Source organism: Kitasatospora sp. NPDC056651, assembly GCF_042792155.1.
Taxonomy (GTDB): Bacteria; Actinomycetota; Actinomycetes; order Streptomycetales; family Streptomycetaceae; genus Kitasatospora.
Map to the genome: position 1 here is coordinate 22,179 of NZ_JBHTWX010000015.1, position 55,445 is coordinate 77,623.

A 55,445-nucleotide genomic window follows, 5' to 3' on the forward strand; every position below is an offset into this window, starting at 1 on the left:
TTGGGCGGCGTCTTTAAGTTTGTCCCCTGCCTCGTGGGGGGGGGGGGGGGGGGGGGGGCGGGGGGGGGGGGGGGGGGGGCGCGGGGGGGGGGGGGGGGGGGCCCCCCCGCCACCAGCTTCACCCGATGGGGTGAGCCCCGCCGTCCGGAGTGGGCCGAAAGAGTGATCGCCCGTTCGGATGTCCCCGCAGGTCAGCGCACCGGCATCGACATGTAGACCGCGCGCCGCCCGTAGCACGCGGGAACCGTGACCTCCCGGTGCGCCCGGTAGCCGAGCAGCCGCAGCAGGATGTCCGCACCGCGCACCGCGACCATCGAGATCCGCTCGTAGCCCAGCTCCTCCGCCCGCTCCCGGAAGTGCCGGATGAACCCCAGCGCGACGTCCCGGCCGCGCAGGTCCTCGGCGATCACCAGGTCGTGCACGTGCAGGTTGTCCGACGCGAAGACCGCCTCCTCCGGCCGGTCGAGGTCCGGGCAGCGCAGCGGCGGGTACGGCAGGCTCAGCAGGTAGCCGCGGACCGTGCCGCCCTGCTCCAGTACGAAGCAGGTCCGCGGCGAGGCGAGGGCGCGGGACTGCAGTGCCTCCCGGCCCTCGGACAGGCCGTCGGCCGCGTAGGCGTCGTGCTCCAGCGCGACCACGGCGTCCCAGTCGTTGTCGGCCAGCAGCCGGATCCGGAGGTCCTCGCTCACCCGGCCGCGACCTCCGTGGCGGCGGCCTCCGTGGCGGTGCCGAGCCCCTCCGCGCGGGAGGCGGCCACCAGCGCCGACCAGGCCTCCACCAGCACGGCCCAGCGCTCGGCGTCCTCCTGCGCCTCGTCCAGGAGCTTCTGGCGCTGCCCGGCGACCACGTCCGCGAGTTCGGCGTACTTGCCGCCGAGCTTGCGGTAGGAGCGGTCCAGGACGTCCAGGCAGTGCTCGTTCCCGGCTCGGTCCCAGCCGACGCTGCCGCGCACCAGGTCGAGGATCGGCTCGATCCTCAGCCCGTGCCGCTCGTCGAACATCCCGCGGCCGAGGTCGATCATCCCGCCGTAGACCGGGTACAGGTACAGCATCGAGAGCAGGAACTTGACGAACCGCAGCTGGTAGGCGACGAAGCCGGCGCCGGTCCGGCGCTCGGGCGTGTAGTAGTTGACGATGTGGCGGTTGTGCACGACACCGGGCATCCGGGCGTGGACCATGGCGTGGTGCAGGACGTAGTCGCTGCCGATGGTCTCGACCGAGGGCAGCAGCGGCAGCACCTCGTAGCCCCGGTGGTCCAGGGCGACGTTGCACATGTAGACGTCCCAGATGTCGGGCACCCCGAGGACGGACTCGTCGGTGCTGAACGGCTCGGAGCCGGCGCCCTTGAAGGAGACGTCCACCATCGCGTCCTTCTCCTCGTCCGACCACACCGGCGGGGCCCACAGGCGCACCACCTCGCGGTAGATCGCCGGGTCCAGCTCGTGGATCTCGCCGATGTCCACGCAGAGTTCGCCGATGAAGGAGCCGCTGACCAGCATCACCGGCGTGTCCGCGTCGGCCGGGTCGAGCTCGGAGCGGGTCACGCCGGCCGCCGCCTCGCCGGCCGGCTTGCCGATCGAGAGCAGCTCGTGGTGGATCGGGAAGACCTTCCGGCCGTCGAGGACCTGGAAGTCGGCGTCGTCGTTGCGCAGGTGCGTCGACGTGCAGCCCAGGGCGGCCGCGCCCAGGAAGAGCCGGTTGACGCAGGAGCCGTACGCGACGGCCCCCGGGAGCATCAGGTCGAGCAGCAGCTCGGGGTCGGGGACGCCGGAGCGCTCGGTCACCCGGCGCAGGAACTCCCGCTGCCGCGCCTCGCCGAGGTGGTGGACGACCACGCCCGCGGGGGGCTCCAGCGCGGCCACGGCGTCCGCGTTCACGGCGAACTCGGCGGCTCCGGTGGTGTCGAGGATCAGGAGGTGCACCTCGACCCCGAAGGTCGCGACCGCGTAGGCCGCCTCCTCGGCGAGTTCCGCGATGGTCTCGGGGCAGGGTCGCATGGTGGGCAGGGCGAGGCAGACTCTTTGCATGGTGCGGGTTTCTCCATCGGATCGTCAGATTCGGTTCCACGGCTGAGAGTTGAGCGCACTCGGGTGTCCCGGGCGCGACTCGGTGCCGGTCCGCCGGACCACCGTGGACTAGACCACTTTTGATGTCAACGATTGACAGCGGGGCCCCGGTGGCGGTGGAATGCGCCCCCTTCCGCGCGATCGGCCGCCCCCGCACGGGCGCCCGATTCGCACATGACGGCGAATACCCCCTGCTGTGTCGAACGTCCGGACGAGCGCAGGGGGTTCACCGGCACGGATTCGCGCCGCCGGGGTCAACCCGCGAGCCCTGTCTGCCGATACCGGGAGAGATGCCCTCACGCCGTTCGGAGGAGATCGCAATGCCCGAACTGTGGCTGCCCGGTGCCGAGGTCCACGACCTCGGCGATCACGCGCAGACCGACCAGAACTACCCGCCGAAGGCCATCGCCCACATCACCTGGGACCGCAACGCGACCGCCGCCGCCCCGCAGGACTGGTGCTCCTACGACGACCTGGTCGGCTACTTCTCCGGCAGCGGTGCCGGTGAAGCGCCGCACCTCGTCTGGGACCCGTTCAGCGGCCGGGTGGCGCAGCTGTTCCCCGCCGACTCCCGTTCGAAGAGCCTGCTCAGCCCCTCCCAGAGCCCGACCCGCACCAACCGGGCCGGGCGGGTGGTGATCCAGATCGAAGCGGTGTTCTTCCCGTACTGCCGCTACCAGGGCGGCGTCTACCCCCGGCTCGTCGACACCCCGTGCGCGGGCTGGGGCGGAATCCACGCCTGGGTCTCCTCCTGGGGGGTGCCCGACACCTGGCCGATGGGCCGGCCGACCGACTTCTCCGGCCACCGCGACGAGCAGGTCTGGGAGACCCGGGGCGGCTGGTACGCGCACGCCCACGTGCCGTACAACGACCACACCGACCCGGGCTCCTGGCCCGACCTCACGGGCGGCTTCCCGGGCAACCCGCCCTCGCAGCAGCCCGCCCGCTACCAGGTGAGCATCAACGGCCTGGCGTACGGCTACGGCGCCCAGGGCTACCAGGTGACGGTGGTCGGGCGGGCGCTGGTCTCGCACGGCTTCGGCGACCACTACCAGCAGGGTCCGGGGCCGAACTGGTCGGACGCGGACACCGAGAACTACGCGGACTACCAGGGGAGTCTGGGCTATTCCGGGCAGGCCGCCGACGGCGTCCCGGGCGAGGGCTCGCTGCGCCGGCTGCTCGGCTACCTGCCCGGGCAGCGGACGGTCTCGGTGTCCCACGTGGTCGCGGCCGCGCAGACCGACCCGGGGGCCGAGCAGGGGCACCTGACCTACGGGGCCGAGGTGGCCGTGGTCGAGCAGGCGCTCGCGGACGAGGGGCTGCTCGAACAGCGGTGGGTGGACGGCTCGTTCGGCAGCAGGACGGTCGCCGCGTACGCGGCCTGGCAGCGGCGCTGCGGGTACCAGGCGGGGGCGGCCGACGGGATCCCCGGCCCGGCCTCGCTGCACCAGCTGGGCACGGCGCAGGGGTTCGCGGTGACCGACTGAGGGCCACCGGCCGAGGATGACCGACCGAGGGCGACCGGCCGAGGATGACCGGCCGAGTCCGGGGTCTGCTCCCGGGCGAGTACGCGTTCCGGCTGTCGCTGGGAGCGCGTACTCGTCCGGGAGCCATGTACTCGCCTGGGAGTAGGCGAGGTTACTTCCACCGTCAGATGCCGGATGAGGCTCGGAGGGGAGAGCCTGGGGCCGTCCTGAGTGCTCCCGACTCGAAGGAGGTGCCCCGTGCGCTCGCCCACCGGTGCCGTCACGGCGTCCCGACCGACGCCAGGGCGGCCGGCAGTGCCGGCGTCCGGCGCCCGCCGCCTGCCGCCGGCCGTGCGCAAGCCCCTGGTCGTCCTGCACGTCGTCGCCTCGGTGGGCTGGCTGGCGCTGATGCTCTGCCTGCTCGCCCTGGCGGTGGCGGCGTTGACGGCGGGGGACGCCGACCGGCTGCGCACCGCCTACCGGGCGATGGGCCTGCTCGGTGACGTACTGATCCTGCCGCTGAGCCTGCTCGCCTTCCTGAGCGGGGTGGCGCTCGGGCTCGGTACGTCCTGGGGGCTGTTCCGGTACTACTGGGTGAGCATCAAGTTCTGGCTGACGCTCGGGGCGATGGCGGCCTCCGTCCTCGCCCTCACCGCCCGGCTGCACGACGCGGTGCGGGTGGTGGACGCGCATCCGACCGGTCCGATCACGGTGGCGGAGCTCGGCTTCGTCCGCTACAACACGGTGATCGTCCCGGCGGTGGCGCTGGCGCTCTACCTGTTCATGGTGGTCCTGTCCGTGTACAAGCCGTGGGGCCGCCGCAGGGCCACGGGCACCGGCGGGGCCCGAATACCCGGGGCGGGCGCCTGACCCGTCGGGTGTTGGTCGCCGGGTCGCCGGGTCGCCGGGTCGCCGGTCACGGGCTCCGGAGCCCGGTGCTCCGGGGAATGCCCGCGCGGCGGGCGGGCGTTGTCCTCCGGTGTGACCAGCGCCGCGCCCAGGACCAGGCTCTCCGTGCTCGACCGCTCCCGGACCAGACAGGGCGAGGAGCCGGCCCAGGCGCTGCGGGACACGGTGTCCCTCGCCCGCGAGGCGGAGCGGCTCGGCTACCACCGGTTCTGGGTCTCCGAACACCACGGTGTGCCGGGGGTGGCCGGTTCGGCGCCCACCGTGCTCGCCGCGGCGGTGGCGGCGGCGACCACGCGCATCCGGGTCGGTACCGGCGGAGTGATGCTGCCCAACCACCAACCGCTGGTGGTGGCCGAGCAGTTCGGGGTCCTGGCGGCGCTCTTCCCGGAGCGGATCGACATGGGGCTCGGACGCTCGGTGGGCTTCACGGACGGTGTCCGACGGGCGCTCGGGCGGGAGAAGGAGGCCGCGGACGAGTTCGGCGCCCAGCTGGCCGAACTGCTCGGCTACTTCGACGGCTCGCAGCAGGCGCACCGCGGCGTCCACGCCCGGCCGTCCGAGGGCCTGCGCGTCCCCGCCTTCGTCCTGGCCACCGGAGCGGGGGCCGACCTGGCCGCCGAGGCCGGGCTGCCGCTGGTGATCGCCGCCGCCCGCGGGGAGGACCGGATGCTCGCGGCGATCGACGGCTACCGCACCCGGTTCCGCCCCTCCGCCCAGGCGGCCGAACCCTACGTCGTGGTCTCGGGCACGGTGGCGGTTGCCGAGACGGTCGAGCGGGCGCACGAGCTACTCGTCCCGGAGGCCTGGTCCGGCGCGTACTCCCGCACCCACGGCGAGTTCCCGCCGCTGGCCCCCGCCGCCGAGATCCGCGCCCGGGAGATGACGGTCAGGGAGCGGGCTGGGTACGAGCAGTCGCTCAAGGGCCACATCGCGGGCACCCCGGAGCAGGCCGCCGCCGAGCTGGCGGCGCTGGTGGAGCGTAGCGGGGCGGACGAGTTCCTGGTCACCACCAGCACCTACGACCGCACCGCGCTGCTCGATTCCTACCGGCTCCTCGCCGAGGCCGTCGGCCAGGTCTGAGCGGCCGGGCGGGTCCGACCGGTCCGACCGGTCGGGGTTGTTCGGCCAGGGCGGGTGCTCCGGGCCGGCCGCTGTCAGCCCGCGTCGCCCTCGGCCACGGCGATCTCGGCCACGGAGACCTCAGCCCACGGAGACCTCAGCCCGCGTCGACCTCACTCGTCCCGAGCCGCGCGTAGACCTCCGGCCGCCGGGCCCGCAGCCGCAGGGCGATCCCGACGCCGGTCAGGAACACCACCGGCACGATCGCGACCAGCGGCCAGTTGACCGCCGGGCCGGCGCCGGTGAACAGGTCGAGCCGCCACACCACCAGCGCCGTGGCCCCGCACAGCAGCACGGTGGCGGCGAGCGGCGCCACGGCCGTGCGGAACACCCCGGCACTCGCGGCGGCCGCCCGGTTGCGGCGGAAGAAGGCGAACACGGCGAGTCCGGCCAGTGCCTGGAGCACCAGGATGCCGACCACCCCGGGGGAGTTCACCCAGAGGAAGAACTGGTCGTACGGGTCCGCGCCGATCAGGGCCGCCACCCCGACGGCCGCGGCCGCCAGCACCGACTGGGCGATGCCGCCGATCCACGGCGAGCCGTGGCGCGGGTGGATCCGGCCGAGCGCGGCCGGCGCGGCCTGCTCGGAGGCCAGCGCGTAGCCGTAGCGGGTGATGGTGTTGTGGAAGGCCAGCAGCGCCGCGAGCAGGCTGGTGACGATCAGCACCCGCTGCACGTCCGTGGCCCAGGCGCCGACGTAGTCGGTCATCGCGGTGAAGAACATCCCGGCCGGGTCGGCGGTGGCGGTCGCGACGGCCTCGGTGTCGCCGAAGGCCTGCACGATCATCCAGGTGATGAAGGTGTAGAAGAGGCCGAGGAAGGCGATCGCGGCGTAGGTCGCGCGCGGCACGGTCCGCTGCGGCTGCCGGGCCTCCTCGCGGTAGATCGCGGTGGCCTCGAAGCCGATGAAGGCGGCGAAGGAGAGCCCGAGCACCCCGCCCATCCCGCCGGAGAACACGTTCGTCGGCGCGAACGAGGACAGGTTCAGCCCGTGCGCCCCGCCCTTGACCAGCACCGCCACCGCGAGCACCAGCAGGATGCCGGTCTCGGCGATCAGCAGCGCCCCGAGCACCTTGGCCCCCAGGTCTATCGAGCGGTAGCCGAGGAACCAGACCACCGCGACCCCGAACAGCGCCCAGACCGGCCAGGGCAGGTCCAGCCCGAGCAGATCGGCGGCCGTGGTGTGGGCGAAGAACCCGAAGGCGCCGAACATGCCGATCTGGATCGCGTTGTACGAGAGCACCGCGAGCAACGCCGCGCCCAGCCCGGCCGCCCGGCCGAGGCCGCGGGTGACGTAGGCGTAGAAGGCGCCGGCGTTGCGGATGTGCGCGGTCATGGCGGTGAAGCCGACCGCGAAGAGCGCCAGCACCACACCGGTGGCCAGGTAGGCGACCGGGGTGCCGATGCCGCCGAAGGAGATCGCGAACGGCGCCACACCGGCCATCACGGTCAGCGGCGCGGCGGCGGCCACGACGAAGAAGACGATGTCACCGGTGCCGAGCACCCCGCGCCCCAGGCCGCCGCTCGGCGCGGAGGAGGCCGGGGACGCGGAATCGGACGGGGAGGCGGCGGAAGGGACGTCGGGGGGACGGAGTGCGGACGAGGTGGCCGCGTCGGAGGGCAGGGTCATGGGGGAGCTCTCCTGGGTCGTACGAACGAGGGTAGGACGGTCGGCGGCGACGACGCGTCGGCCGCCGACCGGAGAACGAGGCACCGCCGCGGTGGGGGACGGCCGGTACCGGTCGGAGGATCCGTCCGGGGCGGGAGTGCGCGGCGTCTCAGCGCGCGCGGTCGCGGCCCCTGCCGGGTTCACGGTCGCGGCCGGGCCCGCCGTGGGTGCGGCGCCCGCCGAGCCAGGTGCCGGCCACCTCGACCGAGGCCAGCTCGGCGGCCGGGACGGCATACGGATCGGTGGCCAGGTGCACCAGGTCGGCCCGCATGCCGGGCCGCAGCACACCCCACTCGGCCTCCTCGAAGGCCTGGTGCGCCACGCCCGCCGAGTACGCCGCCAGCGCCTCGGCGAGTCCGATCCGCTCGGCGGGCAGCCAGCCGCCGTCCGGCAGGCCGTCCGGGTTCTGCCGGGTGACGGCGGTGGCCAGCCCGGCCAGCGGCTCGTACCGGGTGACCGGCCAGTCGCTGCCGAAGGACACCCGGGCACCGTCGCGCAGCAGCGCGGCGATCTGGTACTGCCGGGCGCCGCGCTCCGGGCCGATCCGGGGCAGGGTGAGCTCGGTCATCAGCGGGTCGGTCTGTGCCCACAGCGGCTCGAAGTTGGCGATCACGCCGAGTTCGGCGAAGCGCGGCAGGTCGTCCGGGTGGACGAGCTGGACGTGTGCGATCACCGGTCGGCGGGGGCGCACCCCGTTGCGGCGGACGGCGGCCTCGACCGCGTCCAGCGCGATCCGCACGCCGTGGTCGCCGATCGCGTGGATGTGCGGCTGGAAGCCCAGCGCGTCGACCGCGGTGACGGCCTCCGCCAGTTCGGCGCCGGTCCAGTTGGCGACCCCGTGGGAGTGGGGGCAGTCGCTGTACGGCTCCAGCAGCGCGGCCGTCCCGGACTCGATGACGCCGTCGGCGAAGAACTTGACCGCCCGAGCGGTGAGCCGGCCGCGTCCGGCGGCCGCCACCCGGTCGCGGTCGGCCACCAGCCGGGGGAGCCGCCCGCGCCAGCCGTCCGGTTCGAGCAGCAGGGCGAGCCCGGCCCGGACCGGCAGGTCCTCCTCGGCCACGGCGGCCAGCCAGGTGTCCACCTGCGCCGGCTCGACCCAGGCGTCCTGGAGCCAGGTCAGTCCGGCGGCCGCCAGCCTGGCGGTGGTCTCCCGCAGCGCGGCGACCTGCTCGGCCACCGGACGCGGCGGGACGAGCGCGAGGACGGGGTTGAGCGCCCCGAACTCGCGCAGGGTGCCGAGCGGGCTGCCGTCCGGCCGGCGGACGATCTCGCCACCGACGGGTTCGGGCGTCTCCGGCCCGTACCCGGCCCGGCGCAGCGCCTCGCTGTTGGCCCAGCCGGTGTGGTGGTCCATGGTGCGCAGCAGCACCGGCCGGTCCGGGACGGCCTCGTCGAGCAGCCGGGCGTCGAACAGCCCGCCCTCGGCCAGCCACGGGTCGACGGCGTCGCCGGTGATCCACTCGGCCTCGGGGTGCCGCTGCGCCCAGTCGCGGACGGCTGCCACGACCTGTTCCAGGCTGGTGCAGTCGCGGACCGGCACGCCGAGCAGGCCGATGCCGCCGAGCAGCGGGTGGACGTGGCCGTCGCCGAAGGAGGGCAGCAGGGCGCCGCCGTCGAGGTCGACGGTCTCGGTGCCTTCGTCGCGCAGGGCCAGGGCGGCGTCGCCGAGGGCGGCGATCCGCCCCGCGCCGACGGCGAGGGCGTGGGTGTGGGGGAGGGCGGGGTCTCCGGTGTGGATCCGGCCGCCGGTGAAGATCGTTTCGGCACGCATACGGGGGTGTGCGTCCTCTCCGGGGAGGGCGGGCCGGTGGGGTGCGCGGCCTGCCTAACCGAATGGGGTTCGGTTACCGTAGGCGCGGCACCGGCAGGTGCGGAAGGGTTTTACTGAAAGCCGTTCAGTAACGCTTGGATAACGACGACCAACGGCGATCTTGGTCTGCCGGGGCCGACGGGGCCGCTCGGCGACCCCGAAGGTGAGGAACCGGGCATGCCCAGGCCGCGCACACCCCTGCTGGACCGGCAGCGCATCGTGGACACCGCGCTGCGGCTGGTCGACGAGGCGGGGGATCTCACCATCCCCGCCCTGGCCGGCGCGCTCAAGGTCAGCCCCTCCGCGCTCTACCACCACGTCGCCGGACGGGCCGAGATCGTCGCCCTGATGCGGGCCGAGCTGGTGCGCACCATCGGCGAGCAGTCGATGTGGGACCAGTCCTGGGACGCGGCGCTGCGCACCTGGGCGCACGCCTACCGGGACGCCTTCGCCGAGCACCCCGGCATCATCCGGCTGCTCGCCACCGCGCCGCTCGCCGAATCGTTCATGCACACCCTGTACGAGCGGGCCGTCGCCACCCTGGAGGACGCGGGCTTCGCGGCGCAGGACGTGATGGGCCTGATCACCGCCCTGGAGAGCTTCATCCTGGGGTCGGCGCTGGACCTGGTCGCCCCGGACGTCATGGTCGACGCCGTCGACCGTGCCACCACCCCGCGGCTGGCCGACGCCCTGGACGCCGTCCCCGCCGGGCGCGAGCGTGCCGACCGGGCCTTCGAGCTCGGCCTCGCCGCCCTGATCGAGGGCTACCGGGCGCTGCTGGGCTGACCGGCCCTTCCGCCCGGTGCTCCAGGTGGGCGGGATTTCTGACCAGGTGTGATGACCTGCTAGTGTTCTGCACGTCGAGAGGAAGTGACCTTCCGGGAAACGGACTCTTGAGCAGGCGTCAGCGGTGCTACCAGAGCACGCCCTACTTTCAGTAGGGAGAGTCCGTGCGACCCGGGCCTGGCGCTCCACCCGAAGGGGCTCGTTCCGTCCAGCGGAACGGGCCCCTTCGTCGTGTTCGCACCCGGGAAGTCGAGCTGTTATCGCACCTTCGGCCTCGAAGTCCTGTCGCATGGGCTACTGTCGGCCAAGGTCTCGGGCCAGGTGGTCGGTGAACGGTACCCCAACACCCCTGACCCACCAGTGACGCGGGCCCCCCGCCTGGACTGACGCGCCGTCATATCTTGGCTGGAACTGGCCGCTTGCGATGTGAATATGCCATTGGAATGTTCGTCATATGAAATCCGGCAGTAGCCTTCCGTGTCGAACTTGCCACTGCTGGTGGTGAACCGGTCGGCGCCGCGCTGCGTCCGGCCGCCCAGACCCCGCGAAGGAGCCGGTGTGCCCGGTATCGACGAATGCCTCTCCGGAGCGATGGCGATCGCGGGGGCCCGCGCCGCGAGCCTGGTCGACTGGAGCAGCGGGCTGGCCCTCGGCAGCCTCGGGGACAGTCCGTCCGGTGAGCACGAGACCTCCGCCGCCGAGGCAACCGACCTGGTGCGGGCGGCCGTTGAGAGTCAGACCTTCACCGCGGCGGAGGACCGGAGAGCCCCGTTGGAGGACATCATCGTCACCGCCGGCCGCAGCTACCACCTGATCCGCTTCATCGACACCGCCTTCGACAGCAGGCTCGTCCTGCACCTCTGGCTGGACCGCGCGGAGGGCAACCTCGCCGCCGCCCGCTTCCGCCTCCAGGCCCTCACCGAGGAACTGGTGCTGGGGTGAGCGCGTGACCGCCGCAACCGGCACCGTGCCGCCGCTCCCCGCGGGCGGCGCCACCCCGAAGACTCCGGGCGAGGCGCTCGCCCTGTTCGCCGACCGCCGCGTCACCGGCGCCCTGCGCGGACCGCTCGGCAGTCTCCACCTGGTCGACGGCCAGGTGACCGCCGCTGAGTCCCCCCGGGCACCCGGCCTGGCCGATCTGCTCACCGGCTGCGGCCGGATCACCCCCGAGGGCTGGACCGACCTGCTCCGGCTGCACGGCCCGCGGTCGAGGGTCGGCGAGGTGCTGGTCGAACAGCGGCTGATCACCCGGGGAGAACTCGAACTCGGCCACCTGGGAACGCTGTTCGACGCCGCGTTCTTCGTCCTCGCCGATCCGGCCGGCGGCGTCTGGCGGTTCGAGGCCGACGCCCGGCACTGGCTCGGCCCGGTCGCCCGGGTCGAGCCCGCCAGGATCTGCCGCGAGGTCGAACGCCGGCGGCAGCTGCTCGACCGGATCTGGCCGTGGGCCCAGCTCGACGCGACGCCGGTCCGCCCGGCCGAGCGCAGCCGGCATCCGGCCCACCGGCCGCCCGGCCGCCGGCGCCGCGAGCTGCTGGACCACGCCGACGGCCGAAGAACCCCGGCGGACCTGGCCCGGCTGCTCGGCCGCTCCGGCTTCGGAGTGACGGCGGACGTCCGCCGGCTGGCCGCCGCCGGACTGCTGGACGCCCCGTGCCCGGCAGCTCCGGCGGCGACCGGCCCGGCACCGGCGGCTCCGGCAGCCCCGGCAGCGGCGGTGCCGGCACCGAAGGCTGCCCCACGGCACGTACCGGCGCCCGAAGTCCCCGCGCCGGTCACGACCGGGCGGGCCGGAGGACTGCACCGCCGGATCCCCGGCGCCAGCCTCCGGGAGGCCGGGCTCGCCGGAGCCCCGGTCACGGCCGGCCCCGCCCCCGCCGCTGCCCCCACCGGGGCCGACACCCCCACGAACTCCGAACGCCCGCCCACCACGGCAGCGGCCCACCCGCTGGCCGTCCCCGACCCGGACATCGCCCTGCTGACCCGGGTCCGAGACCTTCTGGAGGCCCGACTTTGACCCACTCCCCGCCCGCGACCCCGCCGTCCCGGCCATGAGGCGGGCCCTCAAGCAGCGTGTCGGAAGGAGACAACTGATCGCCTTGGAGACCGAGTTGCTCGCCGAACTGCGTTCCGTCAAGCATCGCGTCCCGCACCTCGCGGGCGGCCTGGTCGCCAGTGTGGACGGCCTGCTGGTGGCGCACGACACCCACGGCACCGAACCCTCCGGCCTGGCGGCGATGACGGCGGCCTCGCTCTCGCTGGCGCAGCGGCTCGCCGACACCACCGGGCAGGGCGAGTTCCGTGAGTCGCTGGTGCGCGGCGAGAACGGCTACGTCGCCGTCTACGCGGCCGGCGGCAGCTGCGTGCTGACGCTGCTCGCGCACCCGGAGGTCAACGTCGGCCGGCTGCACCTGGAGGCCCGCCGCAGCGCGCAGCGCATCGCGGGGATGCTCAACGAGGCACTGCTGCCCAAGGATCCGCGCGACGCGCTCTGACCCGGGCCGTCGGTCGCCGCATCACCTCGCCGACCGATCCCCGCCACCTCGACACCGCGACACCTCACCGCGTCACCACCTCGACGCCTTACCGCCTCACCACCTCACCACCTCACCATCGAACGGGAGTTACCCAGATGACCGACGCAGCCGGCGCGCTCAAGCAGGCCATGACCAGCATCGAGGGCGCCATCGGCGCGGCCCTGGTGGACTACAACAGCGGCATGGCGCTGGCCACCCTCGACGGCCCCGGCGGACTCGACCTCAACGTCGCCTCCGCCGGCAACACCGACGTGGTCCGCGCCAAGATGCGCACCATGGACATGCTCGGCCTCCAGGACGGGATCGAGGACATCCTGATCACCCTGACCAGCCAGTACCACCTGATCCGCCCGCTCACCGGCCGCACCGGCAAGGGCCTCTTCCTCTACCTCGCGCTGGACAAGTCGCGTGCCAACCTCGCGATGGCCCGCCACCAGCTGGGCAGGATCGAGGGCGAACTGGAGGTCTGACGGCCGACCCCCCGGCCTCCCGGCCCGCCGGGCCCCGGACGGGGCCCGGTCTCAGCCCGGCGGCAGGTCCGGTCCGACGGCCCGCCCGCGCACCAGCTCGGCCGGCCCGCCCGGCCGGTCCCGGGCGGCCAGTGCGGCGGCCGTCCGGTCCCAGGACGGGCCGGTCAGCAGCGTCCGTGCCTCGTCCGGACCGCACAGCCGCCACTCCACCAGCTCGTCCTCCGGCAGGACGAGCCGGTCGAGCATCCGCGCCGTCACCGCGCCCCCGTCGAACACGTAGACCAGGAGGGCGGTGTCCCGGCCGGTCGCGGGGTCCGCATCGGGGTCGGCCGCTGTGCCCGGCTGCCAGTCCAGCGCGAGCAGCGGCCCGGGCTCGATGTCCCAGCCGAGCTCCTCGCGGATCTCCCGGCGGGCCGCCGCCCGGGGCATCTCCCGGTCCGCCTCCACCCCGCCGCCCGGCAGCGTCCAGTGCGGCACCAGCCCGCGCGGCCCGTCCCACGGCCGCAGCCGCACCAGCAGCACCCGGCCGTCGGCATCGGTGAACAGCGCCCGCGCCTTCGTCCGGATGCGGGGGCGGGTGGTGTAGTAGGTCTCCCGGTCCATCGGCGGCTCCGGCGGCTCCTCGACCGGCGGGGTCAGCCCCGGAGCCGCGGCCAGTCCGAGGTATTCGGGCACCGGGCCGTCGGCGGGCAGCCGGTCGAGCGTGTGCCCGACCGGCCGGCTGTCCTCCAGCTCCAGCGGCCCGGCCTCGCGCGGCGCCCGCAGACAGGCCGTCACCCGGCGCGAGAGCCGCGGCGGCAGCGCGTGCCCGGCCTGCTCGGCCGTCAGCCAGGTCCAGCCGCCGACCTCCGCCGTGTCCGGCCGGAACGCCGCCACCTGCTCAGCCGTCAGCGGATCCGCCCAGTAGAGGTAGACGACGATCGGCCGGTCACCGTCGCGCAGGAGCGCCCAGTCCACACCGGCGAGCGGCCCCAGCCGGGGCGTGAAGCCCAACTCCTCGCGGATCTCCCGCAGTGCGGTCTCCCGGGGCGACCGGTCCGTCGGCTCCCAGCCGCCGCCCGGGATCGCCACCGGATGCTTGCGGTCGTACGGCAGCCGCACCGCCAGCATTCGTCCTGTCATGTCCTGGAACAGCAGCACCCCCGCCGCCGCCAGGACCTCCCGTCCGTCCACGCCCACGCTCTCCACCCCGGCTCCCTCCGCCGCACTTTCCCCAGCCACGACAACCCGTGCCACCCCGATGGTTCCCCCGTCGCGCCCTTCACCGACCCTGCCGTCCGGGGACGCTGTCGGATCGGCAGGCCTGGCGGCTCTGGTAGCCGGATCTGGCGAACTTCCGTTCGGAGTCGGGGTCGTGGGTTCGATCGCGGTGGCGGGACGCCCGGGCGCGCACGGGCGGGTGCTCCCCGGCGGCCCCGCCGCGGACTCAAGCGGTCGGCGAGACCGGTGGCCGCATGCCGAGCCACTGCTCGGAGCCCCAGGCCTCGAAGCGCTCCACCTCGGTGAACCCCAGCTTCGCCGCGAGGCGCATCGAGGCGGTGTTGGCGCTCTGGGTGGTGAGCACCACGGGCTCGCCGGGAAGCGCGCCGTCGAGCCAGCCGAGCGCCGCCGCACACGCCTCGGTGGCGTACCCGGACCCCCAGGCGCTCGGCAGGAGCAGGTAGCCGAGATCGGCCTTCCCCGCGGCGGCCGGGCGCCGGTGTCCCGTCGCCCTCCTGAGCAGCAGGTGGCCGATCATCGACCCGTCGAGCTCGACGACGAAGCTCCCGGGCCATCGCTCGGGCGCCGGGGGCAGCTCGCGCTCCAGCTCGTCGCGCGGCCGGGGGCCGCCGAGGTGGGTGTGCACGTCCGGTGAGGCGAGCAGTTCGACGAACGCCGCACGGTCCCTGGTCTCGGGCGCGCGGAGTACGAGCCTTTCGGTCCTGATCGGAGCGGGCGGCCAGGTCACGGATCCGAGATCGTCCATCCGCGCACGCTAACAGGTGGTCAAAGCCGGATCCATCCGGGAAAAGGCCGGGCGACCGGCTCCCGGGCCGCGCCATGATGGCCCGCATGGGCGATCAGGCTTTCGAGTGGGTGACCATCTTTCACTACGAGAACGTCGCCGGCTGCCCGCGGCCGCGGCAGCTGACGGTGGTTTGACTGCGGGACCGCGGCATCGACTGGCACCCGTTCGCCGACGACGAGATCAGGTACGACCTGATGTGCGGAGTGGGCGCGGACGGCCACTGGCACGGCACGGTCGCCGTTCGTTTCCGGGCCGACGCGCTTCGACGGCTCGGACTGCACCCCGATCAGCCGACGTCGGGGCCGGCGGACCCGCTGCCGCCGAAGTGGTGGGGTCCGTGGTCCCGTTGATCCCGGTCAGGGCCGGGGGAGGCGCGGAGTGGCCAGCGCCTCGGCGGCCGCGTGGGCCATCTGTTCGTCGTGCCGGCCGCTCGCGCCGCGGACGCGGGCGGCGGCTTCGGAGGCGGCGAGGGCGAGGAGGCCCGGGAGGAGGTCGGTGCTGCGGGCGGCGAGCCAGCGGGTGCCCTGGGTGGCCATCCACCAGAGGTCGGCGGCCCGGCCCGGTGGCGGTTCGGCCGGGGCGGAGGCCGGGGGCGGGCCGAGCGGATGGCCGGCCTGGACGAGCAGGTCGTGGAACCGCCGGGCGATCAGGTGGTGTCCCTCGGCGCTGGGGTGCAGCCGGTCCACGCTCAGCAGCCGGCGCTCGGCCGGCCACGGCAGTTCGGCGACGTGCAGGTGGACGGCCCGGTGGCGGGCGGCGAGGGCGTGCACCACGGTGTTGACCGCCCGCATCCGCCGGGCCAGCGGACGGGCGAGCGGCGCCGGGAGCCGGAGCAGGCTGCCCGGGTCGGGAAGACAGGCGGTCAGCAACCTGGCGCCGTGGCCGGACAGTTCGGCCATCGTGGCATCCAACTCCAGCGCGGTGCGCCGGATGTCGAAGCCCGCGCGCAGGGTGTCGTTGCCGCCGACCACCACGGCGGCCAGCTGCGGCCGGAGCGCCAGCGCTTGCGGCAACTGACGTGTCGTCAGTTCGGTGGTGAGCGCGCCGCTGTGCGCCAGGTTGGTGAACTCGACCTCCTGCCCCTCGGGCGCCAGCGAACGGGCCAGGACGGCGGCCCATCCGCGCCAGCCTCCGTCGACCTGGTCGCCGACGCCCTCGGTCAGCGAGTCGCCGAGCGCGACGAAGCGCAGCAGCTCGCCCGCGGCGGGGCGTTCCTCCGCCGCCCGGTCACGCGGGGCGTCCAGCATGCTCATTCCGACTCCCCTCCACCGCTTCGTCGTTGCGCGCGCCGTGCGCCGCCAGGAACGCCGACACCGCCGTCGGCCAGCCGTACCGCTCGGCCTGGGTTCGGGCGGTGGCCCGCCGCTGCTCCTCCGGCCGTTCGAGCAACTGCCGCACCGCGGAGGCGAATCCACCACCGGTGTCGACGGCCGCCACCCCGGCGGGCCCGATCAGCCCGGGCAGCGCGGAGGAGCGGCTGACGGCCACCGGCGTGCCACAGGCCAGGGCCTCCAGCGCGGCCAGTCCGAAGGTCTCCACCGGACCGGGCGCGAGCACCACGTCGGCGCACCCCAGCAGCCGGGCCAGCTCGGCCCGGGAGCCGAGGTGCCCGAGGAAGCGCACCGGGAGCCGCAGCCGTGCGGCCCGGGCCGCCAGCCGCTCCCGCAGCGGGCCGGTCCCGGCCACCACCAGGACAGCGGGCAGCCGGCGGGCCCGCAGGGCGGCCAGCGCCTCGATCGCCCGCCCGGGCCGCTTCTCGGTGGAGAGCCGGGAACAGAGCACCAGCAGCGTCTCCGCCGGGGCGGCGTACCGGGCCCGCTCGGCCGCCCGTGCGGCGGGCGGCAGCGGGCGCATCGTCTCCAGGTCGACCCCGAGCGGGGCCCGGACCAGGTTGGGCGTGCCGATCCGCCGGAACTCCGCGGCGGCCCAGTCGGTCGTGCAGAGCACCGAGTCGAAGGCCCGGGCGGTGGCCGCGTTGAGCCGGTCGGCCGCCGCGCCCGCCAGCGGGCCTGGCACGCCCCAGGTGCGCAGCACCCCGGTGGCGCTCTCGTGCGAGACCATCACCGAGCGCACCCCGTGCCGCCGGGCCCAGGCGCCGGTCCAGCGCAGCGTGGTGCGGTCGGACACCTCCAGCCGGTCGGGGGAGAACCTGGTCAGCTCGGCGGTCACCGCCCGGCGGTCGGTGAGCAGCCGGTAGCCGCCGGCGGCCGGCAGGACCGGGCCCGGCAGGGTGACCACCACGCCCTGGTCGGTCTCCTCCTCGGAGCGCCGCTCGCCGGGGATGATCAGCACCGGCCGGTGCCCGGCCGCCCGGTACCCGGCGCCGAGGTGGCGCAGCGCGGTGCGCAGGCCGCCGGAGACCGGGGTGACGAAGTTGGCGAGCCGGACGATCGTCAGGGCACCGTCGGCCGTCGGAGCGCCGTCGGTCGTCCGGGGCCTGTCGGTCGTCGGAGCCCCGCCGGTCGTCCGCGCCCCGTCGTCGGGCGTGGCGGTCATGCCGGCAGCTCCTCGGGCAGGGCGGGCGCCACGGGCTCGACCGCCGACGGGGGAGCGGGCGGCAGCGGCAGCCCGTGGTGCTCCGCCAGCACCTCGGCGTAGTGCCGCAGCAGCTGGTCCCCGACCGCCTCCCAGGTGCGGGCGGTCACCTCGGCCCGCCCGGCCCGCCCGTACCCGGCCCGCCGCGCCGGGTCGGCGGCCAGCTCGGCCACCGCCCGGGCCACGGCGGCGCCGTCCCGGGGCGGCACCAGCAGGCCGGTGCGGTGGTGTGCGACCAGGTCCAGCGGGCCGCCCGCCGCCGGGCCGATCACCGGCACCGCGCTGGCCATCGCCTCCTGGATGGTCTGGCAGAAGGTCTCCAGCGGGCCGGTGTGCACGAAGACGTCCAACGTCGCGAAGCAGCGCGCCAGTTCGTCACCGGTGCGGCGGCCGAGGAACACCGCGCCCGGCATGGCGGCCTTCAGTCCGGGCGCCGAGGGGCCGTCCCCGATCACCACCACCCGCACCCCGGGCAGTGCCGAGGCCGCCGTCAGCAGGTCGACCCGCTTCTCCGGCGCCAGCCGCCCGACGTACCCGACCAGCACCTCCCCGCCCGGCGCGAGCGCCCGGTGCAGCGCCTCGTCCCGGTGCCGGGGGTGGAACCGCACCGAGTCCACCCCGCGCGGCCACAGTTGCACCCTGGGCACCCCGTGCGCGGTGAGGTCCTGGGCGGCCGGGGTGGACGGGGCCAGGGTGCGGGCGGCCGCCCGGTGCACGGCCCGGATCCGCCGCCAGGCGGCGGCCTCGCCGAGGCCCCGGCCGGCCCGGTAGGCGTGGGCGTACCCGGCCAGGTCGGTCTGGTAGACGGCCACGGCGGGCACCCCGAGGCGCGCCGCGACCTGCATCCCGCGGGCGCCGAGCACGAACGGGCTGGCCAGGTGGACCAGGTCCGGCCGGTGCCCGGCGATCGCGGCCGCCAGCTGCCGGCTGGGCAGCGCGATCCGGACCTGGGGGTACCCCGGCAGCGGTACCGACGGGATGTGCAGCACGGGGATCTCCCCGGCCGCGGCGCCGCCGAAGGTCTCGGGCGGGCACTCGGCGCCCCGCGCGGGCGCGGGGGTGACGACGAGGGGCTGGTGGCCCCGGCGGACCAGGTGCTCGGCCGTCCGCAGCACGCTGTGGGCGACTCCGTTGACCTCGGGTGGGAAGGATTCGGTGACGATGGCGACGCGCATGCCGGTGTTCTGTCCACGTCCGGCGTGCACCCGGCCAAAGGGATCTGTCGTGCAGAAGAACGCGGGTCGGCGATTTGCACCACCGACCCGCACCCGGGAACGTGCCCGGTCACACCGACGCGGCGGTCTCCTTGAGCTCCGCGTACGGCGCGAGTTTGCGGATCGACTCGATGCTCTTCAGGCAGTCGTCCTTGCTCTCCTGCGGGTCGCCGGTCACCACGATCGCCCCGTTGCTCGCCTTGAGCCGGAAGCGGTGCATGCCGCCCTCGTCCACGTACAGTTCGAATTTCCCTGCCATGCCAGAATCAGCCTTCCGCTCGGATGACCCCCTGGCACCGCACCGTAGGGTCAAATCCCTTGTGCGGCACGTCAGATGATCCATCCGGGTGCAAACGCCCGTGGTGCGTACGGCCGGTCAGGGGCGCGGCTCGGACGCTCCCGCGACCAGCCCGGTGAGGGTGGCGGTCAGGACACGGGTGAGCCGGGGTTCGACCTCGACGACGGCGTGGGCGAGCCGCGGGTCGCCGAGGTAGAGGGCGGCGACCTCCGCGCCCGGGTTCGCGATCTGCCACAGGGCTCCGGCCAGTGCGACGGCGGTGGCGACCAGGTCGACGACGTCCTGCTCGTCCAGGGCGGGCACCTGCGTGCGGACGGCCGCGCCGATCGGCCCGATGGCGGCGAAGGTGGCGAGCTTGAACTCGCGCACCGCGTCGAGCGAGACGTTGCGCTCGAGGTTGAGCGGGGCGTGGGCGAGCAGGTCGCAGAACGGTCCGCGGGCCGCCAGGGTGGCGGCGAACGCCTGCGCCACGGCGGCCGGGCCGGGGTCCGCGGTCTCCCGCAGCCGTGCGGTCAGCGCGTCCGACCACTCCGCCCAGCCCTCGGCGGTCAGCCGCAGGAAGATCTCCTCGCGGGTCTCGAAGTACCGCAGCAGCGCCGACTTGTGCATCCCGACCGCGGCGGCGATGTCGGTCAGGGTGATGTCCCTGATGCCGTGCTCGCGGCTGAGCGAGCGGGCCGCCTCCAGGATCGCGGCCTCGCGCAGTCGCTTGGCCTCGGGCGAGCGCGCACGCTGGAACTCCGATGCAGTCACCTGGCCATGGTAGTGCAACGCCGTTGACGTAATACCGCAACACCGTTGCACTAATAGCGCAACGGTGTTTTACTATCGGCATGGAGAAGAGCATGGGGAAGAACACCGAACAGGCCTGGTTCGTCACCGGCAGCTCGCGCGGCTTCGGCCGCACCCTCGTCCGCGCCGCGCTCGAAGCCGGCGACCGGGTGGCCGCGACCGCCCGCAGGCCGGAGCAACTCGCCGACCTCGTCGAGGAGTTCGGCGACCGCATCCGGCCGATCGCGCTGGACGTCACCGATCCGGCCGCCGCCCGCGCGGCCCTCGCCGAGGCGCGGGCCGCCTTCGGCCGGATCGACGTGCTGGTGAACAACGCCGGCTACGCCAACCTCTCGCCGATCGAGACCACCGAGGACACCGACTTCCGCGCCCAGTTCGAGACCAACTTCTGGGGCGTCTACAACGTCACCAAGGCCGCGCTCCCGCTGCTGCGCGAGCAGAAGGGCGGGCTGGTCATCCAGTTCTCCTCGATGGGCGGCCGGGTCGGCGGCTCCCCGGGCCTCGCCTCCTACCAGGCGGCGAAGTTCGCCATCGACGGGTTCAGCCGGGTGCTGCGCACCGAGACCGCGCCGTTCGGCGTGAAGGTGCTGGTGGTCGAGCCCAGCGGCTTCCGCACCGACTGGGCCGGCTCCTCGATGACGGTCCACGACGTCCCGGAGGCCTATGAGGAGACGGTCGGCGCCATGCACCGGCTGATGCGCCAGGGTGACGGCGCCGCGGGCGACCCGGCCCGCGCCGCCGGGATCCTCGTCCGGGTGGCCAAGCGGCGGGACATCCCGCACCACCTGCCGCTCGGGGCCTACGCGGCCGAGAGCTCGATCGCCGTGGACCGGCGGCTCCTGGCGGAGGACACCAGGTGGCGCGAGGTGTCCCGTTCGGCCGACTTCGCCGAGGCGTACCCGGTGCCCTTCCCGCCGGATTCGGCGAGCTGACCGGCCCGTGCAGTGCCCCTCCCCGCGCGGCGCCCTCCCGGCATGACGGCCCTCCCGACGCGACGGCCCGGCGCGGGGCGAGCGCCGGGCCGCGGGAGCCGCGGGGTTCAGAAGGCGTCGAGGATGCCGGTGAGCGCGCTCTTCTCGGCGCTGTCCACGCTCAGGCCGTAGTACTGCTTCACCTGCACCCAGGCGCGGGCGTAGGTGCAGCGGTACGAGGCCTGCGGGAGCCACTCGGCCGGGTCGCGGTCGCCCTTGGAGCGGTTGCTGCTCGCCGAGACCAGCAGCAGCTGGGGGCGGGTGACGTCGTTGGCGAAGGCCTTGCGCTGGTCGGTGGTCCAGCTCCACGCGCCGGAGGCCCAGGCCTCGGAGAGCGGCACCAGGTGGTCGACGTCGAAGGAGGAGGCGTTGGTGGTGGTCGCGCCGTCGTACGGCGAGGACCAACTGCCGCTGGTGGCCTTGCAGGAGGTGTCGGTGACGACGTTGCCGCCGTCCCGCTTGACGACCCACTCGCGGGTGTCGCAGGTGCCGCTGATGGTGATCCAGGTCGGGAACAGCGTGCGGTCGTAGGTGTCCCCGTGGGTCTCCGGGGTGGCGGGCATCGCGGCGAGGTAACTCCGGGCGATGGCCGCGGAGACCGGGGTCGGCAGGGCGGCCTGGGCCGGGGCGCCGGTCGTGAGCACGGTCGCGGCGGCGAGGGCGGCGGCGGCCGGTATGCAGGACAGGAATCGACGTGCGGACGTGGTGAGGGCCATGGCGGACGCTCCATCATCAGATCGGATGAACTGCTGATTTGCGTGCGCCAGTGTGGCGACCCCGTCACCTACGCGGGTAGACCCCGGAAGTGAAATCCTCGTGCACAACAGACCTGCGCCGGACAAGTCCGGCGCAGGTCAAGGGGGTTCATGAGGTTATGTCCGCATTTCCGGCCGTCGCCGGGGGAGTTCAGTCGCGGCGGCGGCCCGCCATCCAGACGTAGACCAGGACGCCGGCGAACAGGAACAGCACGCCCTGGTAGACGGCGGCGTAGCCGGCCCCGGCGAGCAGCCAGAGCGAGAAGGCGAACGCGCCCAGGCCGAGGGCGGCGTCGCGCACCAGCCGGCCGCGGTCGACCTTGCCGCCGTCCCCGCGCACCAGCCAGAACAGCTGGGCGGCGGTGGACAGCAGGTACGGGACGGTGGCGGTGAAGGTGGTGACCAGCACCAGGATCTCGAAGGCGCCCTTCGCGCCGCTGGCGAAGTTGAGCACGGTCAGCACCGAGGCCAGGGTGACGCCGACCAGCACGCCGAAGACCGGCACCCCGCGCCGCTCCTTGCCGAAGGCCGCCGGGAACAGCCCGTCCTTGGCGGCCGCGTACGGGGCCTGGGCGGAGAGCAGGGTCCAGCCGTTGAGCGCGCCGGTCATCGAGACCAGCGCGGCGAGGGCGATCACCGTGCCGCCCCAGTTGCCGCCGAACATGGCGTCCACGGCGTCCGAGAACGGCGCGGTGGAGTGGATCAGCTGCTGGTGCGCCACGGTGCCGAACACCGCGACGGTGCCGAGCAGGTAGACCGCCGCCGCACCGGCGGTGCCGAGCACGCTGGCCCGGCCGACGTTGCGCTCCGGGTCGCGGACCTTCCCGGCGCTCATCGCGGCAGACTCCACGCCCAGGTAGCTGAACAGCAGGATCGCCGCCGCGGCGGACATGCCGCCCGCCCAGCCCTGGCCGGAGGCGTCGAAGGCGCCCAGGTTCTTCGGGTCGAAGAAGAACAGGCCGCCCACCGCGACCAGCAGCAGCGGGATGAACTTCAGCACGGTGGAGACCAGCTGGACCGCCCCGACGAAGCGGGTGCCCGCCAGGTTGGCCAGCGCCGGCAGCCACTGGATGGTCAGTGCGGCGGCGATCTCCAGCGGGATCGAGTGGTGCAGCGGCAGCAGCACGTCCAGGTACCCGACGGCGGCCACGGCGAGCGCGGCGTTGCTGACCCAGGTGGTGATCCAGTACGACCAGGCGGCCAGGAAGCCGGCGAAGTCCCCGAAGGCCTCGCGGGCGTAGACGTACGGGCCGCCGGTGCGCGGGTTGCGGCGGGCCAGCTGCCCGAAGACCAGCGCCAGCGCGATCGCGCCCACGGTGAGCACCGCGAAGGAGAGCAGGCTGACCGTTCCGAACGGGGCCACGGCCGCCGGGATCATGAAGATGCCGCCGCCGATGATGTTGCCCATCACCAGGGCGGTGGCGGTCGCGAGCCCGAAGCGGCGGCCGTTCGTCTGCGGCGGCGGGCCCGCGGGCGCGGCGCCGACCGGGGTGCCCGGGGTCTCCGGGTCGCTCGGCCGGGCCGCCGGCCGGGGTGCGGCGGGACTGGTCTGCATGAGGGTGGTGCGCCTTTCGTGGTCCTGCTCGCGCGCCCGGTGGAGCGCCGTGGAGCGACTGTCCATGCTCGGACGACGCCGGACCGGTCGCCAAATCGATGGGATTTGTTCAGTTCGTCCGGTCCGTCACCGCAAGACTTGCGGTCCGGGGGCGGTCGGGCGGGCACTCGTCCGGCGCCCGTCACCCGGCTGTTCGACCGGATTCACGGTTGTACGCCCTCTTTCACGGCCCTGTGCCCGGATTCGTCCGGCCGGGGGAGTTGCCTCACCCGAATGCCTCAGCCCGGTTGCGGCGCGCGCCCTGAGGTGCGCGTTCGTGTGCCAACGTGGGCCCGGCGCCTCCCCGGTGGGGCGCCGCCCGGCCCGTCGGGCGGCCGTGCCGGCCGGTCGGGGGCGCGGGTCCGAGAACCAGAGACGAACCAAAGGACATCAGATGTCGCTTCGTGGGAAGATCCGCAAGCTCGCCGTGATCGTTGCCGTGGCCGGTGCCGTCGTGACGGTTCCGACCTCGGCCATGGCGGCGGGCACGCAGTCGGAGGAGCAGATCCTGCAGACCGGCACTGCGGGCGTCGGCCTGTTCGGCCCGCACGCCACCTGGTTCAACTACGCCGAGGCCGGCGAGAGCGACTGCGGCTGCTGATCCCGCCGCACCCCGAGCCCGGAGGCCGCCCGCCGACCCCCGGGCTCACGGCTGTCCGGCCGCCCTTCCGCGGCCGCGGAACGGCTCCGCGGAACGGCTCCGCGGAACGGCTCCGAGGTCCCCGTCGTCCTCAGACGCGGACCGCCGCCCGCTCCCGCAGCTCCTTCAGCACCGCGATGTCCATCGCGTGCCCGGTGCCGTCGCCGCCGTGCTTGCGGTCCGGGGTCTCCACCACCAGCGGCACCCCGGCCGTCTCCGGGTGCTCGAACAGCTCGCGGAACGGCTCGGCGCCGATCATCCCGGCGCCGATGTTGGCGTGCCGGTCCTTGCGGGCGCCGACGACGTCCTCGGAGTCGTTGGCGTGGATCAGCCGCAGCCGGCCCGGACCGGCCGCGGCGGCCAAGGCGTCCAGGGCGGCCGTCACCCCGCCCGGCTCCGCCAGGTCGTGCCCGGCGGCGAAGGCGTGGCAGGTGTCCAGGCAGACCCCCACCTTCGGGTGGTGGTCCAGCGCCGCCACGTACTCGGCCAGCTGCTCCAGCCGTGAACAGAGCGAGCTGCCCTGGCCGGCGGTCGGCTCCAGCAGCAGCCAGGGCGCGTCGTCCCCGAGCCCGTCCAGCTCGTCCAGCAGCGGTCGGACGTCCGCCCGGACCTGCGCCATCGCCTCGGCCCGGCGCGAGCCCCCGCCGGGCGCCGTACCGACCGCCGAGCCGGTGTGCAGGACGACGCCGAGCGCGCCGATGGCGTGACCGCGGCGCAGCGAGTGCCGCAGCGAGTCGGCCGAGCGCTCGCGGGTGGCCGGGTTGTCCGAGCCGAAGTTGATCAGGTACGGGGCGTGCACCCAGGCCGGGATGCCCCGGTCGGCGCAGGCGGCGCGGAACTCCTCGTCCTGGGCCGGACTGCCCGGGGGAGTGGCCCAGCCGCGCGGGTTGGCCACGAAGACCTGCACCGTCTCGGCGCCGACCCGCTCCGCGTACGCCAGGCCGGTCCCCGCCAGCCCGCGTCCGGCCACCGGGACGTGGGCCCCGACCGGGTTGCGGAGGGCGGCGAGGGGCGGTACGGGCGGTGCGCTGGTCATGGCCCCGAGCATGTCACGCCCCGGACCCCGGACGTCGGGCGGGCCGGTCCGCGGGCCGGTCCGCGGGCCCGCCCACGGACCGGGAAGGCGGGCGCGGAGCCGTTCCCGGCGGGCCCGCGCCACGCCGGGCCGTACCGCCCCCCGGTCGACGCCCCGTCAGTCCCGCAGCCCAGCCCTGGTGGCGGGCCCACCCGGCCGCCCATACCGTCGACACGGCCGCACCCACCGGCCGTCACCGCCCGCGCACAGGGCGTCAGCCCCCATCGCCGGACCGTACGCGCGCGGCGGACACCGACACCCAGACCGCGACACGCCAGACCGCGACACCGCCGACCGCGACACCGCCTCGAACACCGTGCGCGCCGAGAGAAACAGGTCACCACTCATGCCCACGCGACGGTTCCACCACCTCGCCGCGGCCACCGCCGCCACCACCGCCACCGCCCTCGTCTCCCTGGCCGCCCCCGCGGCGCACGCCGACAGCGGCGGCGGCCCGCTGCACTTCGTCCGGCCTGGCGAATCGATTCAGCAGGCCGTCGACGCGGCCCGGCCCGGCGACACCGTCCAGCTGCTCCCCGGCACCTTCCGGGGCAGCGTCCGCATCACCACCCCCGGCCTCACCCTGCGCGGCTCCGGCGCGGACAGCGTGATCACTCCCGGGGACGGCACCGAGAACGCCTGCGCCACCGCCGGGCACGGCATCTGCGTCGTCGGCACCGAGGAGCAGCCGTTGTCCGACGTCACCATCGACCGGCTCGCCGTCACCGGCTTCCGCAAGAACGGCATCGACGCCAGCGGCACCACCGGCCTGACCGTCATCGGCACCCACGTCCACGACAACGCCCAGCAGGGCATCAGCCAGGAGATGTCCACCCGGGCCACGATCCGGGGCAACCACTCGACCGACAACGGCCAGTCCGGCGTCTTCCTCGCCAACTACGCCTACCGCGAGGGCGGCGCGCCCGACACCGAGGGCACCGTGGTCGAGGGCAACGAGCTGACCGGCAACCGGGTCGGCGTCACCGTCCGACGGCTGCGCGGGCTGGCCGTCCAGCGGAACTGGATCAGCGGCAACTGCTCCGGCGTCTTCGTGGTCGGCGACGAGGGCGTGCCCAGGGCCGGGGACCTCGACGTCCGGCACAACACGGTCGTCGAGAACAACAAGTTCTGCCCGGCCAACCCGCGCCTGGGGGCCATCCAGGGCGCCGGCATCGTGCTCACCGGCACCGAGGACGTCCGGGTGACCGGCAACGAGGTCCACGACAACGCGGGCGCCACGGACTTCTCCGGCGGCATCGTCCTGTTCAGGAGCGTCGTCGGCGTCGCCAACTCCCGCACCACGGTCACCGGCAACCAGCTCAGCGGCAACAGCCCGGCCGACCTCGCCGACCGCGACACCGGCGCCGACAACACCTTCGCGCGCAACACCTGCGAGAGCTCCGAGCCGGCCGGCCACTGCTGATCCCCGAACGCCCGCCCCCCCCGGGCGTCGCCCGCCCCCCCCCGCCCGCCGTCCGCCGCCCGCCGCCGTCCGCCGTCCATGGAACTCCCAAGGAATCCCCGAGGAACCCCGCCATGACCACCGCACCCGCCCACACCAGCCCCCACGCCGCCATGCGGCTGCGCGAGCTCGTCTTCGGCGCCGCCTGCGCCGCGGCCGTCCGCGCGGCCGCCCGGCTCGGTGTCGCCGACGCGCTCGGCGACACCCCGGCCACCGTCACCGAACTCGCCGCCTCCCTCGACACCGAGCCCCGCCAGCTGCGCCGGCTGATGCGCGCACTGTCCTGCTACGGGATCTTCGAGGAGGGCGACGACGGCAGCTTCGTGCACACCGAGATGTCCCGGCTGCTGCGCGAGGACGCCCCCAACTCGCTGCGCTACATCTCCCTCTGGTGCACCGAGCCGTGGACCTGGGAGGCCTGGCCGAAGCTGGACGAGGCGGTCCGCTCCGGCCGCAACGTCTTCCCCGAACTGTTCGGCAAGGAGTTCTTCGAGTACCTGCACAGCGACGCGGGTGACTCCGCGAAGGTCTTCGACAAGGCGATGACCACCTCCAGCCGGCAGTCCGCCGAGGACTTCGCCGAGTACCTGGACCTCACCGGCATCGACTCGGTGGCGGACATCGGCGGCGGCCAGGGCCACGTGCTGGCCAGCCTGCTGGAGCGGCACCCGGCGCTGCACGGCACCCTGCTCGACCTTCCCAAGGTCGTGGCGGGCGCCGACCCCAGGCTCCAGGACGGCGGCGCCTTCTCGGCCCGCGCCCGTCTGGTGCCGGGCGACTGCCGGACGGAGATCCCGGTCCGCGCCGACCTCTACATCATCAAGAACATCCTGGAGTGGGACGACGACAGCACCCGCCGCACCCTCTCCAACGTGGTGAAGGCGGCCGGCTCCGGCGCCCGCGTCGTGGTGGTGGAGAACCTGGTCGACAACAGCCCCTCGATGCGGTTCACCACGGCCATGGACCTGATGCTGATGCTCAACGTCGGGGGTGCCAAGCACTCCGAGGAGAGCATGGTCGGGCTGATGGCGGAGGCCGGGCTGACCGTCACGGCGGTCCGCCCGGTCAACCCCTACCTGCACGCCTTCGAGGCCACCGTGACCGGCTGAGCGCGGCCCTTCACACGGACGACCGCCGGCCCCCGGAACAGGGGGCCGGCGGTCGTGTGCGGCGGGCGGGCGTCACCCCGGGTGCGAGGACTCCAGGTGCGCGAAGACCACCACGTTGTCCAGGTAGTCCCGCCGCTGCTTGTCGTACGCGCCGCCGCAGGTGATCAGCCGCAGCTGGGCGTCCGGCGTGCGGCCGTACACCTTCGCGTCGGGGAAGGCGTCCTTGGCGAAGGTCTCCACCGTGTCCACCGAGAACACCGCGACGGTGCCGTCCTCCCGGCTCACCTCGATCTTGTTGCCCGGCAGCAGGAAGCTCAGCAGCAGGAACACCGCCGGTCCCTTGGTGGTGTCCACGTGCCCGGCGAGGACCGCGCTGCCGCGCTCGCCCGGGGTGACGCCGTCCCGGTACCAGCCGACCAGGTTCTTGTCGTCCGGCGGCGGCGCGTTGAGCTGGCCGGCCGGGTTGAGGGTCAGTTCGGTGAACGGCGCGTCCACGGCGATCTGCGGGATCCGCAGCCGGGTCGGCCTGGCGCGCTTGAGCGGCGGCGCCGGCGGTCCGGCGCCGGGAGCCCCCGGGGCCGCGGCGGCGGCGTCCGCAGGCCCGGGGAGGGCCGGTGCGCCGGCCGCCGGGGGAGCGGGCTGGCCCTCCGCCGTGCCGGAGTCCGATCCGGTGTCCACCGAGTTGTAGACCAGCAGCAGCCCGACCGCTGCCGCCGCCATCCCCGCGCGCAGCAGCCGGGGCATTCCAGAGGCGGGACCGCCCGTCATTCCTGTCCTCCGCTCGACCGGTTCCACGACGGTCCGCCGCCCCCGGTGCGCCCTCCCCCGTAACGGGGGAGGGCGGCGCCCGGGGGCGGCGGGTAGCAGGGCGTCAGGCGTCAGGCGACCGCGCCGGAGGAGCGGCGGCCGCGGCGCAGGGCGTACGCGCCGGCGCCCAGGCCGCCGAGCAGCAGCACCGCGCCGGATGCGAGCCCGCCACCGGTCAGCGCCATGCCGCCGCCGCCGGTGTGCACGCCGCCGTGCGGGCTCTTGTAGTCCTCGTCCCTGGCCTCGGAGCCCTTGTGGTCGTCGCCGCCCTTGTGTTCGTCGCTGCCCTTGTGGTCGTCGCCGCCCTTGTGCTCGTCGGAACCCTTGTGGTCGTCGCCGCCCTTGTGCTCGTCGGAACCCTTGCGGTCATCGCCGCCCTTGTGCTCGTCGCCGCCCTTGCGGTCGTCGGAACCCTTGCGGTCGTCGCCGCCCTTGTGCTCCTCGGAGGCACCGCCCTTCCTGTCGTCGTTGTTGATCCTGGAGCTGTCGGAGCTCCGCTCGGGCTTGTCCTGCTTCTCCTGCCAGGTCAGGTTCTTGCCCTGGTCGGCACCGTCGGCGAAGGCGATGGGGGTGCCGACGGTCAGCGCGGCGGCGACGGCCGCCCCGGCGAGCAGCGTGCGTGCAGAACGCATGAGGATGATCCTTCCGGCGCACAGGACCGCGACCGCCGGCACGGTGCCGGGCAAGGGGACTCGCGGAGGAGGCGCCTGATCCAACGTCAACCACCGTGCGGCCGACTGCCACCGGAGCGTGGCAGCGCCGGTACGCAGCGTGAGCCCTTCGGGTGGAGTCCCGGGTGTGTCCACCCGGCTGGGCGACGGATCCGGGTGAACCCCCCTCCGGGCGGCCGTCCGGCGACGGGCGCGCGCGTGGGCCCGCCCCCGGCTCGTGGCCGGGGGCGGGCCCATCGGGGAGCCGCCGGGGTCAGCGGTCCCAGCGGTAGAACTCCCGCGCCATCGCGTCCTTCGGCTCCCGCCAGGTGGCCGGGTCGTAGGCCTGCACGTAGGCGGTCAGCCGGTCGCTGACGGTGCGGAACTCGGGGTGCCCGACGAGCTTGGCGACGGCCGGGCCGGGCGGCCGGTCGGCCTCGATCAGGTGCAGGTAGACGTCGCCGAACTGGAAGAGGCTGCGGCCGGTGACGCCGATCAGGTGCGGCAGCTCGCCCTGGTCGGACTCGGCGAACACCTCGGCGATGTCCGGGGCGGCCTCGGGCTTCATCCGGGCCACGATCAGTGCCCGGTGCGCGCCGGTCACAGCTCCGCCGCCCGCTTCTCGACCTTCTCCCGGATCAGCTGCATCTGGATCTTCGAGTTGCGGTCGATGTGGCTGGTCATGCCCTCGTCGTCGACCGGGGCGGTGGGCTTCATCGCGAAGTCCTGGACCCAGCGCATCTTCGTGCCGGCCGGCACCTGCGCGTATTCCCAGCGGATCTCCATGAACTCGAACGGGCCGGGTTCGACCCGGCGGGCGCGCACCGACAGCGAGTCCCGGTCCGTGGTGCGCTCGGAGACCCAGCTCCACACCTGGCCGTTCTCGTCCGGGTGCATGGTGAGCCGGAACTGGACGCGGGAGCCGTCGCGCTCCAGCACGTCCACCGAGGCGTACTCGCTGAACAACTGCGGCCAGTTCTCCAGGTCGTTGGTCATCTCCCAGACCAGGTCGAGCGGAGCGGTGATGACGATCTCGTTGTCGGTGTGTCCGGGCATGTCAGGCACCAGCCTTCGTGGCGAGGGAGGAGTTGACCAGCTGGAGGAACTCGGCCGGGGTCTTGGCCGACTCGGCGCCCGAGGTGACCTTGAGGCCGTGCCGGTTCTCCAGCTCGCCGACCACGCCGAGCAGGCCGAGCGAGTCGACGCCGAACGTCTCGAACTGCGCGCCCGGCCGCTCCAGGTCACCGGGGTCGACGGCGACGCCGGCCCGGGCCTCCAGCAGTGCGGCGAGTTCCGGATAACTGAGGGTGTTGCTCACGGGGGTGTCCCTTCGGGGGTGTGAGGAGTGGGTCAGGGCCGCTTCCCGCGCCGCAGCACCAGCGCGGAGTTGGAGCCCATCAGCCCGCGGCTGAGCACCAGCGCGGTGTTCAGTTCGGCCGGACGGGCGCGGCCGGTCACCAGGGCGAGGTCGTGGCAGACCTCGGTGACGTTGGGGGTGGGCGGCAGCACGCCGTCCTCCATGGCCAGGACGGCGGCGGTCACGTCGAGCATCGGGGCGCCGCAGTAGGCCCGTCCGGTGCCGGTCTTGGGCACGGTGACCGGCACCCGCTCGGCGGCCGGGCCGAGCGCGTCGGAGAGCGCCAGGGCCTCGGCCCGGTCGGCGGCCGGCACCCCGAGGGCGTCCGCGAAGACCACGTCGACCTCCTCGGCCGCGATGCGGGCGTCGTCCAGTGCGATCCGGATCGCGGCCGCCAGCCCCTCCCGGGACTCCGCCCAGCGGGAGGCCCCGGTGAAGGTGGTGCCGTGCCCGGCCAGGATCGCCCGGACGTGGGCGCCGCGTCGGCGGGCCGCCTCCTCGTCCTCCAGCAGCAGCATCGCGCCGCCCTCGGCGGGGGCGAAGCCGCAGGCCTGCGCGGTGAACGGCAGGTACGCCCGGTCGGCCCGGTCGGCCAGGCTGAGTTCGGGGTAGCCGAGCTGGCAGACCATCGAGTACGGCGCCAGCGGGGCCTCGGCGGCACCGACCACCACCGCGTCGGTGCCGCGCTCGATCGTGCGGGCGGCGTGGGCGAGGGCGTCCAGCCCGCCGGCCTCGTCGCTGGCGACCACCGCGCACGGGCCCTTGTAGCCGCCGCGGATCGAGATCTGGCCGGTGCTGGCCGCGTAGAACCAGGCGATGGACTGGTACGGGCCGACGAACTTCGGCCCCTGGCCCCAGAGTTGCTGGAGCTCGCGCTGGCCGAACTCGCCGCCGCCGGAGCCGGCCGCAGTCACCACGCCGACGGCGTAGGGCTGTTCGGGGTCGGGCCGGAACCCGGCGTCCGTCACCGCGAGGTCGGCGGCGGCCATCGCGTAGTGCGTGAAACGGTCGGTCTGCACCAGGTAGCGGTTGTCGATCGCGGACTGCGGATCGAACCCGTTCACCTGGCCCGCGATCCGGAGCGGCAGCTCGGTGCAGCCCTCGCGGGATATCCGGTCGAGGACGCTCACGCCCTGCCTGGTGGCCTTCCAGAAGGCGTCGGCCCCGACGCCGTTCGGAGCCACCACGCCGAGGCCGGTGACCACCGCCCGGCGGTTCTGCTGACGTGACGTCATGGAACTCACCCCGTTCTGTTGAGCACGACGGCGGACTGGAATCCGCCGAATCCGCTGCCGACCGAGAGGATGTGGCTCAGCGGCAGCTCGCGCGCGGTGCGCGGCACGTAGTCGAGGTCGCACTCCGGGTCCGGAGTCTCGTAGTTGGCGGTCGGCGGGACGACGCCGTGGGCGAGCGCCAGGGTGCAGGCGACCACCTCGATGGCGCCGATCGCGCCGAGCGAGTGCCCGACCATCGACTTGATCGAGCTCATCGGGGTCTCGAAGGCGTGTCGGCCCAACGAGCGCTTGACGGCGGCGGTCTCGTGCCGGTCGTTCTGCTTGGTGCCCGAGCCGTGCGCGTTGACGTAGTCCACGTCGGTGCGGTCCACCCGGGCGTGGGCGAGCGCGTGGTCGATCGCCCGGGACATCTCCAGCCCCTCCTTGGTGAGGCCGGTCATGTGGTAGGCGTTGCCGAAGGTGGCGAATCCGCCGATCTCGCCGTAGATCCGGGCGCCGCGGCGGCGCGCGTGCTCCAGCTCCTCCAGCACCAGGACGGCGCCGCCCTCGCCGAGCACGAAGCCGTCCCGGTCGGCGTCGAAGGGGCGGGAGGCGTGCCGCGGGTCGTCGTTGCGCTCGCTGGTGGCCTTGATGGCGTCGAAGCAGGCGACGGTGATCGGCGAGATCGGGGAGTCGGAGGCGCCGGCGACGCAGATGTCGGCGCGCCCCTCCTCGACCGCCTGGAAGCCGTAGCCGATCGCGTCCAGGCCGGAGGTGCAGCCGGTGGAGACGGTCTGCACCGGGCCGTGCGCGCCGGTCCGCTCGGCCACCGCGGAGGCCAGCGTGCTGGGGGCGAAGGCCCGGTGCAGCTGCGGCTCGGCGTGCCGGTGGTCCACGTCCCAGCGCGCTCCGGCCGAACTCACCAGGGCGTAGTCGTGCTCCAGCCGGGTGGTGCCGCCGACGGCGGTGCCGAGCGAGACGGCGATCCGCCACGGGTCCTCGGCGGCGAGGTCCAGGCCGGCGTCGGCGATCGCCTCGTCGGCCGCGACCATCGCGAACTGCACGTAGCGGTCGGCCCGTTCGACGTCCGCCGGGCCCAGTCCGTGGGCCGCCGGGTCGAAGTCGACCTCGGCGGCGATCCGGGAGCGGAACCCGGCGGGGTCGAAGAGCGTGATGCCCCGGGTCGCGGTGCGGCCGGCCGTCAGCAGCTCCCAGAACGCCGGGACACCGACCCCGCCGGGCGCGACCACGCCGATCCCGGTGACGGCGACGCGCCGGGTCACGAGCCCGCCTTGGCGTGTTCCGGCGGGCCGGAGGTCACGCCCTCCTCGGTGCTCACGTGGCCGAGGTCGGGCCGCGGGGCGAGCGGCCCCAGGTGGAAGACCATCCGGGCCTCGGTGTCGCCGACGTTGCGGAACCGGTGGCGCATGTTGATCGGGATCATCAGGCCCTGGTCGGGCTTGAGCGGGTGGGTCCTCCCGTCCAGGTCCACCTCCAGGTCGCCGCAGACGACGAACACGAACTCCTCGGAGTACGGGTGGTAGTGCTCGTTGATCCGCTCGCCGGGCTTGACGATCGCCAGGCCGGTGAATCCGCTGGTCGCGCCGCAGCTGGTCGGCGTGAGCATGGTGCGCAGCTCGGCGCCGTGGCGGCGGTTCTCCGGCGCCTCGTGGACGCTGACGATCCGTGGGTACTGCGTGGTGGTCATGGAGGTCTCCCGTGGAGTGGCGGAACGTCAGTTGTTGATCGGGTCGGCGGACCGGCGGTCGGTGACGGGGTTCATGGCGCGGGCGGCGAGGAAGGCGCCGAGCCCGGCGGCGGTGCGCAGGTCGCCCTGCGGGCCGAGGTCGAGCAGCCCGGCGAGCACGGCCGCCTGCCCGTCGTCGGCCACCCCGAGGGCGGCCGCCGGGTCGGCCTCGGCCGGCACCCGCAGGTCGACCAGGCGCACCACCACGTCCTCCCGGTGGAACACGGTGGCGGCGGCGACCGGCCCGGTCGGGTCGGCGGTGGCCAGGTTGTCGTGCTCGGCCAGCAGTTCGGCCACCGCCCGGCCCCCGCCCGGACGGACCGGGTAGAGCACGGCGTGCCGGTGCAGCCGGGCCGAGGCGGGGGAGCTGGCGATGGCCTGGTGGCGGGCGGGCAGCGCGGCCCTGGCGAAGAACGCCCGGGCGGCCTGCGGGTCACCCAGCCGGCGGGCCTCCTCCAGGTGCGGGTTGAGTGCCTCCTCGACGGCCCGCACCTCGGGCTGCATCGCCACGTGGCGCAGCGCGTCGCCGAGGTTGCCGACCACCTCGACAGCGCGCACCACCCGGTTGCCGTGCATGAACAGCGAGGTGCGCCGCAGCCGGGTGTGCTGGTCCACCTCCGCGCGGGGGGAGGCGTAGCCGGAGAGGATGCGGGCCACCTCGGGCTCGCTGCCGGGCTTGACCGTGAAGGTCAGCGCGTGGCGGACCACCCCGTCCGGGCCCGGTTCGGCCTTGGGCGGGCCGACGTGCGAGGCGGGCGCGGTGCGCGGCAGCCCCGGCGGCACCTCGATCGGGGCCCGGGTACCGGTCGAGCCGGCCGCCGAGGTCTCGCGCAGCACGGCGTAGCGCAGCGAGGTGAAGTTGTCGCTGACGCAGCCGTGCATCGGCTTGACCATCTCCCGGTGGGCCGGGCTGTCCACCCAGGTCAGGAAGGTCTCCTGGTCCTTCCACTCACTGGTGATCAGCCACTGGCGCGGGTCGTTGATCGACTGGCACAGCTGGTCGCTGACGTGGCCGGGGACGGAGGCCACCTGGTGGCGCAGCTGCTCGTACACGTCGAGGAAGCGCTGCTGGGCGCCGTCCTGGATCTCCAGCATCAGCACGACCCGCAGCCGGGTGTCGGCCTCGTCCTGCTGCTTCGGCTGGGGTTCGGACAGAGTTGTCATGTTCCACTTTCTGCTCAGGGCCGCACGCTGGGGGCCGTGTCGGCCGCGCCCGGCGGGTGCTCCCCGGCCTGGGAGGCGGTGCGACGGCGGTTCGGCCGGGCAGTCGGCGCCAGGCCTGAGGTCGATCGTGGGCGGCGCACCGGGCGCGGCGCGAGATTTGCGGGCCATCCGGGCGAAGGGGCGGCAGGGGCGCCCTCGGGCGGGGGATGGAAGAGCGGGGCCCCCGGTCGAGCGGGCCCGTCGAGCGCGGCGCCGAGCCCAGTCGCCGGGCCGCGGAATCACCGGACAGGGTGGAGCAACTGATGAATCCGAAGGTTGACGACCGGGTGCCGGTCCTGATCGTGGGCGGCTCGCTGGTCGGGCTGTCGGCCGCACTCTTCCTCGGTCGGCTCGGGGTCGGGCACCTGCTGGTCGAGAAGCACGCCGACACCTCGCACCACCCGCGCGGGCGCGGCAACAACATCCGGACCATGGAGCTGTACCGGGTGGCCGGGATCGAGCCGGCGATCCGCGAGGCCGCCTCGGTCCTCGCCCCCAACCACGGCATCCTCCAGGCGCCCTCGCTGACCGGCGCCGAGCAGGAGTGGCTGTTCCGGGAGATCGACCCGGGCGGCCGGCTGGCCCGGTTCAGCCCCAGCTCCTGGTGCCTGTGCAGCCAGAACGACCTGGAGCCGGTGCTGCGCCGCGCGGCCCGCGAGCTCGGCGGCGACCTGCGGTTCGGCACCGAGCTGGTCTCCTTCGAGCAGGACGCGGACGGCGTCACCTCGGTGCTGCGCAGCCGGGAGAGCGGCGAGGAACGGGTGGTGCGCTCGGAGTTCCTGATCGCGGCCGACGGTCCGCGCAGCCCGGTCCGCGAGCACCTGGGCATCGGCCAGACCGGCAAGGGCGAGCTGTTCCACAACGTCAGCATCACGTTCCGGGCCAAGCGGCTGGCCGAGGTGGTCGGCGACCGGCACTTCATCGCCTGCTACCTGACCAATCCGGAGGCGGACGGCGCGCTGCTGCCGGTGGACAACCAGGCGGAGTGGGTCTTCCACGCGCCCTGGCACCCCGAGGACGGCGAGCCGCTGGAGGCGTTCACCGACGAGCGCTGCGAGCGGCACATCCGCACCGCCGTCGGCCTGCCGGAGCTGGACGTCGAGGTGACCGGCCGGGCTCCCTGGCACGCCGCCGAGCGGGTGGCCGAGCGGTACGGCACCGGGCGGGTCTTCCTCGCCGGGGACTCGGCGCACGAGATGTCCCCGACCGGCGCGTTCGGCTCCAACACGGGCATCCAGGACGCCCACAACCTGGCCTGGAAGATCGCCGCCGTGCTGTGCGGCTGGGCCGGGCCGCGGCTGCTGGAGACGTACGGGCAGGAGCGCCGGCCGGTCGCGAAGGTGACCGGCGAGCGGGCCTCGGCCCGCTCCGCCGAGCACAGCCACCCGGGCTACGCGGTGGTGCCGGGGGCGGGCCGGCAGGCCGGGGTGCTGGCGGTGGCGCTCGGCTACCGCTACCCGGTGGGCGCGGTGATCGGCGCGGACCGGACCGGCCCGGTGGTCCCCGAGCAGTTCGAGTCGGCGGGCGAGCCCGGCAGCCGGGCCCCGCACCAGTGGCTGCGGCGCGCGGGCGTGAAGCTCTCCACACTGGACCTGTACGAGCAGGCGATGGTGCTGCTCACCGGCCCCGAGGGCGGCGCCTGGCAGGAGGGCGCCCGGCGGGCCGCCGACCGGCTGGCCGTCCCGCTGGACGGCTACCGGGTGGGCGACGGCGCGGAGGACGACCTGGCCCCGGAGCCCGGGACGGACTTCGCCGCGCTGCACGGAATCGGTCCGCTGGGCGCCGTGCTGGTCCGCCCGGACGGCTTTGTCGCCTGGCGCTCCGCGGGCCCCGCGCAGGACGCCGAGGCCGAGGTCGCCACGGCGCTGCGGACGGTGCTGGGCCTCTGAGGAACGCGGAAGGGCCCGCCGGTCGCACGCCGGCGGGCCCTTCCGATCGGTCGGCGGTGGTCAGTGGCCGCCCTCGTCGACCACCTCGACGTCGGCGATCTCCTGCTCGATCGCCTCGGTGGGCAGCGCCACCCGGATCGCCCAGAAGTAGATGACCAGCGAGAACGCCGCCACCGCGGCCATGTCCCACCACATCGGCAGGTGGCCGGCGCCGTCGCCGAAGCCGCCCTGCCAGGAGATCAGGCCGAGGCCCACCAGGTAGGGCGGGAGCCACTGGGCGGACTTCCAGCTCAGCCGGGGGGCGTTGGGCAGGCCCTTCCTGATCGCGTACGCGGCGTAGCCGCCGAGCAGGACGTAGCCGAGCACGATCGCGATGCCCAGACGGGCGAGGGTGTGCCAGCCGGACCAGTAGATGATCAGGCTGGAGACCACGAAGGCGGCCGAGGAGATCAGCTCGCCCAGCGGCAGTCGGTAGGGGCGCTCGTGGTGGGGCAGCCGGCGGCGCATCGCGCCGAAGGCCAGCGGGGCGCCGGCGTACATCAGGACGCTGGCGGAGGTGATGAAGCCGACCAGCTCCTGCCAGCTCGGGAAGGGCAGGAAGCAGATCACGCCGGTGACGAAGGCGATGACCAGGCCGAACCACGGCACGCCGTTCTTGTCCAGCTCCTCGAACCGCTGCGGGGCGTAGCCGTTGCGGCTCAGGCCGTAGGAGATGCGCGAGGTCGAGGTGGTGTAGATCAGGCCGCTGCCGCCGGGGGAGATCACGGCGTCGGCGTACAGCACCCAGGCCAGCCAGCCGAGGCCGACCACGGTGGCGAGGCCGGCGAAGGGGCCGTCGATGCCGGGGAAGTCGAGCTTGTCCCAGCCGTTGGCGAAGGCGCTGACCGGCAGGGCGCCGATGAAGACGACCTGGAGCAGGGTGTAGATCACGCTGCCGATGGCGACCGAACCGAGCACGGCCCGGGGGATGTCGCGCTTGGGGTTGCGGCTCTCGCCGGCCAGCTGGATGGCCTGCTCGAAGCCGAGCAGGGCGAAGATGATGCCGCTGGTGCTGATCGCCGCGAGCACGCCCTTGGCGCCGAACGGCGCGAAGCCGTGCGAGGTGAAGTTGGAGCCGTGGAAGTTGGTCACGGCCAGCACGAAGATGGTGAACAGCGGGACGAAGATCTTCAGCCAGGTGGCGATGTTGTTGGTGCGGGCCAGGACGCGCACCCCGAGGAAGTTCACCGCGACGAAGACCGTCATCAGCACGGTGGCGACGGCGAAGCCGCTGGCGGTGAGGGTGTTGTTGTCGTTGAGCAGGCCCTCTGCCCAGGGCCAGTGCCGGGCGTAGCCGATCATCGCCTCGACCTCGATCGGCGCGACGGTGGCCGCCTGGAGCCAGGAGAACCAGCCGAAGGACATGCCGGCCAGGCCGCCGAAGGCGTAGTGCGGGTACCGGGCGGTGCCGCCGGAGACCGGGAACATGCTGCCGAGCTCGGCGTGCACCAGCGCGAGCAGCACGATCGCGACCGTGCCGATGCCCCAGGACAGGACGGCGGCCGGGCCGGCCGCCACGACGCCCTCCTTGGCGCCGAACAGCCAGCCGGAGCCGATGATCGAGCCGACCGAGGCCCACATGAGGCCGATGAGGCCGACGTGGCGGCGCAGTGTCCGCTGGGGGGTGCCGGAGGAGGACCCGGTGCCCTGGTCGGGCGGCGAGATCTGGTTGAGGGAAGCCATGAACGATCTCTCTGTGGGTGGGGGCTCCGGGGTAGGCGGAGCGATGAGAGTTGCCACACAGTAGGACTTTTCGGCGCCCCTTGCACAGATTTCATTACTGAATATTTACATTCTTCTTCGGACATCCTTGCAGGTAGGGACCATTGTCGCTTCCGGTCTCTTACGTATTCGATCGATTCACAGGGAATTCCGGCCGGGCGGCGTGGGCCCGCATGATAGACGGTTTATCCGTCGGTGGGAATAGTGGCCTCCGTATAGCGGAGTGCCGTCAATCCGCCAGATCGGACGGGTCGGTGTTGGCGCCGCAGAGCAGGACGGCGACCCGCTCGCCCTCCGCCCGGCCGAGGCCGGCGAGGGCGGTGGCGGCCGCGTACTCGACGGCGATCCGGCGGTCCTCCCAGAGCTGCCGGCGGGCGCGCACGATGGCCTCGTCGTCCACGAGTACCGAGCGGACGCCCTCATGGGCGGCGGCGTCCACCGCGAGACCGGTGGCGCGGCGGGCGCCCAGCGCGTCCTGGGCGACCGAGTCGACCGGAACGTCCACCGGGTGGCCGGCGGCCAGGGCGGCGTTCAGCGCGCGGCTGCCGGCCGGCTCCACGGCGAGCACCCGGATGCCGTGCTCGCGCGCCGCCACCGCCACCCCGGCGAACAGCCCGCCGCCGCCGACCGACACCACCACGGTGTCCAGCCCCGGCACCCCGGCGCGGATCTCCGCCAGGACGGTCCCGGCACCGGCGGCGATCAGCGGATGGTCGTAGGCGTGCGAGGACAGCGCCCCGCTGCCGGCCGCGAACTCCTCGCAGGCCGTCAGCGCCTCCGCGTACTCCCGGCCCACCAGCCGCACCTCGGCGCCGTACGAGCGCAGTCGCGCCAGCTTCACCGGGGAGGCCGTCTCGGGCAGGAACACCGTTGCCCGGACACCGAGTTCGCGGGCCGCCCAGGCGCAGGCCAGCCCGGCGTTGCCGCCCGAGGCGATGGTCACCCCGGCGTCCGGGAGGGCGCCCGCCTCGGCGTGCGCGAGCAGGAAGTTCTGCGCGCCGCGGGCCTTGAAGCTGCCGGTGTGCTGGAGGAACTCCAGGGCCAGCCAGGTGCGCCCGCCGTCGTCCCCCGGCGCCACCGCCACCGGGCGCACCCGTCCGGCGATCCGCTTCCCGGCGGCCTCGACCTGGTCGTACGTCAGCTGGTCCATGGATCTTCCGCTCCTTCGTCGAGGGTTCGCCGCGCCGTTCCGGTGGTCGGCCGGCGCCGGTCGGATTCCGGTGGTCGGCCGGGCCCGGCCAAGGCGACGGTACGGCCCGTGCGCGGGCCGGCGGAAGTTCGCGATCATCCGGGGCGCGGCCGGACGGGCGTAGGCTGGCCGGGTGCGTTTCGTGATCCTCCCCCCGCCGGCCCGCTAGCGGGCGGCCCACTCCACCCACTCCGGCCCGACGGGAACCGCCCGCGGCCGGGGCGATGACTGCCGCCCGCGTGCCCAGCGGACCAGAACCGGCAACCCATCGTGGAGTACCGACGCATGACCACGTACGCCGCCGTGCCCTTCCGGCGCGGCCTCCTGTCCATTTCCGCCGCCGCCGTCGCCTGGGGCGTGGGCGGCTCCGTCTCCGCGCTGCTGATGCGCGGCAGCGGGCTCGGCCCGGCGGGCGTCTCCTGCTGGCGCTTCGCCGTCGCGGTGCTCTGCCTGGCCCTGCTGCCGAACCGGGAGCCCCACGGCGGGCGGGGCGGCGCCCGGTGGCGCGCCGCCGCGCTGACCGGGTTCGGCCTGGCGGTCAGCCAGTGCGCCTACTTCGGCTCGGTGCACTACGCGGGCCTCGGGCTCGGGACCCTGATCACCATCGGCGCCGGCCCGCTGTTCACCAGCCTCGGCGCCCACCTGCTGCTCGGCGAGCGCCTCACCCGCCGCGCCGTCGCCGCGGTGGCGCTCGCCCTGGCCGGCCTCGCCCTGCTGGTCGCCGCCCCGGCGGCCGGCCCCCGGCCGGTCCTCGGCGTCGCCCTGGCCGTGGTCGCGGGCGTCGGCCAGAGCGGTCTCACCCTCTGGGCCCGGGGCGGCGGCTCCGCCCGGGCCGGCACCGGAGCCTTCACCGCCGGCCTGCTCTGCCTGCTCCCGATCGCGGCGCTGTCGGGGCCCCAGGGGGTCCTTCCGACGGCCGGGGACCCGGCGCTGACCGGGGCGGCGCTGCTCTTCCTCGGCACGGTGCCCACCCTGTTCGCCTACCGGTGGTACTTCACCGGGCTGACCGTGGTGCCGGGGGCGACGGCCGCGGTGCTGCTCCTGCTGGAGCCGGCGACGGCGGCGGTGATCGGGGTGCTGTTCCTGGGCGAGCCGCTGACGGCGGGCCTGGTGGCGGGTTCGGCGCTGCTGCTGGCGGCCATCGCGGCCCTGGCGCGGGGGTAGCGGCGGGCCGTCGGTCGCCTCGGGCCCGCCGTCGTGTCGGTTGCGACGGTGGGCCCGGGGCCCGCGTCCTCCCGGCGGCCACCCGGGCGGGCGACCTGTGGTCGCCGGGGGCCCGGCGGCGTGCTGGGGTGGTCCGCATGAACCGCTCACTCCCGGCCCTGGTGGCCGCCGCGACCGCTTCCGTCCTCCTGCTCGCCGCCGCCGGGGCCGTCGCCGCCGCCGGGGCCGTCGCCGCCGCCGGGGCCGTCGCCGCCGCCGGACCGGCGGCGGCCGGTGGTCGCCGGGACGTCACCGCCGACCAGTGCCGCGACGCGGGTGGCCACGTCGAAGGCAGCGGCTACTGCGCCGACGCCGCCGGGGATGACGCCTGGGGCCAGCCCGTCGACGGCCAGGCGGTCAACCCGGACCCCCGTCCCGGGGAGGAGGACTGAGCGCCGCGGAACCGCCCCGCGGCTCTTCGCCCCGCGGCTCTTCGCCTCCTCGCTCTTCGCCTCCTCGCTCTCCGCCTTCCCGCCGCACCGGTCACGGCACCGGCCGCAGGGTGACCGGTGCCGGGGTGAGGGCGCGCAGCACGAGGTCGATGTGCACCCTGGCGGCGCCCGCGCGGTACAGGGCGGTGGCGATCGTCCGCAACTCCTCGGGGCCGGTGCAGGCCAGGCGCAGTTCGAGGTCCGCCTCACCGGCCAGCGCCAGACCGCCCTGGACGGCCGGGAACTCCGCCGCGAGACGGTCGAAGTCGAGCGGGACGGGGCCGTGGCTGATCCGGGCGATCGCGTGCAGGGCCCGGGCGGCCCCGGGCGGTCCCTGCGGGGCGGGATCGTCCGGGACGAGTCGTAGCGGGGCGGTCACCGGTGCTGGAGCTGTGCGGTCGGGGCCGGGGCGGGCGGTACGACGGGGGAGCCGACGGGCGGGGCGACCAGCCTCGGGTCCAGCACCAGGGTGTCGATCCCGAGCGGGGCGGTGAGGTCACGGAGGGCGGGTTCGCCGATCTCGGTGTGGGCCTGCCCGGGTCCGAGGAGGGCGGCGAGGGCCTCGGGGCTGGAGAATCCGACCGCGCAGCGGCGGCCGTCACGCAGGCGGAACAGGCGGAGTGCGGTGGTGCTTCCGGTGCCGGAGGTGGTGACCGGAACGTGCCAGACGACGCGGGCCATGCGGGTGCTCCCGAGTGGGGTGGTGGTGCCTGCCGGAACTACTTCCTCGACGCTAGGGCGGCCCGGACCGGGCGTCGCCGGTCCTGACGCGGCGTTGACCGAATGCGGTCGTGCGTTGACGCACTCCTGACGTTCGACTCACCCGAGTGGACTACACCTCTACGAGGGGGCGCCCGGTTTGCCTCCCGACCCTCCTCGGACGACCGTGGAGGTTGGCCCGTGCCGCGGCCCCCGGAGCGCCCGCGCGGGCGCCCGTCCCGGACCGGACGTGTGCTCCGGGACGGGGGGAGGTGGAGCTGGGGGCCCGTGACGAGATATCTTGACGTCAAGACGTTGGAGACGTGAAGCGGAGTACCGATGACTGACTCGACCATCATCTATACGCACACCGACGAGGCTCCGGCCCTGGCGACCTACTCGTTCCTGCCGGTGGTCCAGGCGTATGCCTCGACGGCGGGCGTGCGGGTGGAGACCCGCGACATCTCCCTGGCCGGCCGGATCATCGCGAGCTTCCCGGAGCGTCTGACCGAGACGCAGCGGATCGGCGACGCCCTGGCCGAGCTGGGCGAGCTGGCCAAGACCCCGAGCGCCAACATCATCAAGCTGCCGAACATCTCGGCCTCGGTGCCGCAGCTCAAGGCCGCCATCGCCGAGCTCCAGGCCCAGGGCTACGCCCTGCCGGACTACCCGGACGAGCCGCAGACCGACGAGGACAAGGACGTCCGCGCCCGCTACGACAAGATCAAGGGCAGCGCCGTCAACCCGGTCCTGCGCGAGGGCAACTCGGACCGCCGCGCCCCGCTGTCGGTCAAGAACTACGCCAAGACCCACCCGCACCGCATGGGTGCCTGGACGGCCGACTCCAAGACCAACGTCGTCACCATGAGTGAGGACGACTTCCGGTCCACCGAGAAGTCCGCCGTGATCGCCGCCGACGGTGCCCTGCGCATCGAGCTGCTCGGCGAGGACGGCACCACCACCGTGCTGCGCGAGAAGGTCGCGGTGCTGGCCGGCGAGGTCGTCGACGCCTCGGTGATGCGCGCCGCCGCCCTGAACGAGTTCCTGGCCGCGCAGGTCGCCCGCGCCAAGGCCGAGGGCGTGCTGTTCTCGGTGCACCTCAAGGCCACCATGATGAAGGTCTCCGACCCGATCATCTTCGGCCACGTGGTCCGCACCTTCTTCCCGAAGACCTTCGCCAAGTACGGCGAGGCGCTGGTCGCCGCCGGCCTGAACCCGAACAACGGCCTCGGCGGCATCCTGGCCGGCCTCGACAACGTGCCGCACCTGGGTGCCGAGATCAAGGCCTCCTTCGAGGCCGAGCTGGCCGAGGGCCCGGCCCTGGCCATGGTCGACTCCGACAAGGGCATCACCAACCTGCACGTGCCGAGCGACGTCATCGTCGACGCCTCGATGCCGGCCATGATCCGCACCTCCGGCCACATGTGGGGCCCGGACGGCAAGGAGGCCGACACCCTCGCCGTGCTGCCCGACAGCAGCTACTCCGGCGTGTACCAGGCCGTCATCGACGACTGCCGCGCCCACGGCGCCCTGGACCCGGCGACCATCGGCTCGGTGCCGAACGTCGGTCTGATGGCCCAGAAGGCCGAGGAGTACGGCTCGCACGACAAGACCTTCGAGATCGCCGCCGCGGGCACCGTCCGGCTGGTCGACACCGAGGGCAACGTGGTGCTGGAGCAGGCCGTCCAGCCGGGCGACATCTTCCGCGCCTGCCAGACCAAGGACCTGCCGATCCAGGACTGGGTCAAGCTGGCCGTCACCCGCGCCCGCGCCACCGGCGTCCCGGCGGTGTTCTGGCTGGACGAGACCCGTGCCCACGACGCGGTGCTGATCGAGAAGGTCAAGCAGTACCTGCCGGAGCACGACACCGAGGGCCTGCAGATCGAGATCAAGTCCCCGGTCGAGGCCACCACGTTCTCGCTGGAGCGCATCCGCCGCGGCGAGGACACCATCTCGGTGACCGGCAACGTGCTGCGTGACTACCTGACCGACCTGTTCCCGATCCTGGAGCTGGGCACCAGCGCCAAGATGCTGTCGGTCGTCCCGCTGATGGCGGGCGGCGGCCTGTTCGAGACCGGTGCCGGCGGCTCCGCCCCGAAGCACGTCCAGCAGCTGGTCAAGGAGAACTACCTGCGCTGGGACAGCCTGGGCGAGTTCTTCGCGCTGGCCGCCAGCTTCGAGCACCTGGCCACCAGCACCGACAACGCCCGCGCCAAGGTGCTGGCCGACACCCTGGACCGCGCCACCGGCACCTTCCTCAACGAGGACAAGTCGCCGAGCCGCCGCCTGGGTGGCATCGACAACCGCGGCAGCCACTTCTACCTGGCCATGTACTGGGCCCAGGAGCTGGCCGGGCAGACCGCCGACGCCGAGCTGGCCCAGGCCTTCGCCGGCCTGGCCGCGGCGCTGACCGAGCAGGAGTCGACCATCGTCGAGGAGCTGGTCGCCGTCCAGGGTGCGCCGGTCGACCTCGGTGGCTACTACCAGCCCGACCCGGCCAAGGCCACGGCCGTGATGCGCCCGTCGAAGACCTTCAACGAGGCGCTCGCCAACCTCGGCTGAATCCGGCCGAGTTGAGCTGACGGACGGCCCCGGGTCCGATGCGGACCCGGGGCCGTCCGGCTGCCGGAAAGCATGGTGCGCGGGCCGTCGGGCCCCGGTTTCAGGCGCGTCCCAGCAGGGCGAGGGCGGTGCCGACGGCCTCGCGCAGCAGGAGGTACGGGCCGTGCGCCAGCGGGCCGTCCGCGCCGAGCACCGCGGCCGGGGCGCCGGCCCGGCGGGCGGCGAGGGCGGAGCGGACGGTGTGGAAGCCGTTGGTGACCACCGTGCAGCGGTAGCCGGGGCGCTCGGCGGCCATCAGGGCGGCGCTGAACCGCAGGTTCTCGGCGGTGTTCACAGCCCGCTCCTCGCACCGGATCCGCCCGGCGGGGACGCCCCGGGCGGTCAGGTAGCGGGCCATCGCGGTGGCCTCCGTGCACTGCTCGTGCGGCCCCTTCCCCCCGGTCACCAGGACCAGCGGGGCATGTCCGGCCGCCTCCTCGGCGGCGAGACGGTCCAGCGCGGCGTCCAGCCGGGCCGCCAGCGGGGCCGCGGGCTCGCAGCCGTCCAGCGCGGCGCCCAGGACGACCAGGTAGTCGGAACCGGCGGGGGCGCGCCGACGGCACTGGTACAGCGCCAGGCCGAGGAAGCCGAGCAGCCAGAGCAGGACGAACCCGCAGATCAGGACGGCGGCGGTCAGCAGGACGTGCATGTCTGTTCGAACGCATCCGGCGGAACCACCGTTCCGGAGCGCCCGGAACGACCGTTCCCGCGCGGGGAACGGCGGTTCTCGTCTCGGGGAGCGACCGTTCTCGCACGCGGAGCCGCGCTTCCGACACCCGGAACGACGGAACCCCCGTTCCGGAGGGGCTTCCGGGAACGGGGGTTCCGTGTCGGGCGGCGGGCCGCTCAGCCGACGGCGTCGGCGGCCGGTGCGGCCCCGGCGGCCGGGACCGCCCCCGCCCCCGCACCCGGGCGCTGGTCGCGCTTGTGCAGCGAGGCCAGGTAGGCGTTGTACGCCGCCAGCTCGGCGTCACCGGTGCGCTCCTCGGAGCGGTCGCGGCGGCGGGCGTGCCGCTGCTCCGAGCCCATCCACTGGTAGACCAGCGCGATCAGCACGATCGCGGTCGGGATCTCACCGAACGCCCAGGTGATGCCGCCGGCCAGCTTCTGGTCCTCCAGTAGGTCCGTCCCGGGCGGCGAGCCCTCCACGGTGAAGGTGGTGACCAGCGGGTGGGCGGCCATCATCACGGCCACGCCGAAGAAGGCGTGGAACGGCATCCCCATGAACAGCTCGATGATCCGCATCACGTGGCCCGGCCGGTGCGGGCCCGGGTCCACGCCCATGATCGGCCAGAAGAAGGCCAGACCGGTGAGCAGGAAGTGCACCATCATGAAGATGTGCCCGACGCGGTACTGCATCAGGAAGTCGAACAGCGGGGTGAAGTAGACCCCGTACAGGCTCGCGATGAACATCGGGATGGTGAACGCCGGGTGCGAGATGATCCGCACGTACCGGCTGTGCAGCAGCGCCACCAGCAGCTCGCGGGGGCCGCGCGGCCGGCCCTTGCCGGCCGGGCGCAGCGCCCGCAGCGCCAGCGTGATCGGGGCGCCGAGCAGCAGCAGGATCGGCGTCAGCATGGAGAGCACCATGTGCTGGATCATGTGCGCGCTGAACAGCACCATGCCGTAGTCGTTCAGCCCGCTGCAGGTGACCAGCAGGAGGCTGGCGACACCGGCCGCCCAGCCGACCATCCGGCCGACCGGCCAGCGGTCGCCGCGTCGGTACAGCCGGACCACGCCCGCCGCGTACAGCCCCAGGATGACCAGCCCGCCGAGCAGGAACACCCAGTCCGGCGACCAGGTCCAGACATTGGACAAGGTGAACGGGCCTAGCTGGGTCATCCCGCCGTGGTGGTGCATTCCTGACATTCCGTCGCCCATCGGCGGGTCCTGCTTTCCGTCCTCGTGGTCCCCGGTGGGGTCCGGTTCGCCCCTTTTTGCTTTGCCCTACAGCCTAGGCGGGCCTTACCTGGGCCCGTCCCCCCACCCCCTCCGTACGGGTGGCTCCCCACCGCGGCGCCGCCTCGCTAGACTGACCGGCCGGTCGGCAGGGAGGCTCGGAGATGGCGACGGAACAGGAACCCGCGGCGCACCCCACGGTCGCGCTGACCGGGGCGACCGGCTTCATCGGCTCCGCCGTGCTGGGAGCCCTCGCGGCCCGCGGCGTCCGGGTGCGGGCGCTGGCCCGCAAGCCGCCGCGGACCGCCGGCCCGGGCACCGACTGGGTGCCGGGCGACCTCGCCGACCCGGCGGCGCTCACGGCGCTCTGCACGGGCGCCCGGGTGCTGGTGCACCTGGCCTCCCGGGTCGACGGCGGCGCCGAGGAGTGCGAGGCGGTGAACGACCGGGGCACCGCCGCGCTGATGGCGGCCGCCACCCGGGCCGGGGTGACGCGGATCGTCCACCTCTCCACGGCCGCCGTCTACGGGGAGGGCCCGCACGCGGGCATCGAGGTCGACGAGGTGCCGCCCGCCCCGGTGTCCGAGGCCAGCCGGACCCGGCTGCTCGGCGAGGCCCACGCGCTGGCGGCCGGCGGGTACGTGCTGCGCCCCGGGCTGGTCACCGGGACGGGTGACCGCTGGGTGGTGCCCGCGCTGGCCGAGCTGGTCCGCCGGGTGCCGGTCCGCTGGGAGGGCGGCGACACCCGGCTCTCGATGGTGGACCGCGCCGACCTGGCCCGGCTGGTCACCGCGCTGGCCCTGGACGAGCACGCCGCACCGCCGGGCGTCCATCACGCCTCGCACCCCGAGCCGGTCCGCGGCGGCGACCTGCTGGCCGCCCTGGACGCCCTCGGCCTGCTGCCCGCTCCCGGCGGCCCGGCCGTCCCCTGGGAGGAGTGCCGCCGGCTGCTGGCCGCCGCGCCCGGCCGGGTGTCCGAGCGCCAGTTCGGCCTGATCGCCCGCGACCACTGGTACCGCAGCGACCGGATCTGGCGGCTCGCCGCCTGCCCGCCCGGCCCCGGCCCGCTGGCCCGCCTCCCGCAGGCGGCCGCCTGGTACCGCGAGGTGCTGGGCTAGGTCCTGGCTAGTCCCGGGCGGGAGCCGGGACGAGGGTGTTCTCGCTGCGCCGTCCGGCCGCGAAGTCGTCGATGTTGCGGGTGGTGGCGTCGATGATCTGGCCTACGGCCGTGTGGGTGAAGTACGCCTGGTGACCGGTGACCAGCACCCGGGGGAAGGTGACGAGGCGGGCGAGGGTGTCGTCGGTGATGCCCTGGATGGATTGGTCGGTGAAGAAGACGCCGGTCTCCTCCTCGTAGACGTCGAGGCCGACGCCGGACAGCCGTCCGGCGCGCAGCGTCTCGACGAGGGCGAGGCTGTCGACCAGGCCGCCGCGGCTGGAGTTGATCAGGATCGCGTCGTCCTTCATCCGGGCGAGGGCGGCGCCGTCGATCAGGTGGTGGGTGGCGGGCAGCAGGGGCACGTGGAGACTGATCAGGTCGGCGCGGGAGAGCAGTTCGGGCAGCTCGGTGTAGTGCATGCCGAGTTCCACGCAGGCGGGGTTCCGCGCGATGTCCCAGCCGAGCAGTTCGGTGCCGAAGCCGGCCGCGATCCGGGCGAAGCACTCGCCGATCTTGCCGGTGCCGATCACGCCGACGGTCATGCCGTGGATGTCCCGGCCGAGGAGGCCGTCGAGGCGGAAGTCGAACTCGCGGGTGCGGTTGGCGGCGCGGGTGAGGTGGCGGTTGACGGCCAGCGCCAGGGTCCACGCGTGCTCGGCGACGGCGTACGGGCTGTAGTGGGAGACCCGGGCGATGGTGAGGCCGACTTTGGCGGCGGCGTCGAGGTCGATGTTGTTGAAGCCGGTGGAGCGCTGGGTGATCAGCTTGGTGCCGCCGGCCGCCAGCACCGCGAGGGTCCCGGCGTCCAGGACGGCGTTGACGCTGCTGCTGACGACCGGGTAGCCGGCGGCCAGCGGGGCGGTGTCGCGGTTGAGGGTCATGTCCAGGCAGCGCAGCTCGTGGCGGCCGGCGAAGGCCTGTTCGAGAAGTGGTCGCTCGTCGGTCTGCACCTCGTACGCGAGGATCTCCATGCCCGGTCCCTCCAGTCGGCTTCTGCGGCCACGCTAGCGGGCGGTGCGGCGCGACGGCCACCGGACGTACGGCGCCGATCGGACGTACGGCGCCAACCGGACGTACGGAGGCCCCCGGACCGCGCGGGGCGGGTCCGGGGGCCTCCGGGAGGGCGGGCGGCGGTCAGATGACCGTCTCGGCCTCCAGGTAGCGCTCCTGCGGGACGGTCTTCAGCTCGGCGACCGCCTCCGCCAGCGGTACCAGGTTGATGTCGGTGCCCTGGAGAGCGGTGATGTGGCCGAAGGCGCCCTTGTGGACGGCCTCGACGGCGTGCCAGCCGAAGCGGGTGGCGAGCACCCGGTCGTAGGCGGTCGGGGTGCCGCCGCGCTGGGTGTGGCCGAGGATCACCGGGCGGGCCTCCTTGCCGAGGCGGTGCTCCAGTTCGCGGGAGAGCTGGGTGGCGATGCCGGTGAAGCGCTCGTGGCCGTAGATGTCCTTGGTGCCCTCTTCCCAGTGCATGGTGCCGGGCTCGGGCTTGGCGCCCTCGGCGCAGACCACGATGGCGAACTTCTTCTGGCGGTCGAAGCGCTCCCGGACGACCTCGGTGAGCTTGTCGATGTGGAACGGCCGTTCCGGGACGACGATGGCGTGCGCGCCGGCCGCCATGCCCGCGTTCAGCGCGATCCAGCCGGTGTGCCGGCCCATGACCTCGACGACCATGACCCGCTGGTGGGACTCGGCGGTGGTCTTCAGCCGGTCCAGCGCCTCGGTGGCGACCGAGACCGCGGTGTCGAAGCCGAAGGTCACGTCGGTGGCGGCGATGTCGTTGTCGATGGTCTTCGGCACGCCGACGATCGGCAGGCCCGCGTCGCTCATCAGCTTGGCGGCCTTGAGCGTGCCCTCGCCGCCGATCGGGATGACCGCGTCCAGACCGAGGTCGGAGCAGTACTTCTTGGCCCGTTCGACGCCGTCCCGCAGGTGGCTGGGCTGGACCCGGGAGGAACCGAGGATGGTGCCGCCCTGGGCCAGGATTCCGCTCACCGAGTCCAGGGTCAGGGGGCGGTGGTGGCCCTCCAGGAACCCGCGCCACCCGTCCTCGAACCCGATGATCTCGTCGCCGTGGTCGACCACCCCCCGGTGGACCACGGAGCGGATCACCGCGTTCAGTCCGGGGCAGTCACCGCCGCTGGTCAGCACTCCGATACGCATTAGCTTTGCAACTCCCGAGCAGAACCGAGGAACGGCCGGACTACAGGCTGGGACGACGAGCCGTCACCGTAACGCGGCGCCTCCACACCGCGGTGGCGGGGAGGTGGCCGTGGGGTGAAGGACCGGCCGGGTCCGGACGGAACGCCCGGAAACGGCCGTGAAGTCGAGCATACGGCCCCTGGTCCGGCCGGGCAGGAGCCGACGCGGGAGCGGCGCCGTCGGCGCCCCCGCGCGGAAGTGCGGCCTGCTGCCGAGGAGGGTGTGCAGTAGGCAGCCCCATTGTGGTACGTCCGGGCCCGCCCGCGGACCGGGTGACCGCATGGCGGGCACCCGGCCGGGACGGACCGGCGTACTACTGGGGACGCGTCGTGGCCGCGATGCGCTCGGCGCGCAGCGCGTCGTACCAGGTGGTGTCGGCCGGCGGCAGGGCGCTGACGTCCAGCGCCAGCTTCAGCAGCATGTCCGCCACCGCGGGGTTGCGCGCCAGCACCGGGCCGTGCAGGTAGGTGCCGAAGACGGTGTCCCGCCAGGCGCCCTCGGTGCCGTCACCGGTACCGTTGCCGCGGCCGACGCTGACCGTGGCGAACGGCTGAACGCCCTGGCCGAGGTGGGTGACGCCCTGGTGGTTCTCGAAGCCGGTCAGCTGCGGCAGGCCCAGCCGGGGGTCGACGTCGGCGAGCACGTCGCCGACGCACCGCTCGCCCTCGCCGCGGGCGGTCCAGACGTCGAGCAGGCCCAGGCCCGGCTCGCGCTCGCCGAGGTCGTTGATGAACTCGTGGCCCATGATCTGGAAGCCGGCGCAGACGCCGAAGATGATCGCGCCGTTCTCGGCGGCGCGCACCAGCCCGCTGTCGGCGCGCAGCCGCTCGGCGGCCAGGCGCTGCGGGCGGTCCTCGCCGCCGCCGATCAGGTAGATGTCACCGCTGGTGGGGATCGCCTGGTCGGAGCGGACGTCGATCCGGGTCACGTTGAGGTGGCGCTGGCGGGCCCGGCGCTCCACGACCAGGGCGTTGCCCCGGTCGCCGTAGGTGCTGAGCAGGTCCGGGTAGACCCAGACCACGCGCAGGCTGCTCTCACTCATCCTCGAAGGCCTTCCGTCACGTAACGACTGGTGTGCGGGCGCGGCATCAGCCGGCCACGACCTTCCGCAGCTGCTGGAAGGCGGTGTAGTTGGCGATGGCCTCGATCCGGCCGGGCGGGGCCATCCGGACGGCCTGCTCCAGGGTGTCCACCACGTGGAACTGGAGCCCGGCGACCTCCAGGCGGACGGCCAGGTCCAGCTTGCGCTGGCCCATCACGAAGACCGGGTGCCCGGCGAGGCGCTCGTAGTCGACGTCCCACAGCCAGGAGGTGTCGGTGCCGTCGGCGTCGAGGGCGTTGACGGAGAGGATCACCGGGGCGGGCGGGCCGTCGATCAGCGAGAAGGTCTCCAGCCAGCCGGCCGGGTTCTTGGCCAGCAGCAGGCGGATGTCGCGGCCCTGGTACTGGACCACGTCGTAGCGGCCGGCCACGGCGGCGACCGAGCGCATCCGCTCCAGGGCGACCTGCGGGGGGACGCCGAACACGGCGGCGACGGCGGCCGAGCTGGTGGCGTTGGCCAGGTTGGCCCGGCCGGGCAGCTGGAGCTGGATCGGCCAGGCGCCGCGCTGCGGGTCGATCACGTGGGTGCCCTGGAGCGCCCAGTGCGGGTTGGGCCGACGGAAGCCGCAGTCCTGGCAGAACCAGTCGTCGCCGGGGCGCTGCATCACACCGCCGCAGGCGGGGCAGGACCAGGCGTCCTCCTTCCAGGCCTGTCCGGCGGCCACCCAGACCACCTTTTTGCAGGAGGAGGCGGCCCAGGTCACCAGCGGGTCGTCGGCGTTGGCGATGACCACGGCCTCGGTGTTCTGCAGGCCCTCACGCCACTTCTCGGCCATCATCCGGGTCTCGGCCGCGCGGTCGAGCTGGTCGCGGGAGAGGTTGAGCAGGGCGATCGCCTTGGGGCGGGTGTCGCGGGCGACCGTCGCCAGGTACTTCTCGTCGACCTCGATCACGCCGAAGCGGGCGTCCGTGCCGCCGGCCAGGGCGGAGGTGATGCCGGCGGGCATGTTGGCGCCCAGGGCGTTGGAGACCACCGGGCCGGCGGCGCGCAGCGCCTCGGCGATCAGGCGGGTGGTGGTGGTCTTGCCGTTGGTCGCGCTGACCAGGACGACGTCGAGGTGGTCGGCGAGGGTGGCGAGCAGGTCGGGGTCGAGCCTGAGGGCGACCTTGCCGCCGATCACCGAGCCGCTCCCGCGTCCGGCCTTGCGCGACACGGCGGCGGCGACCCGGCCGGCGGTGACCGCGATCTTGGCGCGGGCCGGCAGCGAGGCGTCGCGTGCGCCTGTGGGCTCCGATTCGGTGCCTGCCATGCTCAGTGGTTCCTCCTTGCTGCGGCACCACCCGTGGCCGGATAACGGGCCGTCGGGCGGCGGGGACGGGGATCAGCCTACCGACTCCGTCGCCCGTCCGGACGATCCGGACCCCGCGCCGCCTGCTGCGACGCGTTCGCGGGTGCTGCTGACGGCCCGTCGAGGCGGGCGGTGTACGGAGGGACCTCTCGTCACTTCAGGACGCCCACCGGGGTCGCCGGGTTCCCGAGCCGTCCGAGTGAGGATGTGGTGAAGAAAGGATCAACGGCCTGGACGGTGGCCGCAGGCGGTCGCCTCCCCGGCGGCCAGCGTGGCGGTGATCACCAGGGTGCCGTCCTCGGCGTGGAAGTCGAGCGGTGCGCCCAGCCGGCGCATCGCGGCGATCAGCCCGGTGTTGGCGGCCTGCGTCACCGCGTACACCGTGCGGACGCCGCAGGCCAGGGCCGCCGCCGACAGCCGCCGCAGCAGTGCCAGGCCCAGCCCGTGCCGCTGCCAGTCGTCCTCGACCAGGACGGCCAGCTCGGCCTCGCCGTCGTCCCACATCAGGTGCCCGAGCGCGACGATCCGCCCGTCCGCGGCGGTCACCGCGAGGCTGCGGCCGTGCCGGGGGTCCAGCAGGTGGTCCAGGTAGCGGCCGGCGTCTCCGACCGGGCCGTGGTAGCGCAGCCGCAGCGCCGCGGGGGAGCAGCGGCCGTGCATCGCCAGGGCCGCCGTCCGGTCGGCCGGACCGGCCGGGCGCAGCAGCAGTTCCGTCCCGTCCGGCAGTGAGAGCCGGGACGTGTCCTCCGGCCCCGGGCCGGAGGCGCGGCCGGTGGGCGGGTGCGGGCGGACGATCCGCGACGGGCCGCCGCCGGTGCCGGTGCCGCCACCGGTGCCGTCCGGACGGACGGACGGCACCTCGGGCGCCGCGCACCTGCGGTCGGACCTGCGGAAGGGCCGGTGCCAGAGCCGTTCGGGGCGGGTGCGTGATGCCTTCATGGCGCCGACGCTACCGACGGTGCGCTTCCGTTCGGTTACGTGATCGTGAACGCGCGAATGCCCCGGGGTGCGGCCGGGGTGCGGGTGGAGCACGGCCGGGGCGCGGGTGGGACCGCGGTGGGACCGCGACGGGACGGGGGTGGGACGGGGGTGGGACAGGGCGGCCCGCGGACCGGGACGGCGGCGGCGCAGGTCCGGACCGGTGCCTCAGGCGGCCGGGACGGCGGGCGGCCGACGGTGGATGGCGCCCCCGCTGTCCCCGCTGCCCCCGGCGAGCAGGAGGCCGGGCCCGTCCGTCCACGCACCGAAAGCCGCCACCATGCGCAACACCCCGTCCGTCCCCACCACCGACTCGGCCGCCCCCGCCGTCCCGCACGCCCGCCACGCCCCGGTCGGCACCGTGCTTCCCGGTCTGCTCGACCGGCAGGCGCGCACCCGGCCCGGCGCGCCGGCCGTCCTCGGCGCGGGTGGCGGCCTCACCTTCCGGCAGCTGGCCGGGACCGCCCGCCGGCTGGCCGCGCGGCTGCGCCGCCTGGGCGCCGGCCCGGACGGCCGCGTCGGCCTGTACGTCGAGCCGTCCGTCGAACTGGTCGCCGGCGCCTGGGGCGTCCTGTACGCCGGGGCCGGCTACCTGCCGCTGGCGCCCGAGTACCCCGAGGACCGGCTCCGCTACATGGCCGAGGACAGCGGCACCCGGATCGTGCTCACCCAGGCGCACCTGCGCGAACGGCTGGCCGCGCTGGTTCCGGCCGGCACCGCGGTCGTCACCTTCGAGGACGTTCCGCCGGTGCCGGACCCGAGGGAGGAGGGGGCCCTCGCCAGGGAGGAGGGGGCCCTCGCGCCGGAGTCGCTGGCCTATGTGATCTACACCTCGGGCAGCACCGGCCGTCCCAAGGGCGTGATGATCGAGCACCGTTCGGTGGTCTCCCAGCTGCGCTGGATGCACTCCGCCGGGCACCTCGGCCCCGAGGTCACGGTGCTCCAGAAGACCCCGATGAGCTTCGACGCCGCGCAGTGGGAGATCCTCGCCCCGGCCGTCGGCGCCCGGGTGGTGGCTGGCACGCCCGGCCTCTACCGCGACCCGCAGACGCTGGTCGCCGCCGTGCGGGAGCAGGGGGTGACCGCGCTCCAGTGCGTGCCCACCCTGCTGCGGGCGCTGCTCGACACCGAGGGCTTCGCCGACTGCACCGGCCTGACCAAGGTGTTCTCCGGCGGCGAGGCGCTCTCCCGGCGGCTCGCCCGCGACCTGGGCCGGGCCCTGCCGGGGGCCGCGCTGGTCAACCTGTACGGCCCGACCGAGTGCACCATCAACGCCACCTGGCACCTGGTCGACCCGGCCGAACCGGGCGACGGCGCGGGTTCGGTGCCGATCGGCCGGCCGGTGGCCGACACCCGGTGCTACGTGCTGGACGACGACCTGGTGCCGGTCGCCGCCGACGGCGTCGGCGAGCTGTACCTCGGTGGCGTCCAGCTGGCCCGCGGCTACCTGAACCGGCCGGAGCTGACCGCGGAGCGGTTCGTCCCCTCCCCCTTCGCCGCCGACGAGCGGCTCTACCGCACCGGTGACCTGGTGCGGTGGAACCCGGACGGCACCCTCCAGTTCGCCGGCCGGGTGGACAACCAGGTCAAGCTGCGCGGGTACCGGGTCGAGCTGGACGAGATCGCCCGCGCGATCGAGGAGCACGCCTGGGTGCGCCGCTCGGCCGCCGTCGTCACCGGCGACGACCGCACCGGGCACCGGAACCTGGTCGCCTGCGTCGAACTCGACCCCCGCGAAGCCGCCCTGATGGACCAGGGCAGCCACGGCGGACACCACCGGTCCAAGGCCAGCAAGCTCCAGGTCAAGGCCCAGCTGGCCGACCCGGGCCTGCGCGACCGGGCCGGGCTGGAAGGCCGCGAGCGGGTCGCGTTGCCCGGCCGGAAGGAGACCGAGGTCCAGCGCCGGGAGGTCTTCGCCCGCAAGACGTACCGCTTCTACGACGGCGGCGCCGTCACCCGGGACGACCTCACCGCGCTGCTCGCCCCGCGCCCGGCCGCCGCCTTCGGCCGGGCTCCGGAGCTGTTGAGCTTCCCCGAACTCGGCCGCGTCCTACGGTGGTTCGGCCAGTTCCACAGCGAGGAGCGGCTGCTGCCCAAGTACTCCTACGCCTCGCCCGGCGCCCTGTACGCGACCCAGCTGTACCTGGAGACCGGCGGCCTGGACGGGCTCGCGGCCGGGCTGTACTACTACCACCCGGTCGAGCACGCCCTGGTCCGGATCGGGCCCGCCGAGCCCCGGGCGCAGGCCCGCCTGACGCTGCACTTCTCCGGCCGGCACGGTGCCATCGAGCCCGTCTACAAGAACAACATCCGGGAGGTGCTGGAGTTCGAGACCGGCCACATGCTGGGCGTCCTGGAGGAGGTGCTGCCCGAGTACGGGCTGGACGTGCGCCCGCTCGGCCTCGACCCGGAGGCCAAGGCGCGGCTGGACGTCGCCGAGGAGGACCACTACCTGGGCGCCTTCGAGGTCGTCCGGGCCGGCGGCGCGGCGCGGCCCGAGTGCGCCGAGCTGTACGTCCAGGCCCACGGCGACCGGGTGGACGGCCTGCCGGGCGGCCTCTACCGGTACGCCGACGGCGAGTTGACGCACGTCGCGGACGAGGTGGTGGAGTCCCGGCACGTGATCGCGATCAACCAGGCCGTCTACGCCCGGGCCTCGTTCGGCATCACCGCCGTCAGCCGCGCGGAGGAGGAGTGGCTGGAGTACATCGTGCTCGGCGCGGTGCTGCACCGCCTCCAGCGCAACGGCCTGTCCCTGGGCCTGATGTCCTCCGGCTACAGCTCC

Annotated in this window: 52 protein-coding genes (1 of these 52 only partly in view); 18 read left to right on the forward strand and 34 right to left on the reverse strand. The window is 74.1% G+C overall.

Annotated features, from left to right (window positions below):
* Positions 1-191 precede the first annotated feature (191 nt).
* Positions 192-689 carry a GNAT family N-acetyltransferase gene (locus tag ACFRAR_RS08880; RefSeq protein WP_380696353.1) on the reverse strand — a complete coding sequence of 166 codons (498 nt, stop codon included), beginning with the start codon at positions 687-689 and terminating at the stop codon, positions 192-194.
* Positions 686-2,026 carry a DUF6271 family protein gene (locus ACFRAR_RS08885; RefSeq protein WP_380696355.1) on the reverse strand — a complete coding sequence of 447 codons (1,341 nt, stop codon included), beginning with the start codon at positions 2,024-2,026 and terminating at the stop codon, positions 686-688. Before ACFRAR_RS08885 ends, ACFRAR_RS08880 begins: the two co-directional genes overlap by 4 nt.
* A gap of 359 nt (positions 2,027-2,385) precedes the next feature.
* Between ACFRAR_RS08885 and ACFRAR_RS08890 the strand changes: the two genes are divergently transcribed.
* The 3 genes from ACFRAR_RS08890 (at position 2,386) to ACFRAR_RS08900 (ending at position 5,520) form a co-directional block, all read left to right on the forward strand.
* A complete protein-coding gene (locus tag ACFRAR_RS08890) occupies positions 2,386-3,552 on the forward strand; it encodes a peptidoglycan-binding protein (RefSeq protein ID WP_380696357.1) in 1,167 nt (388 codons plus the stop codon).
* 294 nt (positions 3,553-3,846) lie between these two features.
* A complete protein-coding gene (locus ACFRAR_RS08895) occupies positions 3,847-4,401 on the forward strand; it encodes a DUF2269 domain-containing protein (RefSeq protein ID WP_380696359.1) in 555 nt (184 codons plus the stop codon).
* A 111-nt stretch (positions 4,402-4,512) separates the two neighbouring features.
* Positions 4,513-5,520: an LLM class flavin-dependent oxidoreductase gene (locus tag ACFRAR_RS08900; RefSeq protein WP_380696361.1), complete on the forward strand. Its 1,008-nt coding sequence runs from the start codon at positions 4,513-4,515 to the stop codon at positions 5,518-5,520.
* 136 nt (positions 5,521-5,656) lie between these two features.
* Here ACFRAR_RS08900 and ACFRAR_RS08905 read toward each other — a convergent pair whose 3' ends face one another.
* Both ACFRAR_RS08905 and ACFRAR_RS08910 read right to left on the reverse strand, forming a co-directional pair.
* Complete coding sequence (locus tag ACFRAR_RS08905) at positions 5,657-7,189, reverse strand: APC family permease (RefSeq protein WP_380696363.1); 1,533 nt, start codon at positions 7,187-7,189, stop codon at positions 5,657-5,659.
* A gap of 148 nt (positions 7,190-7,337) precedes the next feature.
* Positions 7,338-8,999: an amidohydrolase gene (locus ACFRAR_RS08910; RefSeq protein WP_380696365.1), complete on the reverse strand. Its 1,662-nt coding sequence runs from the start codon at positions 8,997-8,999 to the stop codon at positions 7,338-7,340.
* 216 nt (positions 9,000-9,215) lie between these two features.
* On the opposite strand from ACFRAR_RS08910, the gene ACFRAR_RS08915 reads away from it, so the two are divergent.
* The 5 genes from ACFRAR_RS08915 (at position 9,216) to ACFRAR_RS08935 (ending at position 12,831) form a co-directional block, all read left to right on the forward strand.
* A complete protein-coding gene (locus ACFRAR_RS08915) occupies positions 9,216-9,824 on the forward strand; it encodes a TetR/AcrR family transcriptional regulator C-terminal domain-containing protein (protein ID WP_380696367.1) in 609 nt (202 codons plus the stop codon).
* 558 nt (positions 9,825-10,382) lie between these two features.
* Positions 10,383-10,766 (forward strand): hypothetical protein, encoded by a 384-nt coding sequence (locus tag ACFRAR_RS08920; protein ID WP_380696369.1) that lies wholly within the window; start codon positions 10,383-10,385, stop codon positions 10,764-10,766.
* Between the two features lie 4 nt (positions 10,767-10,770).
* Positions 10,771-11,841, forward strand: a complete 1,071-nt coding sequence (locus ACFRAR_RS08925; RefSeq protein WP_380696371.1) for a hypothetical protein — start codon at positions 10,771-10,773, stop codon at positions 11,839-11,841.
* Positions 11,842-11,923: 82 nt separating this feature from the next.
* Positions 11,924-12,319: a roadblock/LC7 domain-containing protein gene (locus ACFRAR_RS08930; protein ID WP_380696373.1), complete on the forward strand. Its 396-nt coding sequence runs from the start codon at positions 11,924-11,926 to the stop codon at positions 12,317-12,319.
* Between the two features lie 137 nt (positions 12,320-12,456).
* On the forward strand, positions 12,457-12,831 hold the full coding sequence (locus ACFRAR_RS08935; RefSeq protein WP_380696375.1) for a hypothetical protein: 375 nt from the start codon (positions 12,457-12,459) through the stop codon (positions 12,829-12,831).
* Positions 12,832-12,882: 51 nt separating this feature from the next.
* On the opposite strand, the gene ACFRAR_RS08940 is transcribed toward ACFRAR_RS08935, so the two are convergent.
* The 7 genes from ACFRAR_RS08940 to ACFRAR_RS08970 all read right to left on the reverse strand — a co-directional run bounded on the left by ACFRAR_RS08940 (position 12,883) and on the right by ACFRAR_RS08970 (position 19,639).
* On the reverse strand, positions 12,883-14,019 hold the full coding sequence (locus tag ACFRAR_RS08940; RefSeq protein WP_380696377.1) for an NUDIX domain-containing protein: 1,137 nt from the start codon (positions 14,017-14,019) through the stop codon (positions 12,883-12,885).
* A gap of 238 nt (positions 14,020-14,257) precedes the next feature.
* Positions 14,258-14,797, reverse strand: a complete 540-nt coding sequence (locus tag ACFRAR_RS08945; RefSeq protein ID WP_380696379.1) for a GNAT family N-acetyltransferase — start codon at positions 14,795-14,797, stop codon at positions 14,258-14,260.
* A gap of 398 nt (positions 14,798-15,195) precedes the next feature.
* On the reverse strand, positions 15,196-16,092 hold the full coding sequence (locus ACFRAR_RS08950; protein ID WP_380696381.1) for an SGNH/GDSL hydrolase family protein: 897 nt from the start codon (positions 16,090-16,092) through the stop codon (positions 15,196-15,198).
* Positions 16,067-17,335, reverse strand: coding sequence for a glycosyltransferase (locus ACFRAR_RS08955; RefSeq protein ID WP_380696383.1), 1,269 nt, complete (start codon positions 17,333-17,335; stop codon positions 16,067-16,069). The genes ACFRAR_RS08950 and ACFRAR_RS08955 overlap by 26 nt, the downstream gene beginning before the upstream one ends.
* Positions 17,332-18,549 (reverse strand): glycosyltransferase family 4 protein, encoded by a 1,218-nt coding sequence (locus tag ACFRAR_RS08960; RefSeq protein ID WP_380696385.1) that lies wholly within the window; start codon positions 18,547-18,549, stop codon positions 17,332-17,334. The genes ACFRAR_RS08955 and ACFRAR_RS08960 overlap by 4 nt, the downstream gene beginning before the upstream one ends.
* A 109-nt stretch (positions 18,550-18,658) precedes the next feature.
* Positions 18,659-18,847, reverse strand: a complete 189-nt coding sequence (locus ACFRAR_RS08965) for a YegP family protein (RefSeq protein ID WP_380696387.1) — start codon at positions 18,845-18,847, stop codon at positions 18,659-18,661.
* Between the two features lie 117 nt (positions 18,848-18,964).
* Entirely contained in the window at positions 18,965-19,639 is a 675-nt protein-coding gene (locus ACFRAR_RS08970; RefSeq protein WP_380696389.1) for a TetR family transcriptional regulator, read from the reverse strand.
* An 80-nt stretch (positions 19,640-19,719) separates the two neighbouring features.
* On the opposite strand from ACFRAR_RS08970, the gene ACFRAR_RS08975 reads away from it, so the two are divergent.
* Positions 19,720-20,610, forward strand: a complete 891-nt coding sequence (locus tag ACFRAR_RS08975; protein ID WP_380696391.1) for an SDR family NAD(P)-dependent oxidoreductase — start codon at positions 19,720-19,722, stop codon at positions 20,608-20,610.
* A 107-nt stretch (positions 20,611-20,717) separates the two neighbouring features.
* Here ACFRAR_RS08975 and ACFRAR_RS08980 read toward each other — a convergent pair whose 3' ends face one another.
* On the reverse strand, positions 20,718-21,365 hold the full coding sequence (locus tag ACFRAR_RS08980) for an HNH endonuclease family protein (RefSeq protein ID WP_380696393.1): 648 nt from the start codon (positions 21,363-21,365) through the stop codon (positions 20,718-20,720).
* 190 nt (positions 21,366-21,555) lie between these two features.
* A complete protein-coding gene (locus ACFRAR_RS08985; RefSeq protein WP_380696485.1) occupies positions 21,556-22,959 on the reverse strand; it encodes an amino acid permease in 1,404 nt (467 codons plus the stop codon).
* Positions 22,960-23,392: 433 nt separating this feature from the next.
* Here ACFRAR_RS08985 and ACFRAR_RS08990 point away from each other — a divergent pair, with 433 nt between their 5' ends.
* The gene (locus ACFRAR_RS08990; RefSeq protein WP_380696395.1) at positions 23,393-23,599 is read left to right on the forward strand and encodes a hypothetical protein; all 207 of its coding nucleotides are present in this window, start codon (positions 23,393-23,395) and stop codon (positions 23,597-23,599) included.
* Positions 23,600-23,729: 130 nt separating this feature from the next.
* Here the strand turns inward: ACFRAR_RS08990 and ACFRAR_RS08995 are convergent, their stop codons facing one another.
* Positions 23,730-24,674, reverse strand: a complete 945-nt coding sequence (locus ACFRAR_RS08995; RefSeq protein ID WP_380696397.1) for a deoxyribonuclease IV — start codon at positions 24,672-24,674, stop codon at positions 23,730-23,732.
* A gap of 385 nt (positions 24,675-25,059) precedes the next feature.
* On the opposite strand from ACFRAR_RS08995, the gene ACFRAR_RS09000 reads away from it, so the two are divergent.
* Positions 25,060-26,136, forward strand: a complete 1,077-nt coding sequence (locus ACFRAR_RS09000; protein ID WP_380696399.1) for a nitrous oxide reductase family maturation protein NosD — start codon at positions 25,060-25,062, stop codon at positions 26,134-26,136.
* A 113-nt stretch (positions 26,137-26,249) separates the two neighbouring features.
* Positions 26,250-27,284: a methyltransferase gene (locus ACFRAR_RS09005; RefSeq protein WP_380696401.1), complete on the forward strand. Its 1,035-nt coding sequence runs from the start codon at positions 26,250-26,252 to the stop codon at positions 27,282-27,284.
* A 72-nt stretch (positions 27,285-27,356) separates the two neighbouring features.
* Here ACFRAR_RS09005 and ACFRAR_RS09010 read toward each other — a convergent pair whose 3' ends face one another.
* From ACFRAR_RS09010 to ACFRAR_RS09050, 9 genes are all read right to left on the reverse strand, one after another.
* Positions 27,357-28,052: a class F sortase gene (locus tag ACFRAR_RS09010; protein WP_380696403.1), complete on the reverse strand. Its 696-nt coding sequence runs from the start codon at positions 28,050-28,052 to the stop codon at positions 27,357-27,359.
* A gap of 110 nt (positions 28,053-28,162) precedes the next feature.
* Positions 28,163-28,723 (reverse strand): hypothetical protein, encoded by a 561-nt coding sequence (locus ACFRAR_RS09015; protein WP_380696405.1) that lies wholly within the window; start codon positions 28,721-28,723, stop codon positions 28,163-28,165.
* Positions 28,724-29,015: 292 nt separating this feature from the next.
* Entirely contained in the window at positions 29,016-29,345 is a 330-nt protein-coding gene (locus ACFRAR_RS09020) for a TcmI family type II polyketide cyclase (protein ID WP_380696407.1), read from the reverse strand.
* Complete coding sequence (locus ACFRAR_RS09025; RefSeq protein ID WP_380696409.1) at positions 29,342-29,797, reverse strand: SRPBCC family protein; 456 nt, start codon at positions 29,795-29,797, stop codon at positions 29,342-29,344. Before ACFRAR_RS09025 ends, ACFRAR_RS09020 begins: the two co-directional genes overlap by 4 nt.
* A 1-nt stretch (position 29,798) precedes the next feature.
* Positions 29,799-30,059, reverse strand: a complete 261-nt coding sequence (locus tag ACFRAR_RS09030; protein ID WP_380696411.1) for an acyl carrier protein — start codon at positions 30,057-30,059, stop codon at positions 29,799-29,801.
* A gap of 32 nt (positions 30,060-30,091) precedes the next feature.
* Complete coding sequence (locus ACFRAR_RS09035) at positions 30,092-31,333, reverse strand: ketosynthase chain-length factor (RefSeq protein WP_380696413.1); 1,242 nt, start codon at positions 31,331-31,333, stop codon at positions 30,092-30,094.
* Between the two features lie 5 nt (positions 31,334-31,338).
* Entirely contained in the window at positions 31,339-32,595 is a 1,257-nt protein-coding gene (locus tag ACFRAR_RS09040) for a beta-ketoacyl-[acyl-carrier-protein] synthase family protein (protein ID WP_380696415.1), read from the reverse strand.
* Entirely contained in the window at positions 32,592-33,020 is a 429-nt protein-coding gene (locus tag ACFRAR_RS09045) for a cupin domain-containing protein (RefSeq protein WP_380696417.1), read from the reverse strand. Before ACFRAR_RS09045 ends, ACFRAR_RS09040 begins: the two co-directional genes overlap by 4 nt.
* 27 nt (positions 33,021-33,047) lie before the next feature.
* Positions 33,048-34,223 carry a SchA/CurD-like domain-containing protein gene (locus ACFRAR_RS09050; protein ID WP_380696419.1) on the reverse strand — a complete coding sequence of 392 codons (1,176 nt, stop codon included), beginning with the start codon at positions 34,221-34,223 and terminating at the stop codon, positions 33,048-33,050.
* 206 nt (positions 34,224-34,429) lie between these two features.
* Between ACFRAR_RS09050 and ACFRAR_RS09055 the strand changes: the two genes are divergently transcribed.
* Positions 34,430-36,151 carry an FAD-dependent oxidoreductase gene (locus tag ACFRAR_RS09055; RefSeq protein WP_380696421.1) on the forward strand — a complete coding sequence of 574 codons (1,722 nt, stop codon included), beginning with the start codon at positions 34,430-34,432 and terminating at the stop codon, positions 36,149-36,151.
* 60 nt (positions 36,152-36,211) lie between these two features.
* Here the strand turns inward: ACFRAR_RS09055 and ACFRAR_RS09060 are convergent, their stop codons facing one another.
* Positions 36,212-37,873 (reverse strand): APC family permease, encoded by a 1,662-nt coding sequence (locus ACFRAR_RS09060; protein WP_380696423.1) that lies wholly within the window; start codon positions 37,871-37,873, stop codon positions 36,212-36,214.
* 268 nt (positions 37,874-38,141) lie between these two features.
* On the reverse strand, positions 38,142-39,062 hold the full coding sequence (locus tag ACFRAR_RS09065) for a serine/threonine dehydratase (protein ID WP_380696425.1): 921 nt from the start codon (positions 39,060-39,062) through the stop codon (positions 38,142-38,144).
* Positions 39,063-39,386: 324 nt separating this feature from the next.
* Here ACFRAR_RS09065 and ACFRAR_RS09070 point away from each other — a divergent pair, with 324 nt between their 5' ends.
* Positions 39,387-40,265 carry a DMT family transporter gene (locus ACFRAR_RS09070; protein WP_380696427.1) on the forward strand — a complete coding sequence of 293 codons (879 nt, stop codon included), beginning with the start codon at positions 39,387-39,389 and terminating at the stop codon, positions 40,263-40,265.
* A gap of 137 nt (positions 40,266-40,402) precedes the next feature.
* A complete protein-coding gene (locus tag ACFRAR_RS09075) occupies positions 40,403-40,696 on the forward strand; it encodes a hypothetical protein (protein ID WP_380696429.1) in 294 nt (97 codons plus the stop codon).
* A 91-nt stretch (positions 40,697-40,787) separates the two neighbouring features.
* On the opposite strand, the gene ACFRAR_RS09080 is transcribed toward ACFRAR_RS09075, so the two are convergent.
* Positions 40,788-41,114, reverse strand: a complete 327-nt coding sequence (locus ACFRAR_RS09080; RefSeq protein ID WP_380696431.1) for a hypothetical protein — start codon at positions 41,112-41,114, stop codon at positions 40,788-40,790.
* A complete protein-coding gene (locus ACFRAR_RS09085; protein WP_380696433.1) occupies positions 41,111-41,416 on the reverse strand; it encodes an SAV_915 family protein in 306 nt (101 codons plus the stop codon). The genes ACFRAR_RS09080 and ACFRAR_RS09085 overlap by 4 nt, the downstream gene beginning before the upstream one ends.
* A 357-nt stretch (positions 41,417-41,773) precedes the next feature.
* Here ACFRAR_RS09085 and ACFRAR_RS09090 point away from each other — a divergent pair, with 357 nt between their 5' ends.
* The gene (locus ACFRAR_RS09090) at positions 41,774-43,996 is read left to right on the forward strand and encodes an NADP-dependent isocitrate dehydrogenase (protein WP_380696435.1); all 2,223 of its coding nucleotides are present in this window, start codon (positions 41,774-41,776) and stop codon (positions 43,994-43,996) included.
* 100 nt (positions 43,997-44,096) lie between these two features.
* On the opposite strand, the gene ACFRAR_RS09095 is transcribed toward ACFRAR_RS09090, so the two are convergent.
* Together ACFRAR_RS09095 and ACFRAR_RS09100 are read right to left on the reverse strand one after the other, a co-directional pair.
* Positions 44,097-44,684, reverse strand: a complete 588-nt coding sequence (locus ACFRAR_RS09095; RefSeq protein WP_380696437.1) for a YdcF family protein — start codon at positions 44,682-44,684, stop codon at positions 44,097-44,099.
* Positions 44,685-44,881: 197 nt separating this feature from the next.
* Positions 44,882-45,895, reverse strand: coding sequence for a cytochrome c oxidase assembly protein (locus ACFRAR_RS09100; RefSeq protein ID WP_380696487.1), 1,014 nt, complete (start codon positions 45,893-45,895; stop codon positions 44,882-44,884).
* A 203-nt stretch (positions 45,896-46,098) separates the two neighbouring features.
* Here ACFRAR_RS09100 and ACFRAR_RS09105 point away from each other — a divergent pair, with 203 nt between their 5' ends.
* Positions 46,099-47,052, forward strand: coding sequence for an NAD-dependent epimerase/dehydratase family protein (locus ACFRAR_RS09105; RefSeq protein ID WP_380696439.1), 954 nt, complete (start codon positions 46,099-46,101; stop codon positions 47,050-47,052).
* 7 nt (positions 47,053-47,059) lie between these two features.
* Here the strand turns inward: ACFRAR_RS09105 and ACFRAR_RS09110 are convergent, their stop codons facing one another.
* The 5 genes from ACFRAR_RS09110 to ACFRAR_RS09130 form a co-directional block, all read right to left on the reverse strand.
* Complete coding sequence (locus ACFRAR_RS09110; protein WP_380696441.1) at positions 47,060-48,064, reverse strand: 2-hydroxyacid dehydrogenase; 1,005 nt, start codon at positions 48,062-48,064, stop codon at positions 47,060-47,062.
* Positions 48,065-48,227: 163 nt separating this feature from the next.
* Positions 48,228-49,253, reverse strand: a complete 1,026-nt coding sequence (locus ACFRAR_RS09115; RefSeq protein ID WP_380696443.1) for a 6-phosphofructokinase — start codon at positions 49,251-49,253, stop codon at positions 48,228-48,230.
* A gap of 352 nt (positions 49,254-49,605) precedes the next feature.
* Positions 49,606-50,334: a type 1 glutamine amidotransferase gene (locus ACFRAR_RS09120; RefSeq protein ID WP_380696445.1), complete on the reverse strand. Its 729-nt coding sequence runs from the start codon at positions 50,332-50,334 to the stop codon at positions 49,606-49,608.
* Between the two features lie 46 nt (positions 50,335-50,380).
* On the reverse strand, positions 50,381-51,643 hold the full coding sequence (locus ACFRAR_RS09125) for a MurT ligase domain-containing protein (RefSeq protein ID WP_380696447.1): 1,263 nt from the start codon (positions 51,641-51,643) through the stop codon (positions 50,381-50,383).
* Positions 51,644-51,904: 261 nt separating this feature from the next.
* Positions 51,905-52,621 (reverse strand): GNAT family N-acetyltransferase, encoded by a 717-nt coding sequence (locus ACFRAR_RS09130; RefSeq protein WP_380696449.1) that lies wholly within the window; start codon positions 52,619-52,621, stop codon positions 51,905-51,907.
* A gap of 319 nt (positions 52,622-52,940) precedes the next feature.
* Here ACFRAR_RS09130 and ACFRAR_RS09135 point away from each other — a divergent pair, with 319 nt between their 5' ends.
* On the forward strand, positions 52,941-55,445 hold the 5' portion of the coding sequence (locus ACFRAR_RS09135; protein WP_380696451.1) for an amino acid adenylation domain-containing protein. It continues 1,380 nt past the right edge of the window; only the first 2,505 of its 3,885 coding nucleotides appear in the window; its start codon is at positions 52,941-52,943; its stop codon lies off the right edge, out of view.

What these genes read in the sequence shown, in the direction of transcription:
- ACFRAR_RS08885 (WP_380696355.1), bottom strand. Translation starts at nt 2,026, where the DNA reads ATGCAAAGAGTCTGCCTCGCCCTGCCCACCATGCGACCCTGCCCCGAG.
- ACFRAR_RS08890 (WP_380696357.1), top strand. Translation starts at nt 2,386, where the DNA reads ATGCCCGAACTGTGGCTGCCCGGTGCCGAGGTCCACGACCTCGGCGAT.
- ACFRAR_RS08905 (WP_380696363.1), bottom strand. Translation starts at nt 7,189, where the DNA reads ATGACCCTGCCCTCCGACGCGGCCACCTCGTCCGCACTCCGTCCCCCC.
- ACFRAR_RS08910 (WP_380696365.1), bottom strand. Translation starts at nt 8,999, where the DNA reads ATGCGTGCCGAAACGATCTTCACCGGCGGCCGGATCCACACCGGAGAC.
- ACFRAR_RS08915 (WP_380696367.1), top strand. Translation starts at nt 9,216, where the DNA reads ATGCCCAGGCCGCGCACACCCCTGCTGGACCGGCAGCGCATCGTGGAC.
- ACFRAR_RS08935 (WP_380696375.1), top strand. Translation starts at nt 12,457, where the DNA reads ATGACCGACGCAGCCGGCGCGCTCAAGCAGGCCATGACCAGCATCGAG.
- ACFRAR_RS08945 (WP_380696379.1), bottom strand. Translation starts at nt 14,797, where the DNA reads ATGGACGATCTCGGATCCGTGACCTGGCCGCCCGCTCCGATCAGGACC.
- ACFRAR_RS08950 (WP_380696381.1), bottom strand. Translation starts at nt 16,092, where the DNA reads ATGAGCATGCTGGACGCCCCGCGTGACCGGGCGGCGGAGGAACGCCCC.
- ACFRAR_RS08955 (WP_380696383.1), bottom strand. Translation starts at nt 17,335, where the DNA reads ATGACCGCCACGCCCGACGACGGGGCGCGGACGACCGGCGGGGCTCCG.
- ACFRAR_RS08960 (WP_380696385.1), bottom strand. Translation starts at nt 18,549, where the DNA reads ATGCGCGTCGCCATCGTCACCGAATCCTTCCCACCCGAGGTCAACGGA.
- ACFRAR_RS08965 (WP_380696387.1), bottom strand. Translation starts at nt 18,847, where the DNA reads ATGGCAGGGAAATTCGAACTGTACGTGGACGAGGGCGGCATGCACCGC.
- ACFRAR_RS08975 (WP_380696391.1), top strand. Translation starts at nt 19,720, where the DNA reads ATGGAGAAGAGCATGGGGAAGAACACCGAACAGGCCTGGTTCGTCACC.
- ACFRAR_RS08980 (WP_380696393.1), bottom strand. Translation starts at nt 21,365, where the DNA reads ATGGCCCTCACCACGTCCGCACGTCGATTCCTGTCCTGCATACCGGCC.
- ACFRAR_RS08985 (WP_380696485.1), bottom strand. Translation starts at nt 22,959, where the DNA reads ATGCAGACCAGTCCCGCCGCACCCCGGCCGGCGGCCCGGCCGAGCGAC.
- ACFRAR_RS08990 (WP_380696395.1), top strand. Translation starts at nt 23,393, where the DNA reads ATGTCGCTTCGTGGGAAGATCCGCAAGCTCGCCGTGATCGTTGCCGTG.
- ACFRAR_RS08995 (WP_380696397.1), bottom strand. Translation starts at nt 24,674, where the DNA reads ATGACCAGCGCACCGCCCGTACCGCCCCTCGCCGCCCTCCGCAACCCG.
- ACFRAR_RS09000 (WP_380696399.1), top strand. Translation starts at nt 25,060, where the DNA reads ATGCCCACGCGACGGTTCCACCACCTCGCCGCGGCCACCGCCGCCACC.
- ACFRAR_RS09005 (WP_380696401.1), top strand. Translation starts at nt 26,250, where the DNA reads ATGACCACCGCACCCGCCCACACCAGCCCCCACGCCGCCATGCGGCTG.
- ACFRAR_RS09010 (WP_380696403.1), bottom strand. Translation starts at nt 28,052, where the DNA reads ATGACGGGCGGTCCCGCCTCTGGAATGCCCCGGCTGCTGCGCGCGGGG.
- ACFRAR_RS09015 (WP_380696405.1), bottom strand. Translation starts at nt 28,723, where the DNA reads ATGCGTTCTGCACGCACGCTGCTCGCCGGGGCGGCCGTCGCCGCCGCG.
- ACFRAR_RS09025 (WP_380696409.1), bottom strand. Translation starts at nt 29,797, where the DNA reads ATGCCCGGACACACCGACAACGAGATCGTCATCACCGCTCCGCTCGAC.
- ACFRAR_RS09035 (WP_380696413.1), bottom strand. Translation starts at nt 31,333, where the DNA reads ATGACGTCACGTCAGCAGAACCGCCGGGCGGTGGTCACCGGCCTCGGC.
- ACFRAR_RS09045 (WP_380696417.1), bottom strand. Translation starts at nt 33,020, where the DNA reads ATGACCACCACGCAGTACCCACGGATCGTCAGCGTCCACGAGGCGCCG.
- ACFRAR_RS09050 (WP_380696419.1), bottom strand. Translation starts at nt 34,223, where the DNA reads ATGACAACTCTGTCCGAACCCCAGCCGAAGCAGCAGGACGAGGCCGAC.
- ACFRAR_RS09055 (WP_380696421.1), top strand. Translation starts at nt 34,430, where the DNA reads ATGGAAGAGCGGGGCCCCCGGTCGAGCGGGCCCGTCGAGCGCGGCGCC.
- ACFRAR_RS09060 (WP_380696423.1), bottom strand. Translation starts at nt 37,873, where the DNA reads ATGGCTTCCCTCAACCAGATCTCGCCGCCCGACCAGGGCACCGGGTCC.
- ACFRAR_RS09065 (WP_380696425.1), bottom strand. Translation starts at nt 39,062, where the DNA reads ATGGACCAGCTGACGTACGACCAGGTCGAGGCCGCCGGGAAGCGGATC.
- ACFRAR_RS09070 (WP_380696427.1), top strand. Translation starts at nt 39,387, where the DNA reads ATGACCACGTACGCCGCCGTGCCCTTCCGGCGCGGCCTCCTGTCCATT.
- ACFRAR_RS09075 (WP_380696429.1), top strand. Translation starts at nt 40,403, where the DNA reads ATGAACCGCTCACTCCCGGCCCTGGTGGCCGCCGCGACCGCTTCCGTC.
- ACFRAR_RS09085 (WP_380696433.1), bottom strand. Translation starts at nt 41,416, where the DNA reads ATGGCCCGCGTCGTCTGGCACGTTCCGGTCACCACCTCCGGCACCGGA.
- ACFRAR_RS09090 (WP_380696435.1), top strand. Translation starts at nt 41,774, where the DNA reads ATGACTGACTCGACCATCATCTATACGCACACCGACGAGGCTCCGGCC.
- ACFRAR_RS09095 (WP_380696437.1), bottom strand. Translation starts at nt 44,684, where the DNA reads ATGCACGTCCTGCTGACCGCCGCCGTCCTGATCTGCGGGTTCGTCCTG.
- ACFRAR_RS09100 (WP_380696487.1), bottom strand. Translation starts at nt 45,895, where the DNA reads ATGCACCACCACGGCGGGATGACCCAGCTAGGCCCGTTCACCTTGTCC.
- ACFRAR_RS09105 (WP_380696439.1), top strand. Translation starts at nt 46,099, where the DNA reads ATGGCGACGGAACAGGAACCCGCGGCGCACCCCACGGTCGCGCTGACC.
- ACFRAR_RS09110 (WP_380696441.1), bottom strand. Translation starts at nt 48,064, where the DNA reads ATGGAGATCCTCGCGTACGAGGTGCAGACCGACGAGCGACCACTTCTC.
- ACFRAR_RS09115 (WP_380696443.1), bottom strand. Translation starts at nt 49,253, where the DNA reads ATGCGTATCGGAGTGCTGACCAGCGGCGGTGACTGCCCCGGACTGAAC.
- ACFRAR_RS09120 (WP_380696445.1), bottom strand. Translation starts at nt 50,334, where the DNA reads ATGAGTGAGAGCAGCCTGCGCGTGGTCTGGGTCTACCCGGACCTGCTC.
- ACFRAR_RS09125 (WP_380696447.1), bottom strand. Translation starts at nt 51,643, where the DNA reads ATGGCAGGCACCGAATCGGAGCCCACAGGCGCACGCGACGCCTCGCTG.
- ACFRAR_RS09130 (WP_380696449.1), bottom strand. Translation starts at nt 52,621, where the DNA reads ATGAAGGCATCACGCACCCGCCCCGAACGGCTCTGGCACCGGCCCTTC.